This window comes from Prochlorococcus marinus XMU1412 (assembly GCF_017696315.1).
Lineage (GTDB): Bacteria > Cyanobacteriota > Cyanobacteriia > PCC-6307 > Cyanobiaceae > Prochlorococcus_A > Prochlorococcus_A marinus_AF.
The window spans coordinates 433,648-489,926 of the sequence record NZ_JAAORJ010000004.1; the positions used below are offsets into that span (position 1 = coordinate 433,648).

The window sequence follows — 56,279 nt, forward strand, 5'->3', positions numbered from 1 at the left end:
TTTCTATTAGCTCTTCATCATTTTCGGCTACACTCTCCATTAACTTAATTCTCCACTCCGCAGCTTCCTCCTCCATGTCAGATGGAATTGGTGCTTCTTCAATATCAGTACCTAAATCGTTTTTGTAAAGATATGCTTTGTTGGCTACTAAATCAATAATGCCTGATAGATCTCCTTCGGCTCCAATAGGTAACTGGATTGGAAGTGCATTTGCCTTTAGTCGATCTTTAATTTGATTATTAACCTTTAAAAAATCCGCCCCAGTTCTATCCATTTTATTAACAAAAACCATTCTTGGAACAGAATATCTATCTGCTTGGCGCCAAACCGTTTCGGATTGAGGCTGAACTCCACCAACTGCGCAAAATACAGCTATAACTCCATCCAACACACGCATTGATCTTTCAACTTCAATAGTAAAATCAACGTGTCCAGGAGTATCAATAATATTAATCCTATGGTCTTGCCAACTAGTGGATATTGCGGCAGCAGTAATAGTAATTCCTCTTTCTCTTTCTTGATCCATCCAATCTGTTACAGCAGCACCATCATGAACCTCTCCTATCTTATGAACTACACCTGAATAAAACAAAATTCTTTCAGTTGTTGTTGTTTTACCTGCATCAATATGAGCGGCTATACCTATGTTCCTTACTCGTTCTAGGGGAAAGTCGCGTGCCAATTTTAAAGCTCCAAATAAAATAATTTTTGATAAGTGTAGTTCACGCTAAAAGCAAACTTTAATAATAATAAACTACTTAAGTACCTTTTGATGAAATTAATATCTGTAATGTGCAAAAGCTTTATTAGCTTCTGCCATTTTATGAGTATCTTCTCTTTTTTTAACGGCACTACCAGTTTCATTTGCTGCATCCATCAACTCGCCAGCAAGTTTTTGGGACATGCTTTTGCCATTTCTTGCACGTGAGAATGTAACAATCCATCTTAATGCCATAGCAGTGCCCCTCTCTTGACGAACTTCCATAGGTACTTGATATGTAGCACCACCAACTCTTCTTGCTCGTACCTCGACAAGAGGAGTGGCATTTTTTACAGCTGTTTCAAATAATTCCACTGCATTCCCACCTGTTCTCTCGCTTATTAAAGAAAACGCATCAGACAATATTCTTTGTGCTGTAGATTTTTTACCATGTTTCATCAATCGAGCAATCATCATTGAAGCAAGACGACTATTAAATTGAGGATCGGGAAGAATTGGTCTTTTTACTGCTGCATTTCGACGTGACATGTTTTAAAAAAGTGGTGTTTACAAATTAATCCTTTGGAGCTTTTGCTCCATACTTAGATCTGGATTGACGTCTATCTTTGACTCCAGCCGTATCTAAAGTTCCTCTTATTATATGATATCTAACGCCTGGCAAATCTTTTACTCTTCCACCCCTAAGTAGTACTACAGAATGTTCTTGCAAATTATGTCCAATTCCAGGAATATAAGCCGTCACTTCGAAACCAGAAGTTAACCTAACCCTAGCAACTTTTCTCAAAGCTGAATTAGGCTTCTTTGGTGTTGATGTATAGACTCTTGTACAAACTCCTCTTCTCTCTGGGCAGGCTTTTAATGCAGGAGATTTTGTTTTCTTTGTCAGACTTTTTCTTTCTGAACTTACCAATTGTGAGATGGTGGGCATCTATTAAAACTTAGATAAAGATAAATATTAAACTATCATAACCTTTTAAGAGCACTAACTAAAAGTTTTTAATTATATTTTTTTTAAAATTTGTCAAATTAAAATTATTTGGTAAATATTCATTATCTTTAGATTTATTTTCAGATTTATTTTTATAATAGAAATACATAAATAACTAAATAGAATTAAATAATCTATGGGAGAGAGTATCAAAAGAATCGTTGGCCCATATCAAGATAGTTATTCCCCAAATGGAATAATTGGGGAGAAAGATGCATGTGGTGTTGGTTTCGTAGCAAATGTTGAAGGTATAGAAAGCAACTGGATCCTTAAACAATCTCTAAAGGGCCTCAACTGCATGGAGCATAGAGGAGGTTGTGGAGGTGATAGTGATTCAGGAGATGGAGCAGGCATTTTATGTTCAATTCCATGGGGATATCTAGAAGAGAAAATTAATCTAAAAAATACTCAAGAATTTAATAGAGGTTTAGGCATGGTTTTTATGCCTAATAAAAAAGAAAAAATTGAAATATGTAAATTAATATGTGATGAAGAAGCAGAAAAATTAAAAGTCAACAAAACATCTTGGAGAACAGTACCCGTTAATAATGAAATTCTAGGTCCTTTAGCTAAAGCAAATGCTCCATTCATCTGTCAGTGGATTTTATATATAGGTAAAAAAGACCATAAGGATGTTGAAAAGCTTTTATTTCAATTAAGGAAAAGAATTGAGAAAAAAATAAGAGAAACTTTCAAAAACGATGTTGGGGATTGTGAATTTTATTTTGCCTCACTAAGTTCTCAAACAGTTGTCTATAAAGGTATGGTTCGCTCTGAAATATTATCCGAGTTTTATAAAGATTTAAAAGAAGAGAGTTTTAAAGTTTCATTTTCTGTTTATCATCGTAGATTTAGTACTAATACACTTCCAAAATGGCCACTAGCTCAGCCCATGAGATTTTTGGGTCATAATGGCGAAATAAATACTCTCTTAGGCAATATTAATTGGGCTAAAGCTTCAGAAACACATATAGATGATTTTTGGGGAGAGTTATCTAATGAAATTAAGCCCATTGTAGATGTAAATAAAAGTGATTCATCAAATCTTGATGCAACCCTTGAAATCAATATTCGTTCAGGTCAGCCCATTACTGACTCATTACTAAAACTTGTTCCTGAAGCATTTAGAGATCAACCAGAACTTGAGCAGAGAGAGTATATAAAAGCTTTTTATGAATATTCTGCAAGCCTACAAGAAGCTTGGGATGGTCCAGCACTACTTGTATTTGCTGATGGAAATTTTGTCGGAGCAACGCTTGATAGAAATGGCCTAAGACCAGCAAGATATTCAATCACAAATGATGGTTTTGTAATAATGGGTTCTGAAACAGGAGTAGTAGATCTTGAAGAAGAAAGAGTAATAGAAAAAGGCCGATTAGGACCAGGACAAATGTTGGCAGTTGATTTTCATCAAAATAGAATCCTAAGAAATTGGGAAGTAAAATCTGAAGCTGCTCAAAGGCATGATTATAAAAATCTTCTAAGTAATAGAACTATAAAAATTGAAAATAATGAATGGGTTAAAGACTGCAAACTAAAAGACCTTGAGTTGTTGCAACAACAAACTGCATACGGGTTTTCGGCGGAAGATAATGACCTTATCTTAGATTCAATGGCTTCATTAGCTAAAGAGCCTACTTATTGCATGGGCGACGACATCCCATTAGCAGTTCTTTCATCTAAGCCACACATTTTATACGACTACTTTAAGCAAAGATTTGCGCAAGTTACTAATCCTCCTATTGACCCTCTGAGAGAAAAACTTGTAATGAGTTTAGAGATGCATCTAGGAGAAAGATGTACACCATTTGAAATTAAAGATGCTAAACCTTTTATTCATTTACAAAGTCCGATTCTAAATGAGGAAGAACTCATTTCCATCAAAAAATCAAAAATTAAATCTCAGACAATTTCAAGTTTGTTTGATTTAGAGGAAGGTATTCAAGGCTTAGAGAACCAATTAAAAATAATCTGTAAACAGAGTGAGCTGTCTATAAAAGAAGGTTGCTCTTTAATTATCATTTCTGATAGGGGAATTAATCCTAAAAAGACTTTCATACCTCCTTTACTTGCTGTTGGAGCAATTCATCATTATCTTCTTAAAAAAGAAATCAGGCTAAAAGCTTCTCTAATAATTGAGACCGGTCAATGTTGGAGCACACATCACTTAGCTTGTTTAATTGGATATGGAGCAAGTGCAGTTTGCCCTTGGTTGACCTTCGAAGCAGGTAGACACTGGTTAAAACATCCAAAAACACAAAAACTCATTGATAGCAAAAAAATAAATCCATTATCAATAGTTGATGTTCAAGAAAATATTAAAAAAGCTCTAGAAGACGGTCTAAGAAAAATTCTCTCAAAAATAGGCATCTCACTTTTATCTAGTTACCATGGTGCACAAATTTTTGAAGCTGTAGGCCTCGGATCTGACTTAATAAAAATTGCTTTTGATGGTACAACAAGTCGTATCGCTGGCATAACATTAAAAGAATTAACTAATGAAACACTTTCAATACATACGAAAGCCTATCCAGAGATCGATTTAAAGAAATTAGAATTTTTAGGATTTGTACAATTTAGAAATAATGGAGAATATCATTCCAATAACCCAGAGATGTCCAAAGTTTTACATTCGGCGGTAAAACAAGGGCCAGGATACGATCATTTTGAAACTTACAAAAAACTTATTAGTAATAGACCGACAACATCTCTTAGAGATTTACTAACAATTAATTCAAAAAGAAAAAGTATTCCATTAGAGGAAGTTGAAAGTGTTGAATCAATTTGCAAAAGGTTCTGTACTGGAGGAATGAGTTTAGGTGCTTTATCAAGAGAAGCGCATGAAGTTTTAGCAGTTGCAATGAATAGAATTGGTGGAAAAAGTAATAGTGGAGAAGGGGGAGAAGATCCGGCTCGTTTTAATGTTTTAAATGATATCGATGAAAATACTAAGTCAGCGACGTTGCCATTTATTAAAGGCTTAAAGAATGGAGACACCGCATGCTCCGCTATTAAACAAATAGCATCAGGAAGATTTGGAGTTACACCTGAATATCTAAGAAGTGGTAAACAACTCGAAATTAAAATGGCTCAAGGTGCAAAACCCGGAGAGGGGGGGCAATTACCTGGTCCAAAAGTTGATTCTTACATTGCAAAACTAAGAAATAGTAAACCTGGAGTAGCTTTAATATCTCCTCCCCCGCATCATGATATTTACTCAATTGAAGATTTAGCTCAACTTATCCACGACTTACACCAAGTTCATCCAAAAGCGAAAGTAAGCGTTAAGCTTGTTTCTGAAATTGGTATAGGCACTATTGCTGCTGGAGTAAGCAAAGCTAATGCAGATGTAATTCAAATATCAGGCCATGACGGAGGTACCGGTGCTTCACCCCTCAGTTCTATTAAACATGCAGGTTTACCATGGGAACTTGGTGTTGCTGAGGTTCATAAATCTCTCTTAGAGAATAACTTACGCGAAAGAGTAATTTTGAGAACTGATGGAGGTCTTAAAACAGGCTGGGACGTAGTTATTGCAGCTTTACTAGGTGCTGAAGAATACGGTTTTGGTTCTGTAGCGATGATTGCTGAAGGATGCATAATGGCTCGGGTTTGTCATACAAACAAGTGTCCTGTTGGAGTTGCCACTCAAAAAGAAGAATTAAGAAAAAGATTTAAAGGCATTCCAGAAAATGTCGTTAATTTTTTCTTATATATTGCTGAAGAAGTAAGACAGATAATGAGTAGTATCGGTGTCTCTAATATGGAAGAGCTGATTGGTAATCAAGAATTTCTTTCTGCACGAAATATCGATCTTCCAAAAACTTCTAATATTGATCTTTCTTCTTTAGTAAATGAACACTCAACCCCTGATAGATCATGGTTAAAACACTTAAAAACTGCCCATGGTAATGGTTCTGTATTAGAAGACGAGTTTTTGTCTGATACTAAATTTATAGATTCAATTAAAAATCACGAAATATTAACTAAAGAAATTGACATAAAAAATACAGATAGAAGTGTTTGTGCGAAAATATCAGGCGAAATTGCAGAACTTCATGGCAACACTGGCTTTAATGGCGAACTCAACTTAAATTTCAAAGGATATGCAGGACAAAGCTTTGGTGCCTTTTTATTGAAGGGAATGAATGTTCAATTAATCGGAGAAGCTAATGATTATGTTTGTAAAGGAATGAATGGAGGAATACTCACAATAATTCCCCCAAAAATAAATGAAATCTCCTCCGAACAAGTCATCCTAGGAAATACTTGTCTTTATGGAGCAACAGGTGGAAAATTATTTGCATTAGGAAAATCGGGAGAAAGATTTGCGGTTAGAAATAGTGGTGCCACAGCGGTAACAGAAGGAGCAGGTGATCATTGTTGTGAATACATGACTGGTGGAAGAGTTGTTATTCTAGGTTCCACAGGAAGGAATATTGGTGCGGGTATGACTGGTGGAATAGCTTTTATAATTGATGAAAATAATGAATTAAGTAATAAAGTAAATAAAGAAATAGTAAGCATTCATCAAATAACTTCATCAAAGCAGGAAAATATCTTATTGGAAATTATTAGAGAATATCAAGCAAAAACAAATAGCTTAAAGGCTGGCAAAATAATTGAAAATTGGTCTCATTTTAAGAGTACTTTCAAATTGATTGTCCCCCCAAGTGAAGAAGAGATGCTTGGTATAAAAAAAATGTAAATGCCTTTCTTTGTAAAAACTGAAATTATAAAAAAAGAATACTTACTTAATAATGATTTAAAACGAAAAATAATTAACCAACATATTAATTGGGTAAAAAAATTAAAAAAAGAGGGAATTAATATAAAAAGTGGCTTTTTGGTAGATGAGTTAAATAGGCCAGGTGACGGCGGATTACTTATTCTTGAGATGAATAATTACAGAAATGCACTAAAAATAATTAAGAATGATCCAATGATTAAAAATGATCTAGTTGAATGGAAATTAAATGAGTGGGTAGATCCAAATAAATGAATATAACTATCTTGGATACTTTTTCATAAGTTTTTGAATCTCTTCAGCATGGTAGCTACTTCGAGTTAAAGGAGAACTAACTACTTGCATGAAGTTTAAATCTTTTTCCCCGAACGCTTTAAAGTAGTTAAATTTTGAAGGACTTACAAATCTTTTAACAGGTAAATGATTAGGGCCAGGAGATAAATATTGGCCAATAGTAACAATATCAACGAAATTACTTTTTAAATCCTTAAGCAGACTTAAGACCTCCTCGTCTTTTTCCCCTAAACCAAGCATGAAGCCTGACTTTGTATAAATTCTGGGAGAATAGTCTCTGGTTCTTTTAAGCAACTCAAGAGTTCTTTCATATTTGCCTTGAGGTCTTACTTTTTTATATAACGAAGACACAGTCTCAATATTGTGATTTAAAACGTTTGGATTTGAATCAAGAACTTTTTCAAGCGCTTTCCAGTTGCCACAAAGATCAGGTATTAGAAGCTCAATAGTAGTTTCAGGAGATTTTTCTCTTATTTGATGAACACATTGAAAAAATTGAGATGCGCCACCATCCTCAAGATCATCTCTATTAACTGATGTGATTACAACATGCTTAAGCTTCATTCTTAAAACAGCTTCGGCTAAACGATATGGTTCAGTTGGGTCTAAGTCTCTCTTAGATCTATCAAAATCAATATCGCAATATGGACATGCCCTAGTGCAACCAGGACCCATTATGAGAAAAGTTGCAGTTCCACTAGCAAAACATTCGCCGATATTTGGACAGCTTGCTTCTTGACATACGGTATTGAGATTTAAATCATTTAATAAATTTGCAGTGTTACCAATTCGCTCAACTTGTGGAGCTTTGACTCTTAACCATTCAGGTTTTGAAATTAAACTATTAGGATTATGAGTCACATTAATTCTTTTTGACCTGTAATTTTATTTTACTAAAAACAAGATGAATTAACTATTTATAATTTCAAAACAAAGCTCATTCAACAGAAGTAAATAAATGAATTCAACTAATCCTTCTGCAATTTAGAAAATCTTAATTAAATTTACTAGTGAAACAACGTTCTTGTTTCATTAACTAAAATTGAATCAGATTTCATAATATTCTTTTTAATACAGATATCAGAACGTACTAAGTTCAAAAATAAAGCAAAAAAGTAAGTAATAATTGCTTTATTTTGTATTAAAAAGTGTTTTTTTTATTATTTTTTGATACAGTAAAAAATATATGTAATAAAACATTGACTTTTAAATTTAAAAGAAAACGTATTTTATTATCGGAAAAAAGTAAAAACTCTAAAGCAATAGGTTATGCTAGAGCTACTCATAACGAATATAAATATTTAGAAGAGCAAATAAAAATTTTGAAGGACGAGGGTTGCAGTTTAGTGTTCTCTGAATTTATAAGTTTAGATGAAGAAATCAAACCTCAACTCAATAAAGCTATAAATTCCTTATCAAAAGGCGATCAATTAATAATAACTCAGCTTGATCGAGCATTTAAAAATAAAAAAGAATGTTTGATAACAATAAATAAACTTATTAATAAGGATATTCAATTGCGAACTTTGACTGGTTTTTTTGCTGCTAATGAATCTTTTAATGCAAATTCTTCAATTTTTAAAATTTTATATGAATTAGATAATTTAGAAGACAAAAGTTTAGGGGAAAGAAAAAAAGAACAGCTATTACGCAGAAAATTATCCGGAAATAATTTGGGAGGAAGGCCCAAAATAAGTCCTCTAAAAGAATCTTTAGTAATCAGATTGCGTAATGAAGGATATTCTTATCGATCAATCAGATCACAAACAGGCATTGCGTTGTCAACAATAAGAAGAGTAATTTTGGAAGGAGAACAAACATAAAATGAAGAGGAAAGAAATTGAAAATTTAATTAAAGAAAATTTTAAAGATACAGCGTTGCGTATTTATGAATTAGATAATGAAGATAGAAAAAGTTTATTAGCTGAATATAGAGAATGGATTATGAATGATTTAGATTTTGAAGAAGTAATGATGTTGCCTTATGAAGCATATACTGACAAATTAGATTCTAATTTCTTAGAAGATTCAATTTAGTCCTAAATAGTATATTTTTTATTAAATTCATATACTTCTTTTGATATTAATGATAAGAAAGAAGAATCTTTAGAATATTTTTCACCATCACAAAAAACAACTAATAAAGTGTGTAGAGATTGACTATTAGTCCACCAAGCAGAATCATGTCTAACTTCTGACATTAAGCCTGCTTTACTCCAAAGATTAATGCTTTCTGGTAAGCCTGCACCCAAAAAACCATCTATTTGATTAAGAGAATCGTTTTTAAGAACAACTTTATCTAAATTTCTTTTTAAAAAACTTCGTAAATTTAAATCATTTTTTTGATAATCAATATGAATCATAATTTCCTCCAAAACCCTTGCAGCCGAATCAGTATTCATAGCATTTCTATTTTTATTATTATGTCCATAAAATTCTTTTTCACGACCAAATGGTCCATCATCCCAGGTCTTCTGACAGCAATTTAAACCACTCAATTCCTCCCAATGTAAATCATGTAGCCAATCGTTTATTATACTTCTTTGATATTTCCAATTTTCCCATGATTCGCCCTCAATACAAGGTCCACTTGTTGTTCCAGTAAGTAAATCAATTAAGAAGCTTGTTGCATTATTACTTGAGAAAGTTAACATTTTCCTTACAGCATCAATAATTTCATCCGATAATAATAAACTTCCTTTTTTAATCCAATAATATGTAGCAAGACCATAAACCAACTTAACTATGCTGGCAGGGTAAACCATTTTTTTATTATTTATGCCAGTGCCAAAACCTTTAAATACACCTTTATTTCCGCTTTTATAATTAATCCAAGTTATGGCAATATCTTCACTTGAAAAATCTTTATTATAAGAGCATACTCTCCCTAAAATATCATTTAAGGCTAGACCCATCTCTTCACTTAAATAGTAAAAGGACATTGTATGGAAAATAATAAAAATCCTATCTCACTATTTAAACAAACTAATTTTTCAAAAACTATTTGGTGGAAATTAAAAGTTAATATTTCGGGATATCAAAATGAAACAGAAGATAAATTAGTTACTGAAATATTTAAAAATAGAATTTTTAGGCTTATTTATCCAAATATTTATCAAAACAACCATAAATTTTCAAGAATACTAGTTCAACTATATGAAGATGGTTACGTCTGTTGGATAAATTTAGATGGATTAATTATTGAGAAATACGAATTCAAAAAAAATAACAGTTTAGAGAATGAACACTTCTTTATAAAAGATAAAGTTAACTCAATTTTAAAATGGATCAAGGATCAATCTGAGTTAAATAATGAATATCTTTGGGGAGGTACATTTGGGCCCAATTTTGATTGTTCTGGATTAATTCAGACTGCTTTTTTAAAGCATCAAATTTATATACCTCGAGACTCTTTTCAAATAAAAAGTTTTTGTAAGCACCTTTTTTATTACAAAGAATCGTATGCGGCTCTACGACCTGGCGATCTTTTATTTTTTGGAAATGAAGAAAAATGTGATCATATTGGAATCTACAAAGAAGACGGATTCTATTACCATAGCTCTGGAATCGATTTTGGCAGAAATGGAATAGGATTAGATACCCTAAAAAAGTCTAATGATAAAATCTCATTGCATTATAAATCTAAACTTATTTCGGCAGGAAGAGTAGTTAGAAATTATAGATGGGACCGCACTATACGTTAATTAATCGAGATCACCTCAAAAATTTTAAATTAAAATATTACTTATTCTTTTATTTAGAAATTAACCAGCAGTCCAAATATTTTTAATGATTGGCATTATGGTATCTAAGTGTAATGTCCCAACAAGTAACCAAGCAAAAACAGCTCCTCCACATCCTCCTAACCAAAATCCACTTGTAAAATCAGCCCAACCAGCTCTTGTAAATAAGTCGTTTGGCGGATTATTAACAGTCGCATCTGGAGGTTGAACATTAGGTGCTTTACCTGGTGCATTGTATAAAACAAAAAGTGCTGTCAAAATATGAACAGCTCCAATACTAGCGAGAAGTCCAGCTGTTAGAGCAAAATCAGAATTTCTTAATGGGCCAGTCATGGTAAAAGGTCCATATAGAAGATATCCAAAAGCTGCTCCAGTTTCTAAACCTCTAAAATTAGGGGAAATACCTTCTCTATAAAAAGGTAAATTATTTATAAAGGCTTTTGTAAAATAACCACTATTTACTGGAGTAGCTAAATTACCAACACAAGGATCAGCAACTGTTTTTACTGCCCATTGTTCTGCTACGCCAATATCATTTGGTTGTACAGAAGTATCTATGTATTTCTCATCAAACTTAATAGAACTTGTTGATTCAGAGAATGATTTTTGAAAGTCGCTCATTTTTTTAATAGTTTAGTGTTTGATAATTTATTCAGTTGCTGTAATTAATCTTCCAATTAATACGATAAAAACAGCAGGCATTGCTATACCAATTAATGGAACAAAAATTGAGGGTAAAAGACTTGGTAAATCAGATGGCATAGTTCTTTAAACATCTTTAAGTACTTTAGTATTTATCAGCGAAATAATGTTAATTTTATTACTGGATGATATAAAAATTATTAACTTTTTACATGTTAAATTTTTTCGCAATTTTACTTATTATTTTTATAGGAATATTACTTCTAGTTTTTAAAAAAAGAAGCTTTAAAAAGTTAATAAATCAACCCAATTTAAATTATATTAAATTAAAGAAAAATAAAAAAAGTAATAATAAATTTCTATCTAAAAAAAATAGTTATTCATACAATCACGAAGAAAAAAAGTACTCAGTATTTTATAAAAATTCTCAAAGAAATAAAATGATTAGTCTTTTTCAGGGTGATACAGAAAATAAATTAAAGGCATTAAAAATTGCGGAAGAATTGGCTGATAAATCAACATTACCAATTTTACGAAAAGGCTTAAGAGATATTTCTCCTGAAGTCATTGAAATTTCAGCTTTATTAATAAGACAGTTCAAGTAAACAATCAATTTTGCTTAGCACTGTTTATTGATCTAATTCTGTAAATTGGACGACTTTGACTTTCATGATATGTCCTAATTAAAAGTTCGCTCAATAATCCAAAGCTAAATAATTGAACACCAGCAATACCTAATATTAATGCAAACATCAGCAAAGGACGATTTCCAATATCCTCACCCATTATTTTTAAAACTATCAAATAAGAACTTATCGCAAGGCTAAAGAAAATACTTATAATTCCAACGAAACCAAATCCATACATCGGTCTTGTTAAAAATTTAGTCATAAACCAAACAGTTAGTAAATCCATTAAAACTCTAAAAGTTCTATCAATTCCATATTTACTAGATCCGTATTGCCTGTTCCTATGATTTACTTTAATTTCTTTGATTCTTGCACCTTCAATATTTGCTAAAACGGGCAAAAACCTGTGAAGTTCCCCATATAACTTTATATCTTCTATTATTTCTTTCTTAAACGCTTTTAATGAGCAACCATAGTCATGCAACTTCAAACCTGTTACGTGAGCTATTAACTTATTCGCTATTTTTGATGGTATCTTTCTATTAATTAATTTATCTTTTCTATCAAACCTCCAACCACAAACCAAATCATAACCATTATTGATTTCTGAAATTAATAGAGGAATATCATTTGGATCATTCTGTAAATCTCCATCCAAAGTAATAACAATATCGCCCTTAGAATTATCAAAGCCAGCTGACATTGCTGCAGTTTGACCATAATTTTTGCGGAGGGAAATTACTGACAATTCTTTAATGTTGAGAGTTAGTTGCTTTAATACTTGATGAGTATTATCTTTAGAACCATCATTTACAACAATCAATTCAAAATAGAATTTATGAGAAGACATTACATTTATAACTTCATCTAATAAAAGACCAATACTCTCGCTTTCATTAAAAACAGGGACGATAATAGAAATTAATTGTTTTATATCTGACATTTATATTTAATAATAATTACACAATTTTAACTTAATTTAGAACATTAAAATTAAACAAAAAAAATCACCACAAATGTGGTGATTTAAATTATTTAAGGAAAATTTAACCAAACTTACCTGAAGTGGATGCGATAACAAATGCACCAAATGTAAGTATGTTTCCAATCGTGAAATGTGCTAATCCAACTAATCTAGCTTGAACAATTGAAAGTGCAACTGGCTTATCTCTCCAGCCAACAAGGTTAGCAATTGGAGTACGCTGATGTGCCCAAACTAATGTTTCAATTAACTCTTGCCAGTAACCACGCCATGATATTAGGAACATGAAACCAGTAGCCCAAACTAAGTGACCGAATAGGAACATCCAAGCCCAAGGAGATAGAGAATTTACTCCAAATGGATTATATCCATTAATAAGTTGAGCAGAGTTTAACCAGAGATAATCTCTGAACCAACCCATTAGATAAGTTCCTGATTCGTTAAATTGTGCTACGTTACCCTGCCAAATTGCTAGGTGTTTCCAATGCCAGTAGAAAGTTACCCATGCTAGTAAATTTAATGCCCAGAACATAGCTAAGTACATAGCGTCCCAAGATGAACTATCACAAGTACCTCCACGTCCAGGTCCATCGCAAGGGAATGCATAACCTAAATCTTTCTTATCAGGAATTAATTTTGTTCCTCTAGCATCAAGTGCACCTTTGATAAGGATTAATGCAGTTGTATGAAGACCTAAAGCGATAGCGTGGTGAACTAAGAAATCTGCTGGCCCGATAGGTAAGAAAGCACTTAATGCATCTTGTCTATTGATAAGATCCATCCAGTAATGATTACCTGGTAATGAATTAGCTGCGAGAGTTGCTGAACTTGTAGGATCAGATAATAAAGCGTTAAAACCGTACATCATCTTACCTTGAGCAGCTTGAACGAATTGAGCAAATACTGGCTCGATTAGAATTTGCTTTTCAGGATTACCAAAAGCCACAACAACATCGTTATGAACGTAAATTCCTAGAGTATGGAATCCAAGCAACATTGTTACCCAACTAAGGTGACTTATCAAAGCTTCCTTCGTTCCAAGCACTCTTGCTAATACATTATCTTTATTTAATTCTGGATCGTAATCTCTAACAAAGAAAATAGCACCGTGTGCGAAAGCACCAACCATCAAGAACATTGCTATGTACTGATGATGACTATATAAAGCAGATTGTGTAGTGTAGTCTCTTGCAATGAAAGCATAAGAAGGAAGTGCACCCATATGTTGCGCCACTAGAGAAGTTGCTACACCAAGTGATGCTAATGCTAATCCAAGTTGGAAATGTAAGGAGTTATTTACGGTTTCATATATTCCATCGTGGTTAATCCCAAAACTACCTTTATGAGGATCATTAGGGTGTCTTGTATTATGAGCTTCTGTAATTTCTTTGAGGCTATGTCCAATACCAAAAGTATTTCTATACATGTGACCAGCAATTACAAAAACTGTTCCAATCGCAATATGGTGATGCGCAATATCGGTAAGCCATAATGCCTCACTTTGAGGATGAAGACCACCTAAGAAAGTAAATATTGCTGTTCCAGCTCCTTCAGCTGTTCCAAATACTTGATCTAAAGAATCAGGATTTTGAGCATAAGCTCCCCAATTTAGAGTAAAGAAAGGAGCTAAACCTGCAGGGTGTGGAAGCACTGTTAACCAGTTATCCCAACCTACATGCTGTCCTCTTGATTCAGGTATAGCAACATGAACCAAATGACCTGTCCAAGCGATACTACTAAAACCAAATAAGACAGCTAAATGATGATTTAATCTTGACTCAGCATTTTTAAACCAAGCTAGAGAGGGTCTGAATTTTGGCTGTAAGTGTAACCAACCTGCAAACAGAGTCCAACAAGCCAAAATACTCATGAATATTGAAGCTTGGAAGAGTTGCTCATTAGTTCTCATTCCAATTGTATACCACCAATGGTAGAGACCTGAGTAAGCTATGTTTACTGGACCACTAGCTCCTGCTTGTGTCATTGCTTCTGTGATTCCAGATCCAAAATGAGGATCCCAAATAGCATGAGCAATAGGACGAACGTGAGTTGGATCAAGTACAAATTGCTCGAAGTTGCCTTGCCAAGCAATATGAAATAAGTTACCAGCTACCCAGAGGGCGATAATCGCGAGATGACCAAAATGTGTAGAGAAAAGCTTCTGATAAAGCTTTTCTTCGGTCATACCATCATGACTTTCAAAGTCGTGAGCGGTAGCTATTCCGTACCATATTCGTCGGGTTGTAGGGTCCTGAGCTAGACCCTGGTTAAATGATGGAAATTTTGTTGCCATTGAATTAAAGAGGTGAAGTTCAGGTAATTAGCCCAGCCCGAAAAGGCGAGCATGGAAGAAGGCCCATGTGGTAGCAATACCGCCGACAAGGAAGTGTGTTACACCTACTGCTCTACCCTGGGTGATAGATAAAGCTCTTGGTTGGATGGTTGGAGCAACTTTAAGTTTGTTATGTGCCCAAACAATTGATTCGAATAATTCTTGCCAATATCCCCTTCCACTAAAGAGGAACATTAAACTAAATGCCCATATGAAGTGAGCTCCTAAGAACATCAAACCGTACATGCTTATTGATTGACCATAACTTGTTAATACTTGAGAAGCTTGCGCCCAAAGGAAATCTCTTAACCAACCATTAATAGTAATGGAGCTTTGTGCGAAGTTACCACCAGTAAGTCCCCAAACATCACTCTGCATTTTCCAAGAGAAGTGGAAAATTACTATTGATAAACAGTTATACATCCAGAAAAGGGCTAAGAAAACGTGGTCCCATGAAGAAACTTGACATGTACCACCTCTTCCAGGTCCATCACAAGGGAATCTAAATCCTAAAGAAGCTTTATCAGGGATCAACCTTGAACTTCTTGCATAAAGTACTCCTTTGAGAAGTATCAAAACAGTTACGTGAATTTGGAAAGCATGAATATGATGAATCATTAAATCAGCTGTCCCTAATGGAATTGGAGCTATAGCAACCTTTCCACCCACTTCTACTAAACTTCCATTAAAAACTTCACTTAAAGCTTTGTGAGGTAAAGCTTCTGCAGTACCTGCTAAAAGAGAAGTACCAACAGCAGATGCTTGAATACTCTGTACCCATTGAGCAAAAATTGGCTGAAGTTGGATTGCAGAATCACTAAACATATCTTGAGGTCTACCCAAAGCCCTCATAGTGTCGTTGTGAATATAGAGTCCAAAGCTATGGAATCCTAACCACATACATACCCAGTTCAAGTGGCTGATTAAAGCATCTCTTGCTTTAAGGATTCTGTCTAATACGTTATCAATATGTTTTGCTGGATCATAATCTCTAACCATTGCAATTCCAGCATGGGCTCCTGCACCTACTATGAATAATCCACCTATCCACATGTGATGAGTAAATAATCCAAGAACTGTCATGTAGTCAGTAGCTATATATGGATATGGAGGCATCGCATACATATGATGAGATACAAGTATACTTATTGATCCAAGCATTGCTAGATTTACTGCAAGCTGGGCATGTCTACTTTCTGCCATGAACTCAAAAAGACCTTGATGACCTTTAGGAGCAGGAAATAATATTGGGTCTCCTTGCTGTGAATCTAATATTTCTTTCATACTATGACCAATACCGTAATTGGTCCTATACATATGACCACCAATGATTGCTATTACACCAAAAGCTAAGTGATGATGTGAAACATCAGTCATCCATAAACTTCCTGTAACAGGGTTAAGTCCACCTTTGAAAGTAAGGAAATCTGAGAAAGCTAACCAGTTTAAACTAAAGAAATTACCTGTACCACTTGCTAATCCAGGAAATATCTGACCGATAATTTGTGGATCACAGAGTTGATGCGGCATAGGCATATCTGCAATAGTTGCTATTTCTTTACCATTGATTACTAAAGGAGAGCCTGCATCAATTGCATCTAAGAGTGCTGCAGTAGGAGCTCCGATATGAATACAATGTCCAGCCCATGCTAGAGATCCTAGTCCTACTAAACCAGCTATATGGTGGTTAAGCATAGACTCAATATCTTGGAACCACTCCATTTTTGGAGCTGCTTTGTGATAATGAAAAATTCCGGCATGAAGCATAAGTGCAGCCATTACTACAGCACCTATAGCTAATGCCATCAGTTCACTTTCATTAGTAATTCCCCATGCTCTCCACATGTGGAATATTCCTGAACTGATTTGAATACCGTTGTAGTTAGCCCCAAGATCAGCATTAAGCATTTCTTGACCAACAATTGCCCATACTTGCTGAGCTCCGGGTTTTACATGAGTTGGATCAGCTAACCAACCTGAATAATTAGAAAATCTTGCTCCATGGAAAAATGCAGCACTCATCCATATAAAAATGACTGCAAGATGTCCAAAATGAGCTGAAAAGATTTTTCTTGTTGCTTCTTCAGCATCGCCTGTATGCACATCAAAATCATGTGCGTCAGCATGCAAATTCCAGATCCAAGTTGTAGTTTTTGGACCTTTAGATAATTTACTTGACCAGAAACCTGGCTTATCTAATTTGGCAAAATCAATAGGTCTCGGATCGGCCTTGACAGGATCCTCCAAAACTTTTTTGTTTTTTTCTCCACTTTCTGGTGGGCTGATGGTCATCTAGCACCTCGAAAATAATTGACATTAAAGCCGATTGATCAGATCTTGAACCTATTTTTAATAATAATGTTCAAGAAAACGAATCCCTCGGAACTTTAGATATTCGTTTCAAAAATAATAAGGCAAAGATTCTTTCGTTATGCATTAACGTAACAAATGTTCTAATGATTGTTACTATATGAATATTTTGTTAAATTCTAGTCTAAGACTAAATTATGAGTATTTTTACTCAGATTTTATTTAAATTTCTTAAATTTTTTTTTATATTTCAAAGAAAATTTTTTAAATCAAGCGACAGGATATAATTTCAAAGTAACTATCGATAGTTTCTAATTTGAAAGGAATTGCAATAGGTCTATCAAATAATTCAAAAGAAATTTTAAAAAGGCTTAAAAAAACCAAATTTGTCAACGATATATATATTGCAAGTTCTTCAAAAGATGATGGAAAGGAAAATGAACTTATTCAAGTACAAAAGCCTAGAGAAATCCTAATTAAAAAGTGGCCGGAGATAGATTTAATAATTTTTATAGGGTCAATTGCTGCATCAATACGCATAATAAATTCTTTTTTAACCTCTAAAGATCAAGATCCAGGTGTAATCGTTATAGATAACAAATGCTCCAAGATAGTTCCCTTAATTGGCTTACATCAGTCAAATACACAAAATATTGCATATCAAATTGCTAATTTATTAGGTGGCGAAATAATAGAAACTAATAATTCAAATGATCAAAGCATCTTAAATCTTGATGCATTTGGAAATCAATGGGGTTGGAAAAGATCAGGCAATATAAAGGATTGGTCAAAAATAGTAATTAAACAATCTAAGAACGACGAAATATTTTGCAAACAATTATCTGGTAATAGATTGTGGAAAACTTCAGAATCAGCTAAGAATATCAATCAAATTTATGAAAAAGAAAATGAAAAACCAGCTGCAACATTTCATGTAAGCATCTTCAAAAATCAAAAAACTACTTGGCATCCGCCCGTATTATGGATTGGATTGGGTTGTGAGAGAAATACCAGCAAAAATTTAATAGCTAATTCTTTAAAAACTTTTTTTGAGTCAAGTAATCTATCACTTCACTCAATAGCAGGATTTGCAACTATTGATATTAAAAAAGATGAAAAAGGAATTTTAGAACTTGCTGAAGACAAAAACTTGCCTATTAAGTTTTTTACCAGAGAAGATCTTTCAAATATAATTGTTCCAAATCCATCAAATATCGTCCAAAAGGAAATTGGCACGCCTTCCGTAGCAGAAGCCTCTTGCTTACTAGCAGCTGGAGATTCATCAAAATTACTAAAAGAAAAAAGAATTTTTAAAAATCAATCTGGGGCAGTAACTATCGCCATAGCAGAATCTCAAAATCAATATAATCCAACCCATGGCGAAATCCATATTATTGGAAGTGGTCCTGGTGATATCTCCTTCCTAACCAATAATGCAAGAAAAGCACTTTCAAGATGTACTGTTTGGATCGGATACAAAATGTATTTAGATTTAATTAAACCCTTAAAAAGAAGTGACCAAATTTTAATTGAAAGTAAACTTACTGAAGAAAAAGAGAGATGCAGTAAAGCAATTAAACTAGCTGAGGAAGGAATAAAAGTGGCTTTAATTTCTTCAGGTGAATCTGGATTTTATGGCATGGCAGGTTTACTTTTAGAATTACTTCAAAAAATCAAAAAAGAATATAGACCGTACTTTGAAGTACATCCAGGTATAAGTAGTGTTCAATTAGCGGCTGCGATTAGTGGAGCACCACTAATGAATGACTTTTGTTCAGTAAGCTTAAGCGATAAATTAACTCCATGGTCTTTAATAGAAAAAAGAATTGAAGGAGCTCTTATGGGTGACTTTGTAATAGCTTTATTTAATCCTCAATCCATTGAAAGAAATTGGCAGCTAAAAAGTGTAATAGATATATGTTTACAATCTAGGCCTGGGGATACTCCAGTTTTAATAGCTAGACAAGTAGGGAGAGAAAATCAATCCAAAAAATTTTTCACCTTAAACACCATTCCTTTTAAAGAGATTGATATGTTGTCAATCATTATTATTGGCAATTCTCAAACAACCTTAGTTGACGAAATATTTCTTACTCCCAGAGGATATTTACAAAATTAAGTTTAGATAATCCATAATCTTTTAATATAAAGTGTTTTTCTTTGCTTTTTCTTTAAGAGAATACTAATCTTTTATAATAATGAAGTAAGTAATTTAATTGAAAAATATTGGTTTAATTTTATTTGACATTGATGGAGTAATCCGCAGCGTAGAAAATAGTTACAGACTTTCATTAAAAAAAACAGTTTACAAATTTTCCGGATGGGAACCAAGTTATATAGATATTGATAATGCAAAAAATGAAGGGATCTGGAATAATGACTGGGATTTAAGTTTAGAACTTATAAAAAGATATATAAAAAAAGAGAACTTAAACCTTAAAATTCCCCCAAGAAAGGAAATAGTAAAATGTTTTGAAGAGTTTTACTTTGGTGGAGATCCAAATAAGGATAGTAAATATTGGTCTGGGTACATAACAAATGAGGAATTATTAGTTGATAAAAAGTTTTTTGATTTAATTCAAGGTAATGGAATAATCTGGGGTTTTGTTAGTGGTGCAGAGTCTGCTTCTGCGAAATTTGTTTTAGAAAAAAGACTTGGACTAAAATCACCACCTTTAATATCTATGGGAGATGCCCCTGACAAACCTGATCCTAAAGGTTTTATTAACTTATCAAAAAAGCTTATTGGAGATAAACTTGGCGAATCAAATGTTCCCATTGCATATGTAGGAGATACTATTGCAGATATAAATACAGTTATAAATGCTAGAAAGGAAATACCATCTCAGAAATTCATAAGTATAGGAATAGCGCCGCCTCATTTACATTTAAATTCTCGATTAAAAGAACGTACTTCTTACGAAACAAATCTTAGAAATGCAGGCGCTGACTTTATTCTAAATTCTATTTATGACCTTAAAGATATTAATCTTGACCTTTTTTAAAACAAATATTAATAAAAAAAATTTCTAAATAAATAACGGAGAGGGAGGGATTCGAACCCTCGACAAAAGTTACCTCCTGTAACTCCTTAGCAGGGAGCCGCTTTCAACCACTCAGCCACCTCTCCAGTTCTTATACATTATCAATTTTTATGCAAACATTCAAAATTTTTTATTTAATCGAAATGTCTAATCTACTTGAACTTTCGGTAATCTATTTTTAAAAGAACAAAGAATTTCCCAAGGGATAGTATTAGATTTTCTTGCCCATTCAAGAGGAGAAATTGTTTTATCTCCATTAGATCCAAGTAATAACATGGTACTACCAACTTTAATTTCATTGGAATCTGTTATGTCCACCATCATTTGGTCCATAGTTATGGAACCAACTTGAGGATAAAATTTATTATTATGAATAACGTTAATCTTGCCTGAAAGATTTCTTGGTACACCATCTGCATAACCAATACTTAATACAGCTAACTTAGTTTTTCTGTGGCTCACAAATTTGCCTCCATAACTTACACTCACACCTTTATCAATAGTTCTTATAAAAGCTACTTTGGCCTTCAAAGATAAAGCTGGTTTAAGTAATAAATTTTTATCTATTTTGGCTAGAGGACTATATCCGTACATAGAAAGTCCAACACGCACCATGTGAAAATGAAAATCTTTGTTAAGAAGCATTCCAGCAGAATTAGCCAAATGAATCTTAATTTGATTATTTCGATCAAGATTTATTTGCTTCAATAATTGATTAAACTTCAGTCTTTGTAATTGTGTAATACTTTGAGAATCCAATGAGTTATCTTCATCTGCAGAAGATAAATGACTATATATTCCTTCTATTGAAATGTTCTCAAAAGATTTTATTTTTTCGAATTGCTGTACAAATTTATTAGATTCAAACCCTAATCTTGACATTCCAGTATCAACCTTAAGATGTAAAGAAAATTTCAATCCAAAGTGCTTCCCGATATTATTACAAATTAAACACTCTCTTATACTACTGATAGTTGGCATAAGATCATTTTTAAAGGATATTATTAAATCTCTTTTTGTATATAGATTTCCGAGAATAAGAATTGGTTTTTTAATTCCAAAAGAACGTAGCTTAATCCCTTCTTTTAAAGTAGCAACACCTAATTCTGAAGCTCCGCCCTTGATAGCATATTCTGATACTAATTTTGCATCATGTCCATATCCATCAGCTTTGACAACCGCCATAAATTGACAATTATTATTTAGTTTTGTTCTTAATTGCCTTACATTTGCCTCTAATGCTTTACCTTTAACTTCTATCCATGCCCTTTGTTTTGGATCTAGATCTTGTTCAAAAATTGGATATTTATCAAAATTAAATCCCTGATTAGATTGCCGAATTTGCATTAACTTTGCACAATTACATGCGCTTATTGAAATATACAGTTAGCATGACATGTAAATTGTATTTTGGCATGAGCCAGACTCTAGTTTTAAATGCATCTTATGAACCTTTGAATATCACTTCTTGGCGAAGAGCTGTCATTTTGATGATCAAAGGTAAAGCAGAAAGCTTAGAGGAAGATAAAACATATTCAATACATTGCGGCAGAAAATTGCCGACAGTTATAAGACTTCGTTACTACGTAAAGGTACCTTTTAGAGAGGTTTCTTTAACAAGAAAAAATATTCTCCTAAGAGATAATAATACTTGCCAGTACTGTAACTATAGGGGTAGCGACCTATCAATAGATCATGTTTTACCGAGAAGTAGAGGTGGATCAGATAACTGGGAAAATGTTACTACAGCATGCCTCAGATGTAATGTACAAAAAGGTAACCGAACCCCAAGCGAGGCAAATATGCCTTTAAAACGCAAGCCTTATCGTCCACTTAGTAATCTTAATTTTGAGGCCACAAGACAAATTGACTCTGGCAGACATAAAGAATGGAGTAAATACGTAATAGGAATTGCAATCTAATAAAAATAAAATCTTAATTTGCTCCGTTATTAAAATCTTCCATCATTCTTTTTTGTTCTTGTGCTATGCATGCATCAATCACTTCATCCAATTGACCAGCAAGAATTGGTTCTAATGAAAAATTGGAACCTAATCTATGATCAGTTGTCCTGTTATCTTTAAAATTATAAGTTCTAATTTTTTCACTCCTGTCACCTGTTCCAACCTGGGAAAGCCTTTGAGATCTTTCTTTTGCATTAGCTTCTTTTAATTGAATTTCATATAATTTAGCTCTTAAAATTTCCATCGCTCGTTCGCGATTTTGCAATTGTGATCTCTCTTGAGTACAAAAAACTCTTATTCCTGTAGGCTTATGGAGAAGATCAATAGCTGTCTCTACCTTATTAACATTTTGTCCCCCTGCACCTCCAGATCTTGCTGTGCCAACCTCTAGATCAGTTGGATCAATCTTAACTTCAACAGGATCAGCCTCAGGCATGACGGCCACTGTAGCAGTAGAGGTGTGAACTCTACCTTGCGATTCAGTAGCTGGAACCCTTTGGACTCTATGCACACCAGCCTCAAATTTAAGTTGACTATATACAGAATCTCCCTTAACTGATATAACTAACTCCTTGAATCCTCCCATATCGGACTCGGAAGCACTTACAGGTTTTACAGACCATCCAATTTTTTGTCCATATCTTTCATACATTCTTGCTAAATCACCCGCCCAAATACAAGCCTCGTTACCTCCTGCACCGGCTCTGATTTCCAACATTACACTTCTTTCATCTCTTGGATCTTTTGGTAATAAGGCGATTGTGGTTTTTTGAATCAGTTCATTCTTGCATTCCTCTAGAGTAATTAACTCCTCATTAATCAAAGATTCCATTTCTTTATCATTTCTATTCTCTCTAAGTAGATTTTTTGAATCTTCGATTTCTTTATCAGTATCAAGCAACTTATTAAAATCAACCACTAGAGGTTCCAATTTTGACCTTTCTCTTGCTATTGATTCTAATTTTTTTGGATCATTAGCTATATCAGGATCTGCAAGCTGCACTTCCAAATTTTCAAAACTTTCTGAAGCAGTTTTCAACCTTGCAATTAATGTTGAGTATTCCAATTGAAATTATGCTTAATTTTTGAAAATTCTATTTTTTAGAATCTTTTTCTTCTTTTGATGTGGCCGAATTAGCTGAACCCATTCCATATTTCTTCATAAATCTATCAACCCTTCCTTCTGTATCAAGAATCTTTTGAGTTCCAGTGAAGAAAGGATGATTACCACTCCATACATCAACATGTAATTCAGGCTGCGTGGAGCCAGTAGTCATTACAACTTCTCCATTACAAATAACTTTCGCATCTGGATACCATTTTGGGTGTATTTCTGATTTTGGCATGATTTAAATTCCTTTAACGTTTAGAGAATTGAGGAGCTTTTCTTGCTTTTTTAAGACCATATTTTCTTCGTTCCTTCGCTCTAGGATCTCTACTAAGATGACCTTCAGTTTTTAGCGGTTTCCTATTGTCAGGAGATAATTCACAAAGTGCTCTTGCTGCTCCTTGCTTGATAGCATCTGCTTGACCTGTCAATCCACCACCAAATACATTTACAAGAATATCATAAGAATTCTCAAGGCCTAGAGTTTGCAAAGGTGCTTTTATTGAATTTAAGTGCAGAGGGTTATAGTTTAAATAATCATCTCCAGAACGACCATTAATTTTTATTAGTCCATTTCCAGGAATCAAGCGAACTCTAGCTACTGAAGTTTTTCTTCTTCCAGTTCCCCAATAAACAGCTTTGTTTTTTATTTGACTATTCATTTTGATAAATTAACTATTTAATAATACAGGATTCTGAGCAGCATGAGGATGATCAGCACCTTTATAAACTTTTAGTTTTTTAAATTGCTGTCTTCCTAAAGAGTTATGTGGCAGCATACCCTTAACAGCTTGCTCGATGATTCTTTCAGGAATTCTTTCTTGTAAAGACTCAAATTTTTCAATTTTCATTCCTCCTGGTCTTCCAGAATGTCTCCTATACAACTTTTGTGATGCTTTTTTACCTGTTACCTCAATTTTTTCGGCATTTACTACAATGACAAAATCTCCAGTATCTAGATGAGGTGTAAATGTTGGTTTATTTTTACCTCTCAGTACAGTTGCAATTTCTGTAGCAAGTCTCCCAAGTGTCTTATCTTTTGCATCAACTAAAAACCAATTTCTTTCAATGGTTTCTAAAGATGGAGTAATTGTTTTATTCATTGACCAAATTTATGCAAATAAATTTAAAGTTAGTCCTAAATTCTACCTTATTGGAGGAATATTAAACAACAGTTTTAAATCATTACAAAAAAATTAGCTTAAATAAAACTAAGAAAAACCCTTAATTAAAAATACAGGGAAAAAATCATTGTTATTAATCTTTTTAAAAACATTTTTTTCATAAACAGCATTTACAAAACATAACCCTTTAGCTGGAGCAGATTCTTTAACATCATTTTTCTTTTTTTGTACCCATCTATCTGTAAAAATTTCTGGCGATATTTTTTTTTCTCCAACTAAAACTAGTTGACCAATAATTAAACGCACCATTCCATATAAAAAACCAGTAGCTTTAATATCAACTAAAATCAAATCTTCTACTCTTTTAATATCAATATTTTTTATATTTGTAATAGAGTTTGATCTATTACTACCACTTTTCTGAAAAGCAAAAAAATCATGTTCACCTTCCATTGTCTTAGATGCATTTAACATTAAAACTTCATCTAATACTTTTTGATATCTATGCCATGACCAATTATTGATGAACAAATTAGGGAATTTACTATTATTAATTACATATCGATAATGTCTATACATTGCTGAATAGCATGCATGCCAACTATCTTTAACCTCAACTGATTCCAAGATCCTAATTGTTGAGGGTAAAGTACTATTTAAGAGATCAGAATAACTATTTCCTGGAACAACACAATCAACATCAAAGTGTACTACTTGACCTGATGCATGAACTCCAGCGTCAGTCCTTCCTGCTGCAAAAGTCTTTACTTTGTGATTTGTAATCTTTAAGAGAGCTCTGTCTAAAATTTCTTGAACAGTAGTTGCATTTTTTTGTTTTTGCCAACCTGAATAATGAGATCCATCATATTGGACTAATAAAGCTACCCTTTTCAAAAGTTATTTTTTGTAAAAACCCCTTTATTATCTAACTTAAACAAGCTCGATTATGGCCATCTGAGCGTTATCACCTTTTCTAGATACAGTTCTGACTATGCGTGTATAACCACCATTTCTATCCCCATATCTTTCCTTTGCTTTTTCAAATAATGAATGAACTAATTTTTTATCATAAATATATCCAATAGCCCTTCTCCTGGAAGCCAAGCTGCCATCTTTGGCGAGTGAAATCATTTTTTCAGCTTCATTTCTTAAAGCTTTTGCCCTAGCTTTTGTTGTCGTTACCCTACCTTCCCTAATTAATTGTGTAGTTAAACCTCTAAGAAGTGCTTTCCTCTGGTCAGCAGGTTTACTTAATAATGGAATTCTAAGTTGGTGTCTCATAATCTTAAAAATTGTTAAACAGATGTTCTGCTTTGTGGGATAGAAATGCCTATTCGCTCGAGAGCTTCAATAACCTCATCTGCAGATTTAGAGCCAAAGTTCTTAATTTCAAGAAGATCTTCATAGCTGAAGCCCATTAAATCCGAAACTGAGTTAACTTGCGCCCTTTTCAAACAATTATATGCTCTAACGGACAAGTTTAGTTCCTCGAGAGGAATTTGAGCTTCCGGAGATGGTTCAGGTTCCTCAGGAATTTCCTCAACCATTGTGACAGTAGCGAGAGGCTGAAAGAGCTCTATTAATTGATTTGCAGCTTCAGCAATAGCATCATCAGGACTTGTTGAGCCATCTGTTACGACTTCCATTTTTAATCGTTCTCTTCCCGTTCCGCCTTCTGCTACAGCAGTTTCATCAATCGTAAAATTAACTCTTTTCACTGGCATAAATACAGCATCTATTTGAAGTAAATCAATAGCAGTTGTCTCTTCACTCTTACGGTCTACAGGTCTATATCCAACACCTCTTTCAACATGAATTTCCAACTCTAAGTTATGACCCTCCTGAATAGTCGCGATCGGCTTTTCGCCGTCAACAATTTCAACTTGAGAGGAGAATTGGATATCATTTGCCTTCACCTCCATTGGACCACTCGCTACTAACCTGCCGATTTCGAGCTCTGGATTAGAACTATTTATTGATAACTGCTTGCAATTAAGAAGGATATCTAAAACGTCTTCTCTGACTCCAGGGATAGTGGCATATTCATGATTAATTCCTGCAATTCTTACTGCAGTCACTGCACTCCCTTCAAGTCCTCCCATGAGGACTCTTCTAAGGGAATTACCCAAAGTTGTAGCTTGTCCCCTTTCTAGAGGGCCAATTAAAAAAGTTCCTGTTTGGGAGCGATCATCTGCTATTTGATGGTCGATTCTGTCAATCTGGTATTGCAACACGGAAAATAATGAGGTTAAGAGTTTTTTTTGGGGGGTTGAGAATGGTTAAGAACTAAACGCGTCTTCGTTTAGGTCTTCTACATCCATTATGAGGCAATGGAGTTACATCTCTTATTAGAGTTATTTCTAATCCGGCCACTTGTAAAGCTCTTATGGCCGTTTCCCTACCTGCGCCAGGCCCTCTAACTAATACTTCTATTTGTCTCATCCCTTGATCAAGTGCTCTTCTAGCTGCAGCTTCAGCAGCTGTTTGAGCAGCAAATGGTGTACCTTTCCGAGCGCCTTTAAATCCACTTGCGCCTGCAGAAGACCAAGAAATTACATGGCCAGAGGTGTCAGTAATTGAGACGATAGTATTATTAAATGTGCTTTGGATATGTACCACCCCATTCGGTACATTACGTTTAGATTTCTTTGAACCTGTTTTTTTTACTGTAGCTGGCATGATGTTTTAATTTAATACTTCAGTTTGTGGATAGTTTAGTTAATTATTTTTTTCTTCCAGCAACTGTTTTCCTAGAACCCCGTCTTGTTCTTGCATTGGTTCTAGTTCTTTGACCTCTTACTGGAAGACTCATTCTATGTCTTCTACCTCTTACACACCCTATATCTTGTAGACGTTTTAAAGCCATTCCCTCTTTTCTTCTCAAATCCCCTTCTAAAGTGAATTCTTCTGTGGCACCTCTAAGTTTTTGCACATCAGAATCTGAAAGGTCTTTGACGCGAGTATCTGGGTTTACACCCGTATTAGCAAGAATTAGCTTTGATCTCGTTAAACCAATTCCATAAACGTATGTTAGTGCAATTTCAACTCGCTTTTCGCGAGGTATGTCAATTCCTGCAATCCTGGCCACGTGTTTTGAATAAGTAAAAGTTTGAATTAAAGGGTTGAAATTTAACCCTGACGCTGTTTATTGCGAGGTCTTTTCTTGTTAATAACATAGATTTTACCTCTTCTCCTCACGATCTGATCGTCAGGACTAATTTTTTTGACTGAAGATCTGACCTTCATAAGGGATTAACAAATAAAACGTTAATACTATATTCTACATCATGATCAAGCCATTTTTTGTTTGATATCGGAGGAAATGGTTTTTAAATCTCTATCAGCGTCAATATATTCTAACAATGAAAGATCTTTAAAATATTGAATCAATGGTTCTGTAGTTTTTTTATAAATGGCAACTCTTGTTCTAATTGTCTCTTCTGTATCATCTTTTCTCCCTCTTAAAAGCAATCGCTTAATTAGCACTTCTTCTGGAATATCTAAATAAAAAACCACTTCCAAAGGTTGATCTATTTCATTTAAGACTTCATTCAATGAATTTGCTTGAGATAAATTTCTTGGGTAACCATCTAGAATCCAACCTTTATTATCCTTGACTAAGTTATGTCTTACTATCTTTAATACGAGTTCATCACTAACAAGTTCCCCTCGATTCATAATATCTTTTACTTGAATACCAAGTGTAGTATTCATTTCGATTTCTTTTCTTAATAATTCACCAGTAGAAAGGTGTAAGTAAGAATTAGTTTGACTTAGCAATTCCGCTTGAGTCCCTTTCCCTGCTCCAGGAGCTCCTAAGAATAGTAAATGTTTCTTCATTAATTGTTAATTAGTCCCTCATACCTTTGTGAAATAACATAAGTTTGAATTTGCTTAGCAGTATCTATAGCAACACCCACTAGAATAAGTAATGAAGTCGCTCCTAAACCTTGAAAGGTCTGAACATTTGTAGCTCTTTCAACTGCAGCTGGGATTATAGCTACTGAACCCAGAAATAATCCTCCCAATAAAGTTAACCTATTTTGTATACCTGATAGATAGTTTGCTGTATTAGTTCCTGGTCTAACTCCTGGTATCGCTACTCCTCCTTTCTTTAAATTTGAAGCTACATCAACTGGATTAATAGTAAGAGATGCATAAAAATAGGAGAACCCCAAAATCAAGGAGAAGAAAGTAAGAGCATATGGCCATGGATTAGAAGATCCGGGATTTAAACTACTAGCTAACTTAATTAAGACTGGATTACCCGTAACATTTGCAATAGTTATAGGTAAAAAGATTAAAGCAGATGCAAATATTATAGGCATGACTCCACCTGCATTTAATTTCAAAGGTAAATAACTTTGCCTCGTAGGAAGTAGTGTTGAACTTCCTATCTGCCTTTTTGCACTAACAATAGGAATGCGTCTTGCTCCCTCTTGGACAAAAATAATCCCAACAATTGTCAGTAAAAATACTCCAAGTAAAACTGCTATACCCAAAACATCTCCTCTATCGCCAGTTTGAGCTTTTTCAATGGTTGAACTTAGAGCCTTAGGCAAAGTCGAAACAATATTCAAAAAAATTACCAGTGAAGCTCCTTGACCTATCCCTTTCTCTGTAATAATTTCACTAAACCACATTACTAACATTGAGCCAGTCACTAAGGCAATAGAGGTTTGCAAGACAAATGTAGTTTCACTTATCCCTTGAATAGCATATTGTCTGAGAATTAAGGAAAAAATTATGCTTTGCAAAAACCCCCATCCTAATGAAACATATCTAGTTATTTGAGCAATTTTTCTTCTTCCCGCTTCTCCTTCATTTTTTTGTAAATCTTCAAGCACCGGCAATGAAGCTGTGAGAAGCTGAATAATAATTGATGCGTTAATAAAAGGAAGTATGCCTAATGCAAATATCCCTAAGGTTGAAATTCCTCCTCCAGTAAAAATGTCTAAAAATCCTATAAGTTGACCCCCTTGATCTATAAAACTTTTAAAAGCAACCCTATCAATACCAGGCATCGGGATATAAATACCAAGTCTTACTAAAAGGAGAAGACCTAAAGTTGTTAAAACTCTACTCCTTAGCTCTTTATTTAAAAATAATTGGGAAAGTATTTCAGAAGCGCTAGGATTTCTACTTTTGTTGACAAACATTTTTAAGCTTACCTAAATTTTAAGTAAATTTATTTATTATTTATAAGCTCGCAGGATCCGCCTGCGTCCTCAATTTTTTGTTTTGCAATTTTTGTAAATGCATGAGCTTGGACTTTTAACTTTACATTAAGTTTTCCGTTGCCAAGGATTTTTAGAGGAAATTTGGGCTTGAATATCAATCCTTTCTTAACTAATGAGTCTAGGTTCACAGTATCGTTATCTTTGAAATCATTTAGTTTTTCTAAATTAATTATAGAAAAGTTCTTTTGATTAATTATTTCAAAGTGCTTTAATTTTGGAACTCTTCTATATAGGGGCATTTGACCACCTTCGAAACCTGGACGTGTGGGTCTTCCGGAACGTGACTTTTGCCCTCTCATTCCAAAACCACATGAAGCACCCTGACCGGCTGCGATACCTCTACCCTTTCTTAATTTCTTCTTTCTCGAGCCAGAATTTGATTTAAGTGAATTTAATGTTGAAGTCATAATTTTCAAGAATAAAGCTGTTCAAGTGAAATGCCTCTCTCCCTTGAGGCAGATTTGTGTGTTCTTAATTGAGAAAGAGCCACCATAGCAGCTCTAGCATTATTCAAAGGTGTTTTACTACCCAATCTTTTTGCTAAAACATTTTTTATGCCGGCTAATTCTAAAACTGTTCTTATTGAACCACCAGCAATTACACCTGTACCTGGGGCAGCTGGTCTAATTAGTACATTAGCAGCACCATCTTGACCTATAGATAAAGTCGGTATTGAATTATTTGGAGTTAAGGGAACCCTAACAAGATTCTTTTTACCATCTGAAACTCCTTTTCTCACCGCTCCAATAACATCCCCTGCCTTACCAACTCCTACTCCAACTTGGCCTTTTTCATTACCAACTACAACAATTGCTCTAAAACTCATTTTCTTTCCACCTTTAACAGTCTTAGAAACGCGTCGAATTTGAACAACTCTTTCTTGCCAATCAGAATCTCTCTCTAGATTTTTTGAATCACCTCTTCTATTTCTTTTTCGATCATTACGATTATTCTTTTTTTGTTCTACGGGCATAGCTGCAGGAACATTATCGTTCTTGGATTGAATTTCTTGTTTTGTTGGAGTGTCAGTCATAGTAAAAAATTAAAAGTTAGAATTCTAGGCCGGCTTCACGAGCAGCATCTGCAAGTGCCTTTACTCTACCGTGATATAAATTACCTCCACGATCAAAAATTACTTGCTTAATACCTTTTTTTATCGCTCTCTTTGCTAATAATTTTCCAACAATAGAAGAAGAACTACAATCAGAAGGTAATTTCTCAGATTTTTCTCTTAGTTCTTTATCAACAGTTGAAGCTGAGCAAATAGTTGTTTGAGCGCTATCATCTATAACCTGAGCATAAATATGGTTATTAGAGCGAAAAACAGACAATCTTGGACGAGTTGCGTCTCCAATTAAGAATCTCCTTAATCTTCTATGTCTTTTTTGGGTTTGTAATTTCCTGGAAAGTTTGGTCATTTTTTTAATTGGAATTATTTTTTGCCAGATTTACCAGCTTTTCTGAGAATTCTCTCATCATGATATTTAATTCCTTTACCTTTATATGGCTCTGGAGGTCTAATTGATCTGATTTTTGCTGCTTCATTGCCAACAATTTCCTTATCAATTCCAGATACGGTAACGTTTGTATTACTCTCAACTTTGTATGTTATACCATCAGGGGGGATCATTTCTACAGGATGACTATATCCTGCACTTACAACTAGATTTTTACCTTTTACTTGTGCTCTTGATCCAACGCCTACAATTTCTAGTTTCTTTGAAAAACCTTGAGTAACTCCCTCAACCATATTTGCAATTAAAGCTCTACATAAACCATGTCTCTGCCTTGAATGTATTTTGGTTGTGGTAGGACTTACGACAACAGTATTATCTTTCTTATCAAAGCTAACCCCCTCAGGCATAAGACGTTTTAACTCACCCTTTGGGCCCTTAACTGTAACTGTTAATCCATCAAAATCAACTGTAACTTTCTCTGGAATAAGTACTGGTGTTTTTCCGATTCTTGACATGATTAATTCTCCTTAATAAACATAGCAGAGGACTTCGCCGCCAATGCCTTGCTTTCTGGCATCGCGATCACTCATAACGCCTTTAGAAGTTGATATTATGGCAACTCCAAGACCTCCAAGAACTTTTGGTAAACCTCTAGTATTTTTATATATTCTCAAACCAGGTTTACTAACTCTTTGCATAGATCGAATAGTAGGAAATTTGTTTTTCCCACTATATTTGAGGCCGAGTATTATTTGTGATTTATAACCTTCACCTTCCTCATTAATATCAGAAATGAACCCCTCTTTTTGAAGTACTTTGGCGATACTTAAGGACATTTTTGAACTTGGGATTGTTGTGGATGTATGCTTTTTTTGACTCGCATTTCTAATTCGAGTTAGCATATCTGAAATAGGATCGTGATTTGACATAGTTTTAAATTAATTCTTACTAAAAGGCATTCCTAACTCCTGCAAAAGAGCTTTACCTTCTTGATCTGATTTTGCACTAGTGACAATAGTTATATCCATACCTCTTATTGAATCTATTTTATCAAAAGAGATTTCAGGAAAAATCAATTGCTCTTTCACGCCAACGGTGTAATTACCTCTCCCATCAAAACTTTTTGGATTAACTCCTCTAAAGTCTCTTATTCTTGGTAAAGCTAGATTTATAAATCTCTCCAAAAAAGAATACATCCTGTCTCCTCTCAAAGTTACAGTACAACCAATAGGCATGCCCTCACGAATTTTAAAACCCGCGATAGCTTTTTTGGCCCTAGTTACTAAAGCCTTTTGTCCTGTAATTGTTGCCATTTCATTTAAAGAGGCTTCAAGAGCTTTCGAATTTGAAGCTGCCTCACCAAGACCTCTGTTAACGTTGACTTTGACAACTTTAGGTACTTGATGAATATTCTTAAGACCAAGGTCTTTTAGAAGTTTTGGTCTTATTGATTCTTTGTAGCGATTTTTTAGAGTCATAATTTTTTGTTAATTCTGGTCTTTGTCAGAATTGATAAATTAGAAAAAGTTGAAATCTGGTTTCTGATGAAAAATTAATCAATTACTTCACCAGTTTTCTTCAATCTTCTTTTCTTAACCCCCTCTTTATCAATAAAATATTCAATCTTACTTGTAAGATTTTTATCCTTTGAAAAGAACATTACATTTGATGCATGTAAAGATGCTTCTTCTGTAAGTATTCTGCCAGTTTCACCTTCCTGAGTTGGTTTTACGTGTTTAGTCCTAAGGTTAATTCCTTTAACTACTACTCTATTTTCAAGAGGGATAGTTTTTAAAACCTCACCAGTTTTACCTTTGTCCTTACCGTTAATTACTTTTACCAAATCTCCAGTTTTGATTCTCATTTTTATTCTCTGGAAATTTTTCTTTTGCTTTAATGAATCCAACATTTAAATCACCTCCGGAGCAAGAGAAACAATCTTTGTATAATTTTTATCCCGCAGTTCTCTAGCTACAGGACCAAAGACCCTCGTACCTTTTGGATTCTTATCTTCATTAATCAATACTGCCGCGTTGTCATCAAATCTGATTGAATTACCAGTATTTCTTCTTAATGTTGCTTTAGTTCTGACGATAACAGCTTTAACAACTTCAGATTTCTTAACTCCCATATTTGGAAGAGCATCTTTTACAGTTGCTACGATTACATCCCCGACATGCGCATACCTTCTATTAGAACCTAAAACCCGAATACATTGGAGTCTTTTTGCTCCGCTATTATCGGCAACTGTTAAATAAGTTTCTTGTTGAATCATTTTTTAACCTCCTTAGCCTGACTTGTTTTATTGAGAATCTCTTCTATTGCCCATCTTTTATGAGCACTGAGCGGTCTAGTTTCTCTAATTTTAACTCGATCACCTAAAACACATGTATTTTCTGGATCATGCGCCTTATATCGTGTAGTTCTACTTACAATTTTTTTATAAGTAGGATGTGGATATCTGTTAATAACAGCAACAACAACTGTTTTATCCATTTTGTCGCTGACAACAGTACCAATTCTTTCTTTAAGTGCCATAACTAATAATTAATCAGAAGTTGTTTTAGAAGCAGATTCACTCTTACTGAGAGTGAGTAATTGCGCAATTTGTGTCTTGATAATTTTAAATTTATGAGTTTCATTGAGCTGTCTTGTAGCTTGCTTGAATCTCAAGTCAAAAAGATCTTTTCGTAATTGGTCAATCTTTTCTGTAATTTGTTCAGAATTTAATTTTTTAAATTCCTTAAGTGACTCTGAGTTTTTCATTGTTTAACCTCCTCTTGAGATTTTTTGGTATTTTCTTGGGAGGAATTGTCTAGATTTTTATCAATGGAAATAAATTTAGTTTTTACAGGAAGTTTGTATTGAGCCAAACGCATAGCTTCCTTTGCAATTTCCTCAGTGATATCCTCACCACCCATTTCAAAAAGTATTCTTCCAGGTTTTACTACTGCGACCCAAAACTCTGGATTACCTTTACCAGAACCCATTCTGGTTTCGGCAGGTCTCATGGTTACGGGTTTATCAGGAAATATTCTTATCCAGATTTGACCACCACGTTTGATATATCTGGTCATAGCTCTTCTGCTTGCTTCAATCTGACGTGCAGTTACCCAGCCACAGTCTTGAGCTTGGAGAGCAAATTGACCGAATGCAATAGTATTACCTTTTGAGGCTACACCCCTCATTCTGCCTCTATGTTGTTTACGGAATTTAGTACGTTTTGGACTAAGCATTTTTATACCTCCTATGAATTCTCATTTGAACGATCCTCAAATTGCTGAGGTCTTCTACTAGCTTTCCTCTTAGGGCTCGCACCAACAGGGATAGTTTGTTCTTCTTTAGGGAGAACTTCACCTTTGAAAACCCAAACTTTAATGCCTAGAACACCGTAAGTTGTATTAGCTTCTCGTGTTGCATAGTCAATTTCAGCTCTCAATGTATGTAATGGAACTCTACCTTCTCTAGTCCATTCAGTTCTTGCTATTTCAGCACCATTCAACCTTCCCCCTACTTGAATTTTAAGACCTAGAACTCCAGCCCTTTGAGCCCTTTGTAAGGCCATCCTAATAGTTCTTCTAAAGGCGACTCTTTTTTCTAGTTGTTGAGCAATATATTCAGCAAGTAAAAAAGCATCAGCGTCTACGCGTTCAACTTCAACAACGTTTATTCTGACTTGCCTTGTTCTATCACCTATAGTTTTTTGAATGCCAGATCTTAATTCTTCGATACCACTTCCTTGTCTTCCAACTATAACTCCTGGTCTTGCTGTTTTTAATTCAAGTTCCAGTTGGTCAGCTTTTCTTGCTATTAAGACATCGCTAATTCCTGCTGCTCCATATTTTTTTTGTATGAAGGTACGAATTTTAAAATCTTCTTGGAGAAGAATTGGATATGTTTTAGAAGTAGCAAACCACTTAGAGCGATGCTCTTGTGTAATTCCTAATCTTAGTCCAGAAGGATGTATTTTATGTCCCATTAGTTTTGTACCTCCGCATTAGTTTGAGTAGGAGCAGACTCAACAGAAATACTGATGTGGCAAGTCTGTTTTTTAATTGAAAAAGCTCGACCTTGAGCTCTGGGTCTATACCTTTTCATTACTGGACCACTATTAGCCCATGCAGAGGAAATAACTAGGGTAGATGGATCCATTCCAAGGTTATGTTCTGCATTAGCAACAGCAGATCTTAGAACTTTAGTAATGGGGTCTGTAGATCTGTAAGGCATAAATTCCAACATAATCAATGCATCTCTATAAGATCTACCCCTTATTTGATCCAAAACTCTTCTCACTTTAGAGGCTGATCCGCGAACATAATTCCCATGAGCAATTGCTGTTTTTGTTGTTTCAGGTGTTTTTGTCATGATTTTGCTCCTTTCTTATCTCTTATATGACCTCGGTAAGTGCGTGTAGGAGCAAATTCACCGAGTTTATGACCAATCATTTGTTCAGTAATAAATACTGGAATGTGAGTCTTGCCATTATGTACAGCGATTGTGTGACCGATCATTAAAGGTAAAATCGTAGAGGATCTTGACCAAGTTTTGATAACAGACTTGTCATTATCGGTATTTTGTTTTTCTACCTTCTTGAGCAGGCTATCTGCTATAAAAGGTCCTTTTTTTAGTGAACGTCCCATGATTATGTAATAGAAATTGAAATAATAAATGAAGTAATCAAGAGTCTCTTCCTCCTCTACTCCTCTTAGAAACGCGACGGCGTCTTCGAACAACTAATTTATTACTTGGTTTGTTCTTTTTACGTGTCTTTAGTCCAAGAGCTGGCTTACCCCATGGAGTAACTGGGCCTGCTCTACCAATTGGTGCTTTTCCCTCTCCTCCTCCATGTGGATGATCACATGGGTTCATTACACTACCTCTTACTTGAGGCCTTCTTCCAAGCCATCTTCTTCTTCCTGCTTTACCTAAGCTAGTATTTCTTATTTCAGAATTACCTACTTCACCAAGAGTTGCATAGCATTCTTTTCTTACAAGTCTTACCTCAGTAGATGGGAGCTTTAAAGCAACATAATCTCCCTCTTTTGCCATAACTTGAGCACTAGCTCCTGCGGATCTAACCATTTGAGCACCCCTACCTGCGTATAACTCAACACAATGAACACTAGATCCTAATGGCATAACAGAAAGAGGCATGGCATTTCCATCTTCAATTGGAACACTTTCTCCAGAAATTACATTTTGTCCGACTTTTACTCCTGCTGGAGCGATAATATATCTTTTCTCTCCATCTTCGTAAAATAAAAGTGCCAACCTTGCATTTCTATGAGGATCGTAATGTATAGCTGCAATTTTAGCGTTGATATTTCTTTTATCTCTTCTAAAGTCAACCAATCTATATTGCCTTTTGTGACCACCTCCACGATGACGACAAGTGATAACTCCACGATTATTCCTGCCTTTAACTCTATGTTTTGAAACTATTAGTGATCTTTCAGGTTTTGCACTTGTGATTTCACTAAAGTCAGTAACTACTCTCTGCCTAGTGCCAGGTGTGTAAGGTTTAAATTTACGTATTGCCATGATTAAAACTCCTTAAGATTCTGGAAATAGTTGGATTTTGTCTCCTTCAGCAAGACGTACAATTGCCTTCTTGACCTGAGAACGTTTACCGGAAAATTTCCCGACTCTTCTTGTTCTCCTAGGAGGGTTCATAGTGTTAACTCCTATGACTTTAACACTGAACAAGGCTTCAATAGCTGCCTTTATTTGTGGTTTAGCAGCTCTATGATCTACTTCGAAAGTATATTGGTTAAGATCTAGTGCATTTGTAGCTTTTTCAGTAATGACAGGCTTTCGTATTACATCGGCTAAACGAGAATCGAATAATTTACTCATGATGCATAAACCTCCTGAATTTTATCTATCGCTGATTGACCTATTACCAATTTATTGGCATTGAGAATATCAAATACATTTAATTGATCGGCGGCGATTAATTTTACTTTCTCAATATTATTAATGGATTTTTTTATAATATCGGAAGGGCTATCAAGAATAATCAAGACTTTTTCAGTTTTTTGTATACCTAATCGAGCAAGGCCATTGATGATATCACTTGTTTTAGGCTGCTTTAAAGTAGATCCAAAATCTTCAACAGCCTTCATATCAGATACTCTGGACATAAGAGCTGTTCTAAGAGCTAATCTACGTTCCTTACGATTCATATCAAGATTGTAAGAACGTGGCTTCGGTCCAAAAATAATTCCGCCACCAGGTCTTAAGGGTGTCCTTATTGATCCTTGACGAGCTCTTCCTGTACCTTTCTGTTTGTATGGCTTTCTACCGCCCCCGCGCACTTCAGATCTTGTCAAAGTTGATGCTGTCCCTTGTCTTTTATTTGCTAGCTGTCTAAGGACTGCTCTATGGATTAAGTCTGCCGAAGAAGTTTCTTTAGCAACTGCTAAATCAAGAGTAACTTTGCCTGATTTTTTACCATCCCACTTTAAAGTTTCAAGTGTTGTCATGATTTTTCACCTCCTTTTTTGCCTACAACATTATTTGGCTTAATGTTGACAATTGAGCCGGGCTTACCTGGAACAGAACCCTTTACTACAAGCAAATTCTTCTGATCATCAATTTTTAGAACTAACAATCCTTTGGTAGTTATCTGTTTTCCTCCATATCTTCCTGCCATTCTTTTCCCTGGATAAATTCTACCCGGAGTTGTTCCTGCTCCTGTAGATCCTGGTGCTCTATGATTTTTTGAACCATGACTCATAGGACCTCTGCTAAAACCATGTCTTTTCTGGTAACCTGAAAAACCTCTACCCATAGATTTGCCACTGATATCAACTTTTTGACCAACCTCAAAGTTTTTTACAGTTATTTGTTTACCGATTTCATAAGATGAAGTTTCTTCAACCCTATATTCTTTCAAATGCTTTAAAAGTTCTTCACCTGATTTTAATAAGTGTCCCTTTTCAGGTTTGTTTAAATGCTTCTCTTTGGACAAGCCATAACCTATCTGAACGGCGGTATAACCATCCAAAGCAGCTGTTTTCAATTGAGTGACGCGGCACGGACCAGCTTCTATAAGAGTAACTGGTACCGAATTACCTTTATCATCGAAAAGTTGGGACATGCCCAATTTCTTTCCTAAAATTCCGATAGACATAAGACTAAATTAGGCTAGCTCGTAATAATTTTTCAATTATCTAAACCCTTCAGTTATTAAGGTGAAGTTAATAAAAAAACAATTAGTAAGGTCGAGACTTATCTGAAATAATAGATAGTTTCTCTCGGGATAAACCCACCTGAGTTTTTTAACGAAACGCTAAAAAATGTGAAATTTTCAGAGGCTCGGCTAGCTTGCGAGCTTAAAAATTCACTGAATCACAATTGTACATCATCAAGTACCATAAAATAAAATAAAATAGAAATAAAGGAAATTTTTATGCCATTACTTCTCTCAGGGAAAAAGTTTCATAACGATTTAAAAACTAACAAATGTCTCGCAATATTTGCTCCTCTTGAAGGTGGTTATGAAACTCGTCTTTTGAGGAGAATGAGGGCCAAAGGCTTTAAAACTTTTATAACTTCAGCAAGAGGGCTTGGAGATCCAGAAGTTTTCTTGCTCAAATTGCATGGCGTTAGACCACCTCACCTTGGTCATCAAAGTGTAGGAAGAAACGGAGCGCTTGGGGAAGTTCAACAAGTAATCCCACAAGCTTCTGAGTTATTTAATGAAAATGATAAAAATAAATTACTTTGGTTATTAGAAGGTCAAGTATTATCTCAATCTGAATTAGAAAGCTTAATAGAGATTTGCACTAACGATAATAAACTAACAATAGTTGTTGAAATGGGGGGTTCAAGAAAACTTGAATGGAAACCATTAAGTAATTATATTTTGGATGAATTTGAAAGTTAAATTGTTTGATTAAAACCAAGAATAAAAAAGATAAATGGATTAAGTTAATTTGTGGTGCCAGTAATGAAGATATTGTTGCCATAGAAGATTTATGTGCAATTTATACTGCTGCTGGTGTCGACTACATAGATGTTGCAGCAGAAGAATCTATAGTTTATGCAGCAAAAAAAGGAATCGATTGGGCAAAAAAAGTCTTTAAAAACTCCCCTGGATTAATGATAAGTATTAGTGATGGTAATGATATCCACTTTCGAAAAGCAAAATTTGATCCTTTAAAATGTCCCCCTAGTTGTCCAAGACCATGTGAAAAAGTATGCCCCACCTTTGCAATTGATAATTTCGGAATTAAAGAGAGTAAATGTTATGGATGTGGAAGATGTTTAAATAGTTGTCCTCTAAATCTAATTAGTGAATATGAATATAATTTGTCAAAAAATGATTTAGCATCAACACTTCAAAAAATAAGGCCTAATGCAGTAGAAATTCATACAGAAATCAATCGCCTAGATTCTTTCACAAAAGTTGTAAGAATCCTTCAAAGTTCTGGAATAAAATTTGACAAGATATCTATTAGTTGTGGATTAAATCAATCTTTCAAACAAGCCCAAGAGCCCGAAGATCTTTTGAAAGCTCTTTGGGAAAGATATGAAATTCTGAATAAGCTAGATATTCCCCTTATTTGGCAACTAGATGGAAGGCCAATGTCTGGAGATCTTGCTCCTACAACAAGTAGAGATGCTGTTAAGTTGTTTGAAAAAATCGGTTCAGATCTTCCACCAGGATTAATTCAATTAGCAGGAGGAACAAATGAAAAAACTCATGAATTGTTGAATTCAAACAATCTCCCAGATGGAATAGCATTTGGAAGTGCTGCAAGAAAAATTATGCAGCCCCTTATAGAATTTGCTCACAAAAATAACAAAAAACTCTATGACTATCCTGAAATAATGGGTTTGGCGATCAAAAAAGCTCAGAAATTTCTAGAGCCATGGAAATCGAGCTCATTCAAATAATATTTTTATTTTTCAAAACTAGCGCCATGTTTATAAAAAATTTGTATTTTTTGGATAGAAAAAAATCTTTTCATGTATTAAAATAGTAATTCAATGGGCCGTCGCCAAGTGGTAAGGCATCGGGTTTTGGTCTCGACATTCCTAGGTTCGAATCCTAGCGGCCCAGTTCTAATATTCAATTGGTGTCTTCTCAAAAAATTTTTCTATTTGATTTTGATGGAGTAATAGTTGATGGAATGCAAGAATATTGGCATAGCTCCTTGCTGGCCTGTGAAAGATATTTAAATTCACCCAACATCACTATTGATCAAAAACTTTATCAAGGAGTACCAAATTCTTTCAAAGAAATTAGGCCTTGGGTTAAATATGGTTGGGAAATGATTCTAATTGTTCACGAAATTATAAAAACAGAAAATCCATTAAAAAGTGATAATAAAGATGATTTCATTAATAATTATCATCAAAATTGCCAGAGGATATTAAATGAAAATTCTTGGATAGCAGAAGATATACAAAAAATGTTAGATAAGTCTCGCAAGTACCAAATTGATAAAGATTTTAAATCGTGGGTAAATTTACATAAACCTTTTTTTGAAATTATAAATTTTATGAAAGAATTAAGCAAAAGAGGAATAAAAACTGGAGTTATAACAACTAAAGGTAAAATATTTGCAGAAAAAATTCTTAAACAATTAAATATTTTTCCAGAATTTATTTTTGGTTATGAATCAGGAACAAAAATCAAAATAGCTGAAAAAGTCACACAAACTTATGAAATTTTAGGCTTTATAGAAGATAGAAAAAAAACTCTAATCGATATTAAACAAAATTCAGAAACTTCTCACATTCCATGCTTCCTAGCTGATTGGGGATATTTGAAAGAATCAGATAAAAATAAGCTAAGTAATGAAATCAAATTATTAAAATTAGGAAACCTTGGAGAATTAGTTGCAATTTAAAGATAATCAGCTAGAGTACAGATGTACTATAGTTTGTATTTATGAAGTTTGGTTTAAATAAAAATTTCCAAATTTAGAATAATTACAAGAACTTTAACCGATAAATCAGACAAATGAGCCTTGAAGAAAAGAAAAAAACTGAATCAAAAGAAAAAGACAAGGCATTAAGTCTTGTCTTAGGTCAAATAGAAAGAAATTTTGGACGAGGTTCAATAATGAGACTTGGTGACGCCTCAAGAATGAAAGTAGAAACAATATCTACTGGAGCGCTCACATTAGATTTAGCATTAGGAGGAGGCTATCCAAAAGGAAGAGTAGTAGAAGTTTACGGACCAGAAAGTTCAGGAAAAACTACATTAACGCTTCACGCGATTGCGGAAGTCCAAAAAAATGGAGGAGTAGCTGCATTTGTAGATGCTGAGCATGCACTCGATCCAGTTTATGCGGCCTCTTTAGGTGTTGATGTTGAAAATTTATTAGTTTCACAGCCAGATACTGGTGAAATGGCTCTAGAAATAGTTGACCAACTCATAAGATCGAGTGCGGTAGATCTTGTTGTTGTTGACTCGGTCGCAGCACTAACCCCAAGAGCCGAGATAGAAGGAGAGATGGGAGATCACGTAATTGGAAGCCAAGCAAGGCTAATGAGCCAAGCAATGAGGAAAATAACAGGAAATATTGGCAAATCTGGATGTACGGTAATATTCCTGAATCAATTACGCCTAAAAATTGGCGTTACATACGGTAATCCAGAAACAACCACAGGAGGTAATGCATTAAAATTTTACGCCTCAGTAAGACTTGATATCAGAAGAATTCAAACTCTTAAAAGAGGTACTGAGGAATATGGCATAAGAGCAAAAGTGAAAGTAGCAAAAAACAAAGTTGCACCACCATTTAGAATTGCAGAATTTGATATTCTCTTTGGGAAAGGTATTAGTACAACAGGATGCTTATTAGATTTAGCAGAAGAGACTAATATCATCATAAGGAGAGGTGCTTGGTATAATTATGAAGGAGAAAATATTGGACAAGGAAGAGATAATACAATTCTTTGGCTTGATCAAAACTTAGAAATCAGGAATAAAGTAGAATCGATGGTTAAAGAGAAATTAACAGAAGGAACTGAAGTCAGTTCTAATTCAATGAAAGCATTAAATAGCAGCCCTGCTAATACAATCGCTGTTAATGATATAAAAACAGTAGCTTAGATTTATAAAGAATCAGCTAAAGTCCACCACCCAGCAGCAGGGCCTATAAATCTCACTACAATCCATAAGATTACTAACCCTCCGATTCCAAACCAACTGGCCTTAATACTTAATTTAATTAGGTTATCTCTTTGATTGATTGTAAAGGGAAGCCATTCAAATAATCTTGGAGATTCATCAATTTTAGTTTTAGTATTATTTTTTTTTGGAGGTAAACCAAGTGTTTTACGTCTTTTTGCTTCTCCCATATTTCTTTAGTTATTTACAAAATCATAAACTAATCAAAAGGTAGCATATAGTTAATTTGTTTTGAGGGTTGAATGTTTTGCAAAAGTAATCTTCCCCAGTTTCTTTTATTTGCTCTTCCATCTAGAATTATTAACTTACCTGAATTTCTTCTTAAAGGAGAAATAGATCTTTCAAGTTTAATTCTAGCTTGAGGAAGAAAGAAGTCTCTAAACCAATCTTGAGAAAGCTTATTTTTATGAGAGACAGTAATTGCATTAATGGGTTCTGACATATTCGGAATTGGAAGTAAAGGAATGATAATTTGTTCTGGAATTTGAATTAAATAAGAATTCATAATCCACCAGTCAAAACTAGAGCAAAGGATTTCATTTCTTCCTGAGGGAATTGTCTCAAGTAATACTCTCTTCCCGTAAGTAGAAGCTAATTCTGTAGCAAGATTAGTTTTTAAATCAATATCATCAGACAACACTAAAGTTAAACCCTTTCTAAAAAGTATTAACTTTTTGCATTTGTCCAAGATTGAATTGGTAAAAAGAGGATTATTAGGAAGCAACTGTTTAGTGGGTATATATAAAGAAATCTTTTTCTCTTCAAAATTACTCTTAAAATTAATAACCAAGTCAATATCTAAACTATGCTTTTTAAAATACATCTGGAAAAAATTATCTTTTCTCAATGCTGATAAAAAAACAAATTTATTATTTGAAAAAAATTCCTTAATTTGAAAAAGTTCATCTATTGGCTGTAAATACAAATTCCAATCTAAATTTGTATCGTTTAACTTTACCCAGCATGCCCAACCTTGAGATAATGCTTTGTTGACGCTTGAAAATTTATCAGAAAAAAAAGAATTTTCATAAAAAAAGTTTGACAAAAACCTAATTTCTTTTTCATCTAAACTGATATAACTATTTCCTAAGACCTTTCTCAAGAAGAACTTTTTCTTCAACGAATCATATACTTTTATAAATTTTTGATTGATTAATTCAAATTCTCTAAAATTTTTTGTCCAATCCTTTTTAAGTAAAGAAATCCTAAAATGATTTTTTAAATCCTGTTTTATATCCTCAATTCCTGAATAAACTATTCGATGATTTCTAAGATTACGAGAATTGGGATCATTAAGAAAATTTTGGATAGTTATCAAATTAACATGATGATTTGCAAAAATAAATTGATCATTTTTCAAAATAAAATTAAAACCTAGATTTTTCAATGAATCAATCTGAAATTGGCTTATAAATTGGATTTTTTCTTTAGATAAAATAAAAGTTGAATCCTCTTCCTTTAAAAATAAAGAAATCAAAATTGGAGGTAACCAATCATAGCTAGAGAAAATTTCTGAATTAATTAGATAGGTAGAATCATTTTCAATACATTTGGAAACTATCCTCCCAAAAGAATATATGTGCTCCCAATTAATACTTTGATCTCTCAAAAAATTTTTCAAATATTGATGACTTAAAATTTCAAGCATTTATAATTAATTTAATTTCAAAAACATGCAAAATTTATGAACCTAATATACAAAAAATTGGTATCAATAAAAGAGGGTCTTGAATTAATTAATTTATGAAAATTGGAATAGTAGGATTAGGATTAATTGGTGGTTCTTTAGGATTAAAACTCCAAAGTCTAAATCATACAATTTATGGAATAGCAAATAATGAATTTAATGAAAAAAAAGCTAAGGATAAAAAACTTGCAAATTTTGTGAGCTGTGATCTGAGCTTATTAAAAAAATGTGAGCTAATAATTTTGGCATTACCTATCAAAGATTTGATCAATCCGTCGCGACAATTAGTAGCATCAATACCTGAGGAGACAATACTAACTGATGTAGGGTCTGTAAAAGAACCAATTGTAAATACATGGGAAAATTCACATCCTCTATTTATTGGATCTCATCCAATGGCAGGCACAGAAAAAAAAGGAGTTGATTCAGGTTTTGAAGGTCTTTTTAAAAATGCAAAATGGATTATTACCCCAACACAAAATAGTGATTTAAATTCAGTCAGAACTATTTCCGAGCTCATAAAATCAATGGATTGTGAAATTTGCCAAGCTTCGCCAAAAGAGCATGATGAAGCAGTATCTCTAATTTCTCATTTGCCTATATTTTTAGCTTCTGCCCTCATAGAAACTGCGCAAACAAAAAATAATCAATCTTTATTAGATCTCTCGCAAAAATTAGCTGCTACAGGATTCGCTGACACTTCGAGAGTTGGCGGAGGCAATGAACAACTAGGCCTAGATTTAGCTATTAATAATCAGATTAATGTTTTAAATTCCATAAATAATTTTAAAAATAAGCTGAATATACTGGAATCTCTTATTAAAGAAAAAAATTGGGATTTACTTTCTAAAAAACTTGCTGAAGCAAAAGAAAACAGACAAAATTTTATAAACTAAAATTTTCTATACCTTTGGAAGCTAAAATTTGCCTTGAAACCATTAATGCAGACTGACTAACACCTGCAGTCCCCTCTCCTGGATAAATCGAATCTCCACATAACCATAAACCTTCAAAAGGTGTCCTACTTGATAATCCAAATAAACCAAAAATATCTGGATTTTGACCAAGCCCGCCTACTATTCCATTAGGTCTTTTTGTCCATTTTTCAAAGCCCAATGGAGTTGCTAATTCTCTATGTAGCCATTTTTCAGGATCAATATCAAATTGACTTTCCAATTCAAGGGATATTTTTTTCATGAAACCATTTTTTTTCTTTAAATAAGTTTGTTTATCTAGATCAAACCAATCTTTAGTTTTGGTAAAGATACTGGCAATTAAAGTAACCTCACCTTTTGGCGCTCTTCCATCACCATCATCACTAATTGATACAAATAACGAACAAAATTCTTTTGAAACAAATTGATAATGATTGGAGCATGTTTTTTTAATATGTTCCTTTTTTAATGCTGAATAAAAAACTACAGCTCCACTTGGATCAGGCAAATTATTAAGTCGATGTTTATAATTTTTTTTTCTTTCTAAAGGATCTTTCAAATGCTTGAGCAAAGATTGTGGAGGCGCGGTATAAATCACATCTTTTGCTTGATAAATAAATGATTTTTTTTTCGAATTAGCAGATAGTTGCCAACACATATTTACGTCGTCAAAAGTTATAGAATTAACTTCTTGTCCAAAAATTAAATTAACTCCAGTTTTAATTAATGAACTTTCTAATGATTCACTTAAAGACTGCATAGATTTTTTAAGATGCCACAGACCATGTGGCTGTTGACACATCTGAAGAACAGTAGATCCATATAATGCTGCAGTACTATAAACGTCCTCTTGAGAATAAAGTTTTAGTTGAAGATTTAAGAATTTAATCAATCGCTCATTCTTGGATAATCCACATATCCGCAATAGATCAAAAATAGTAGATTTAAGTAAGATACTTGTGACAAGGTTTGAAGGTACTAGTGCTTTGAGAAGTTGAGAAAAATCCCAAAAATTACTTATTGGTAATACAGGATTATTATTAGCAAATATCCAATTACTTTCATGTATTAGGGTACAAAGCTTCCAAAATCTTTGACTCCCAGGAAACTGCATTTCTCGTTCAGCAATCCATTTACTTTTTTCATACCAAATAGGTATAGGATTACCACCATCATTTAAATCAACAATGCAAGCAGGGTCTAAAATTGTGGCTTCTGGGGATGGAATATCTAAATAATCAAAAATTCTAGAATGTATTCCTCCTTTCTCTAAACCAGCAACCTGAGTTGCGCCAACATCGAAAGTATAATTCTTTCTTTTAAAAGTACCGGCACATCCTCCGGCTTGAGTATGAGATTCGATTAAAGTCACTGATAAGCCTTGTTTTGATAAAATCGCTGCAGAAGTTAGTCCTGCTATACCGGCGCCTACAACAATAACTTCAGACTTTTTCATTAAAATGCAAAAATTATCTCCTATTGAAATTAACGAAATTTGTGAAGAATTAGGTGAAACCTATCCAAAAAGTATTGAACAAGTACATGGTGGCGATATTCATAATGCATGGCGAATAGAATTCTCAAACAAAAAGTTATTCCTTAAAAGAAACATTAGAAACAAAAAATTTCTTGAATTTGAAAAATATTGTCTCCAAAATTTGAGAAAATACATTAATCAAGAAAACTTAGTTATTCCTGAAGTTATTGCATATAAAAATATAAAAAATACAGAGATTCTTTTAATTGAATGGATAGATATGCATAACTTTCACCAAAAAAAGCTTGGAAAAGGTTTAGGTGAATTGCACTTGAAATCAGCTGAATCTAACCCCAAAATGTTTGGGTTTCCAGTTGAGGGTTTTATCGGAACAACAGATCAGAAAAAAGGCTTAGAAAATAATTGGATAGATTGTTTTTTAAACTTAAGGATAATACCTCAATTATTAATTCTTGAATCGAAAATTATAGATAAGGAAATTATAAATAAAGTTAAAGAAAAAATTAAATCAGAATTGCTGAAGCACAAACCAATAAATGCTCTAGTTCATGGTGATTTATGGTCAGGAAATGCAGGAATGGACAAAAATGGAAAGGGGGTTATATTTGACCCTGCATCTTGGTGGGCAGATAATGAAGTAGATATAGCTATGACAAAACTATTTGGAGGTTTTAGAAAAGAATTTTATGAAGAATATCATAGAATTTTTCCTAAAAAAAACGGATTTGAAAAAAGAATTATTATTTATAATTTTTATCACATATTGAATCACGCCAATATGTTTGGAGGAGGGTACTTAAAACAAGTTGAAGATTACGTAAAAGCAATTCTTAATATGTAATCTTTAACTACCCTAAATATGTCTTCTTAAGATTTTGTACCTTATCTAAAACAGCTTCACGATTTTCACTGGTACGAAGATTTTGCCAGCTCCATTGACCGACAACAATTACGCCCAGTAGTTCTAGTAAACCAGGGAGAATTGGGAAAAAGTTTATCGTGTCAATGACAACTTTAATTATTATCTGAGCTATTACGACAACAGCAATTATGCCTGCCGCCTTGCCGTACTTACCCATTTGAGTCCAATCAACATTACCAAGGGTTTCGTTGACTTTTCCCATAACATCAGAGTACTTCTCTGAAAAACTTTTGGTTTCTGAGCTTGTATCGGAGCCGGAGTCTTGGTTTGACTCTGGAGTGTTATCACTCATGAATTCAGTAAACTTAATATATGAACCAGACAGTATCGGAAAAAACGTCTATTGACTACCTTTTTGTTGTGCAAAATTCCGAACCGAAACATTTTGTATTTTTTAGAAACGTTAGTATATAGGCTTTCTCAAGATATTTGAACTTAAAATTGATTTATAAAAACTTCACATTATCATCTAGTTCTAACAAAAACATTAATAAATCAGAGCAATAAGAAAAATTTAAAAGTCTAAAATTTTTATTTCAATTATTATATTTTCATAGTTTAGCTCGCAAAAATCAAAGGATCTCAATGTCCAAAGATATAAAATTTAATTTCTTAAACTCTGATGAAGAAGAAAGATATCAAAAACACCTTACCCTCAAAGAGATAGGTTATGAGGGCCAACTAAATCTTAAAAACAGCTCTGTGTTATGTATTGGAGCAGGTGGGCTTGGGTCTCCCGTTTTGCTTTATCTAGCTGCAGCAGGAATTGGGAGAATTGGAATAGTTGATAATGATCAAGTTGAAAAGTCTAATCTCCAGAGACAGATAATTCATGAAACAAATACCATTGGCAATCTTAAAATTGATTCTGCTAAGGAAAGAATTAAAAAATTCAATCCTAATTGTGAAATATTAACCTTTTCAGAGAGAATTAATCCTAAAAATGCTCTTGAATTAATAAAGGAGTTTGATGTTATTTGTGATTGCTCGGATAACTTTGGCACAAGATATTTAATAAATGATTCATGCCTAATATTAAATAAACCTTTAGTCTTTGGAAGTGTACAAGGCTTTGAAGGGCAAGTGAGTGTTTTCAATCTATATAAAAATAGCCCTAATTTAAGAGATTTACTTCCAGAATCACCTTCAAAAAATGCTGCCCCTAGTTGTTCAGAATACGGGGTTGTGGGTGTTTCAACAGGTTTAATAGGAATTCTTCAGGTTAATGAAATTATCAAAATAATTTTAAAAAAAGGTGAAATTTTAGATGGGAAGATTTTAATTTTTGATCTATTGAATATGAATATGAAAAAATTGCATCTAAAAAGTGATCAATCAAATAAAAGAATAAAAAATCTTACACAGTTTAAAGGCTTTTATAATATTAACGAATATTGTGAGAATAATAATGAAATTAACAGTATCAATGCTAATGACTTTAATAGTTTATTCAAAGCAAAACCCAACAAAATTCTTTTAATTGATGTTAGAGAAAATGAAGAATTTTCTACATCTGCAATTGAGGGATCTATCTCAATTCCCTTAAGTCATTTGAACCAAGAATCTGACTTAAAATTTATTCAAAAAGAAAGTTTAAATAAAGAGGTTTTCACTATATGTAAATCGGGGAAACGTTCTGAAAAAGCTTCAAGAATCTTGTCTAAATTCAAAATTCAGTCAAGATCTATTAACGGCGGTATCGAAAAGGTAAAAAAAATATTGTGAAATTAATTTTTAAGAATTATTAGTAATCTACACCTCTTTTCAAATCAACTCCCACATTTGCATAATGCTTATGACAAACCATTTCAGAATAAACATCAGCTAGTTCAAAGTATGAAGGTTCATTTTTACACCTCCCAGTAATTACAACTTCCGTATCTGCTGGTTTTTTTAAGAGCGTTTGATGTATTGATTTCACAGGAAGCAACTCTAAATCAACAGTTGGATTCAATTCATCTAATATGATTGTCTTATACAAACCAGACAAAATAGCAGCTTTAGCAATTTCCCATGCTCTTTCAGCCTCAACATAATCAATTGGTTGTTGCTGACCTCTCCATACGATGGCATCTCTTCCTGAACGTAAATGATCTACTAAATGAGGGTAACTCTCTCTCAAAGCTTCTATGGCAGCATCTTCGGTATAACCATTTCCACCTTTTAACCACTGTAATATTAATACTCTATGACTTTTATCTTGAGATATTCCTTTACCGATAGCTTGAAGAGCCTTACCGAGTGCACTTGTGGATTTACCCTTTCCTTCACCTGTATAAATCTCAATTCCACCACTAGAACTACTTTGTTTGGTTAATTCTGATAAATCTCCTATCAAACGTGGTCTCATTTCAGAATGGAGTTGAGATATTCTTACCAAAGAGGGCGGGGCTGCCCTTCCAGTAATAATTATTTCTAATCCATCTGGACGATTTTGAAGAGAATTAACTACTTCATTAATATCAAGCATTCCTAAATCTAGAACTGGATTCAACTCATCGAGTACAACTACAGAATAAAGAGAACTAGCAATTGCTCCTTTAGCAATATTCCAACCTCTTTCAGCCTCACCAACATCAAACTTTGTGACTTGGTCAGCAGTAAAGAATTCTGATCTTCCTGTCCTTACATGATCAATTAAATGTGGGAACCCTCTTTGTAAAGCCTCTATAGCTGAATCTTCGTCATATGGCCTCTCAGGGCCTTTTAAAAATCTTAGAAGTAAAACTCTTGACTGTCTTTTTTCGCATATTCCTAATCCTATTGTCCTGAGAACTACTCCCAATGCTGCCTGACTTTTTCCTTTACCCTCTCCATCATAAATATGTAATTGACCTTTTGATCTCTCTTGACTGTCACTTGCTGTGACAATTCCAATTCCTCTATTTCTACTCGTATTTGTCAATTGAACAAAATTAATGAATTTAATCTAAGATATAGATAAGAATATTATTAAAAATTTAATAATAAATTCAACCTATTCATAGGTAATTTGAATTTTAAAGTAATTAGCATGTTCAATCAACTAGAAATTCTCTCTGATGAACAAAGTGAAAAGCTTTATACAATTAGAAGATACATTAAGAATCTTGATAGTGTTTGTATTGCTTATTCCGGAGGAGTTGACAGTACATTAGTAGCATCATTAGCATTTGAGCAATTAGGTAGCAAAGCAATTGCTATAACTGGTATATCTCCTGCATTAGCCAATACTCTTCGTGAAGAAGCAAGAAGGCAAGCAAAATGGATTGGAGTAAAACATTTAGAAATACAAACATCAGAATTAGACCAATCAAGTTATAGTGAAAATCCTAAGGATAGGTGCTTTGCATGCAAAAAAGAGCTTCACAAACATACAACCTACCTCTCTAAAAAACTTAATTACAAGATTGTTCTAGATGGAGTCAATCTGGATGATCTTAAAGATTACAGACCAGGTATACAAGCCTCAAAACAAGCAGGAGTTATCTCTCCTCTTGCAAAATTTAAAGTCTCAAAACAAGACATTAGGGATATATCAAGAGCATTGGGTTTTCCTTGGTGGGATAAACCTGCTCAACCTTGCTTATCATCAAGATTTCCTTATGGCCATGAAATAACTAGTGAAAGACTAAAAATGGTTGAGAAAGCAGAAGAATATCTCAAAGAATGTGGATTATCGGAGGTTAGAGTTAGATGCCAAGGCTCAACTGCAAGAATAGAAATTCCCCAAGATGAATTAAAACATTTTTTTAACAAATATAATTTTAATGAGTTAGTTCAATATTTTTCTAATTTAGGATTTAATTGCACAAGTTTAGATCTTGAGGGACTAGTAAGCGGAAAATTGAATAGGTAAATATTGTCAAACAACCGTTCTGATCTGTTTAGAGACTTCTGAAGGTGGATTTCGCTCAATGACTCGCAAAGTATGTTCCTTAGCCATCAAAGATTCGATTAAATATTGACTAGCTAGTTCAGGCATCATATTCTGACCACATGTAAAAATATCGACTGCCGTATAATTAGATTCAGGCCAAGTATGTATTGAAATATGAGATTCTGCAAGTAATGCAATTGCCGTGACCCCCTGAGGCTCAAATTTATTACTTATCAAATTCAAAACTGTTGCATTTGCCAATTTGGCAGCTCTATTTAAAATGCAGCGCAAAAAGGATTCGTCATTTAATTTTTCGCGATCACATCCATAAAGTTCCAACAAAAGGTGTTTACTTTGATGACTTAATTTTTGCTCATCACTTAAAGAACTTAAAATTTGATTTTTTTTGTAGAGTTCCATTTAAGAAATTTATATGAAATTAAGATTAGCTAAAAATCATGCACCTTTTAAATTATAAGTGAATCATTTGTGACGAGCCTAAGAAAGACTGATTAAATTTATCTAAATGTGTCGCACTTATAAAACATTGACTATCTTTACCCACAGAATTTAATAACAAATTTTGCCTAGTTAAATCTAATTCCGCCAAGACATCGTCCAATATAAGTATTGGAGGAACATTTAATGTTTTATTTAATAAATCGAGTTCTGCCATCTTTAAAGCCAAGATAAAAGTCCTTTGCTGTCCTGAGGAACCATATTTTCTAACTGAAACATTATTGATTAGAAACTCAACATCATCACGATGAGGTCCAAAATTACATTTACCAGTCAATGCTTCTATTGAACGCTGATTTAAGAGCTGTTCTGCTATTTTTTTACTAATAACTTCTTCTTCTTCTTCTTCTTGACTTATATTTTGTATCCCCGAAAGATAATTTATGTCTATTTGCTCTTGAGATTTACTTAAATGATTATGCCAATATTCAACATATGGTTTTATTTTTAATAAAGCTCTTCTTCTACGCCTAAAAATTCTTGTACTTATTATTGACATTTGAATATCAAAGCTTTCAACAATATCTGTGGATTGTGTTTTTAAGAAACTTTCCGAACGCCAAAAATGACTTCTTTGTTTTAAAAGCCTATTAAATCTACTTATCAGGTCTAAATATACTGGTTCAAGCTGAGATACGACTTTATCAATCCATGTTCTTCTATAACTGGGTTCACTTCTCACAATATCTATATCATTAGAACAGAAACATACACTCCGAATATAATTCTTTATTTCACTCTGTTTTTTCAAGATTGATTCATTCACATAAATTCTTTTAGGGCCTTTTCGGAATAAATTTAACTTTAAATCGTCTTTAAAATTTATTTGTCCTATAACTACAGCCATATCACTGTCGTTCTGTATTAAATCTTTATCGCTTAGTGCTCTATTAGATTTTAATTGACTTAAAAATTCAACCGATTCAAGTAAATTTGACTTACCAATACCATTGCAGCCAAGAACAATTGCTCTTTGCTCTTTTAGATCAATTTCAAAACTTTTATGGTTCCGAAAATTTTTAATTTTTAATTTATTTAAAAAAATTTTTTTTGTGCATTCATTAATTAAATTAGCTAAGTTTAAAATATTTAGATTCTCTTTAAAGAAATTGAAAAATTAAAGGGCATGTAGCTCAGTTGGATAGAGCATCAGATTCCGGTTCTGAGAGTCGGGGGTTCGAATCCCTCCATGCTCGTAAAATTATTTTTAAAGTTTATATCCCATTACTCTTATTCCATTTGGATCTAGTATGAATCCATTTTCCTCTAAACTTATAAAAGAAGATACTGGAGCCTGTACAGAAATACTGCATCCAGGCATTTCTCTATTTATTTTCTCAAGAGTTACTTGAAGCAATATTGAATAATAAAGTTGCTGATTATTCCCTGGCAATGCACTTAAATTCCACAAGTTAGCATTCAATCCTCTGTCAGAAGTAACCCTTACAAAGCCATGTAATTTATTTTTTAATTCACTCTGTATGGTAAAAAAGAAATTACTTTTCCTAATAGCCTCAGAAAGAGGCTTTATTGGAAATGTCTCACAACCACAATTCGCTAAAAGTTTATTAACTTCTTTAGCTAATGGGATTTGAGAAGAGTTAACAAAATAACCTTCTGGAAGAACTAGTTTTTTTTTAGAAAAATATTGCAATTATCAACCTGTATTTCTCATGCCAGCTGCTATCCCATTAATAGTTAAAAGTGCCCCCCTCAATAGTTCACTTCTGCTGTAAGCTCTTCTAGATTCATCTTTATCTATAATAAATTCGCTTATTGGAGGTTGTCTTGTCTGGTCTCTTAATCTTCTTAGAAGTGAAACCTGCAAAAACCCTAATGGAATAATTGTCTTATTTCTCAAGCTTACTGATGATTTCAAGTCTCTATCAGATTCTAAAAGCTTATTTTTACCAGTAATTTCAAGTATTAAAGATTTTGTAAGATTATATTCTTTAGAAATTACTTCAAAAATATCATCAAAAGAATCTTTATTTTCTTTACTGCCAAGAGTATCAACATAATATCTAGCAACTTCAAGATCCACCTTTGATAATGTCATTTCAACCTTAGATATAAGCATCCTGAAAAATGGCCATCTTTGATGCAGAACTCTTAATAATTCAATTTGTTGTGGATCTGAATTTACTTCTGATGACAATGCAGTGCCTACTCCAAACCAACTTGGCAAAAGAAACCTACTTTGTGTCCAACCAAATACCCATGGGATAGCTCTTAAACTTGACAAATCTTTTGCACCTTTTTTTCTTCTAGCAGGTCTACTAGATATCTGTAATTTACTTATTTCTTCTATTGGAGTGACCTCTTGAAAGAAATTTAATAAATCAGGATTCTCATGCACTAATTTTCTGTAATGAGACCTTGATGTTTCTGCCAGCCTAGACATTAATTGATTCCATTCTGGAGTATCGTCAAGTCTATTATTTACCAAACTATTTTGAATTACTGCTGTAGTTACAGTTTCAAGATTGTACAAAGCCAGTTCGGGAAGACTATATTTAGAAGCTAAAACTTCACCTTGTTCTGTTATTTTTATTCGCCCTTTTAAAGTGCCGCTTGGTTGAGCCAATATTGCCTGATAGGCTGGTCCTCCCCCTCTTCCTACAGAACCTCCTCTTCCATGAAAAAGTCTAAGCAATATGTTATTTCTACTTGAGAGATTTTGAAGAGCTATTTGGGCCCTATGAATTTCCCAATTACTAGAAACAAACCCTGAATCCTTATTGCTATCAGAATATCCAAGCATTAATTCTTGCAGAGGTTTAAAAGATTCTCCTACTTTTGGCAATAATGATCTATAGAAATCTAATTTAAACAACTTTTCCATTACTTCAGGTGCTCTTTTAAGGTCTTCCACAGTTTCAAAAAGAGGAACAACTAATAATTTTGACTTTTGTGAATTTTGATCAATAAGTCCCATTTCTTTTGCCAGTAAGAGAACTTCAAGCAAATCAGATGCACTATGACTCATTGAAATTACATAAGAATGACAAATGCGACTACCGAATTCTTGCTGTAGTCTCTTAACCATTTTGAAAACTGAAAAGGTTTCTTCTGTAGTTTTTGTCCAGTTAACGTCAGATGGAATTAAAGGCCTTTTTGTATTTAATTCGTCTATAAGCCATTTAATTTTCTCTTCCTCAGACATTTGGTCATATTGAACAGATAAATCAAGATAATTTGTAAGTTCTTGTATAGCATCACTATGCCTTGTACTCTCTTGACGAATATCTAAACTTGCTAAAGAAAATCCAAAAATATGAACCTGAGTAAGTAAGGTATTTACAGACTCACAATTTAAATCTGTACTAATTAAACTATTTTTAATTAGTTCTAGATCATAAGTAAATTCTTTAACTGACTTGTAATATAAGTTTTCAACTTTATCTAGATTTTTGTTATTAGTTTCTCCCTCCAAGTCAAATTTCCACCCACTATCAGCTAATAAATTATTTCTTTCTTGTGTTAACTTTAATTTCTCTAAAATATAACTTAATTTTAATCTGTAGGGCTCTGATCTATACCTTGTAGCTCTAGCTTCATATATTTCAGGGAACTTAACCCTGTCAGTTTCGAGTGACTCTAATAACGAGGAGCTGACTTGACTCCATTGCATCGACACACTTAATTGATCTCTAAGATTAGACGTCGCAATAATATATCTTTCCAACATCAACTGCCTTTGGTAGCAAGCAGTTCTCCATGTTATTTCGGGAGTGACCGATGGATTACCGTCCCTATCAGAGCCTACCCAAGAACCGAAGTTACAAAAAGATTCTGAGGGCAACTGAACATCTGGATAATTTTCGGTAAGTGCTTCAGCGATCCTGCCCCTCAATTGAGGCATCGCATCAAACAAAACTTGCTGAAAATAATGCAAGGCATAATCAACTTCATCTAAAACTGAAGGTTTAAATTGATGCAATTCATCTGTTCTCCACCAAAGTCTTACTTCCTCTTTTAATTGGGTTTTTAGAGAATTTTTTTCTTCTTTTGTTAGAAATTGCTCAATCTGGATTTTTTTTAACAAATTTGCTACTCTTGTTTGCTTATGTCTAATGGTATGTCTTACTATCTCCGTTGGATGTGCAGTAAAAACTAAACGAATATCCATTTCCTGTAATAACTCCTCTAATTTTCCAGGTGGTACATTTAATTTTCTCAGCCTGTAAAATAATTCTCTAAAAGTTACTGGAGCATTTTGCCTAGCCAATGCTGGGGCAAAAGGATCAAGATTGTCGGGCGATTTTTGAACATCCTTATTGGTAAAGCTTTGAATATATCTATCTTCCTCAACTCTTTGTTCCAAAATATTCACGAGTTGAAAATATAATGAAAACGCCCTTGCTGCAGCTATGGATTCT

The 56,279-nt window shown here is 33.6% G+C and carries 67 protein-coding genes and 3 tRNA genes (2 of these 70 only partly in view); 19 read left to right on the forward strand and 51 right to left on the reverse strand.

The features are described 5' to 3' along the window. From fusA to rpsL, 3 genes are all read right to left on the reverse strand, one after another. Window positions 1-682, reverse strand: the start of a protein-coding gene (fusA, locus tag HA152_RS08855) for an elongation factor G (protein WP_209135606.1). 1,394 nt of this gene lie to the left of the window's left edge; the window shows 682 of its 2,076 coding nt (coding positions 1-682); the start codon lies at window positions 680-682; its stop codon lies beyond the left edge, outside the window. Between the two features lie 96 nt (window positions 683-778). Beyond that, entirely contained in the window at window positions 779-1,249 is a 471-nt protein-coding gene (rpsG, locus tag HA152_RS08860; RefSeq protein WP_209135608.1) for a 30S ribosomal protein S7, read from the reverse strand. Between the two features lie 25 nt (window positions 1,250-1,274). Next, window positions 1,275-1,649 (reverse strand): 30S ribosomal protein S12, encoded by a 375-nt coding sequence (gene rpsL, locus HA152_RS08865; RefSeq protein WP_209135610.1) that lies wholly within the window; start codon window positions 1,647-1,649, stop codon window positions 1,275-1,277. Window positions 1,650-1,845: 196 nt separating this feature from the next. On the opposite strand from rpsL, the gene gltB reads away from it, so the two are divergent. Together gltB and HA152_RS08875 are read left to right on the forward strand one after the other, a co-directional pair. Next, a complete protein-coding gene (gene gltB / locus HA152_RS08870; protein ID WP_209135613.1) occupies window positions 1,846-6,417 on the forward strand; it encodes a glutamate synthase large subunit in 4,572 nt (1,523 codons plus the stop codon). Beyond that, window positions 6,418-6,711, forward strand: coding sequence for a YciI family protein (locus HA152_RS08875; RefSeq protein WP_209135615.1), 294 nt, complete (start codon window positions 6,418-6,420; stop codon window positions 6,709-6,711). It begins immediately after the preceding gene. A gap of 6 nt (window positions 6,712-6,717) precedes the next feature. Here HA152_RS08875 and lipA read toward each other — a convergent pair whose 3' ends face one another. Next, the gene (gene lipA, locus HA152_RS08880) at window positions 6,718-7,611 is read right to left on the reverse strand and encodes a lipoyl synthase (RefSeq protein WP_209135618.1); all 894 of its coding nucleotides are present in this window, start codon (window positions 7,609-7,611) and stop codon (window positions 6,718-6,720) included. A gap of 338 nt (window positions 7,612-7,949) precedes the next feature. On the opposite strand from lipA, the gene HA152_RS08885 reads away from it, so the two are divergent. After that, window positions 7,950-8,573: a recombinase family protein gene (locus HA152_RS08885; RefSeq protein WP_245211241.1), complete on the forward strand. Its 624-nt coding sequence runs from the start codon at window positions 7,950-7,952 to the stop codon at window positions 8,571-8,573. Window position 8,574: 1 nt separating this feature from the next. Beyond that, entirely contained in the window at window positions 8,575-8,787 is a 213-nt protein-coding gene (locus HA152_RS08890) for a hypothetical protein (protein WP_025938686.1), read from the forward strand. Between the two features lie 2 nt (window positions 8,788-8,789). On the opposite strand, the gene HA152_RS08895 is transcribed toward HA152_RS08890, so the two are convergent. Continuing rightward, the gene (locus tag HA152_RS08895; RefSeq protein ID WP_209135622.1) at window positions 8,790-9,692 is read right to left on the reverse strand and encodes a serine hydrolase; all 903 of its coding nucleotides are present in this window, start codon (window positions 9,690-9,692) and stop codon (window positions 8,790-8,792) included. Window positions 9,693-9,695: 3 nt separating this feature from the next. On the opposite strand from HA152_RS08895, the gene HA152_RS08900 reads away from it, so the two are divergent. Continuing rightward, a complete protein-coding gene (locus tag HA152_RS08900) occupies window positions 9,696-10,454 on the forward strand; it encodes a C40 family peptidase (RefSeq protein WP_209135625.1) in 759 nt (252 codons plus the stop codon). Window positions 10,455-10,514: 60 nt separating this feature from the next. Here HA152_RS08900 and HA152_RS08905 read toward each other — a convergent pair whose 3' ends face one another. Together HA152_RS08905 and HA152_RS08910 are read right to left on the reverse strand one after the other, a co-directional pair. Further along, entirely contained in the window at window positions 10,515-11,114 is a 600-nt protein-coding gene (locus tag HA152_RS08905) for a photosystem I reaction center protein subunit XI (protein ID WP_209135628.1), read from the reverse strand. 27 nt (window positions 11,115-11,141) lie between these two features. Continuing rightward, window positions 11,142-11,255: a photosystem I reaction center subunit VIII gene (locus HA152_RS08910; protein WP_011863629.1), complete on the reverse strand. Its 114-nt coding sequence runs from the start codon at window positions 11,253-11,255 to the stop codon at window positions 11,142-11,144. A 320-nt stretch (window positions 11,256-11,575) separates the two neighbouring features. On the opposite strand from HA152_RS08910, the gene HA152_RS10025 reads away from it, so the two are divergent. Then, entirely contained in the window at window positions 11,576-11,740 is a 165-nt protein-coding gene (locus HA152_RS10025; RefSeq protein WP_245211242.1) for a hypothetical protein, read from the forward strand. A gap of 4 nt (window positions 11,741-11,744) precedes the next feature. Here HA152_RS10025 and HA152_RS08920 read toward each other — a convergent pair whose 3' ends face one another. The 3 genes from HA152_RS08920 to psaA all read right to left on the reverse strand — a co-directional run bounded on the left by HA152_RS08920 (window position 11,745) and on the right by psaA (window position 17,370). Beyond that, window positions 11,745-12,707: a glycosyltransferase family 2 protein gene (locus HA152_RS08920; RefSeq protein ID WP_209135633.1), complete on the reverse strand. Its 963-nt coding sequence runs from the start codon at window positions 12,705-12,707 to the stop codon at window positions 11,745-11,747. Window positions 12,708-12,810: 103 nt separating this feature from the next. Continuing rightward, window positions 12,811-15,039 (reverse strand): photosystem I core protein PsaB, encoded by a 2,229-nt coding sequence (psaB, locus tag HA152_RS08925; RefSeq protein ID WP_025946451.1) that lies wholly within the window; start codon window positions 15,037-15,039, stop codon window positions 12,811-12,813. 27 nt (window positions 15,040-15,066) lie between these two features. Continuing rightward, on the reverse strand, window positions 15,067-17,370 hold the full coding sequence (gene psaA, locus HA152_RS08930; RefSeq protein ID WP_025889445.1) for a photosystem I core protein PsaA: 2,304 nt from the start codon (window positions 17,368-17,370) through the stop codon (window positions 15,067-15,069). Window positions 17,371-17,704: 334 nt separating this feature from the next. Between psaA and cobJ the strand changes: the two genes are divergently transcribed. Both cobJ and HA152_RS08940 read left to right on the forward strand, forming a co-directional pair. Next, window positions 17,705-19,507, forward strand: a complete 1,803-nt coding sequence (gene cobJ, locus HA152_RS08935; protein WP_209135635.1) for a precorrin-3B C(17)-methyltransferase — start codon at window positions 17,705-17,707, stop codon at window positions 19,505-19,507. A gap of 97 nt (window positions 19,508-19,604) precedes the next feature. Continuing rightward, window positions 19,605-20,393 (forward strand): TIGR01548 family HAD-type hydrolase, encoded by a 789-nt coding sequence (locus tag HA152_RS08940; RefSeq protein ID WP_209135637.1) that lies wholly within the window; start codon window positions 19,605-19,607, stop codon window positions 20,391-20,393. 36 nt (window positions 20,394-20,429) lie between these two features. On the opposite strand, the gene HA152_RS08945 is transcribed toward HA152_RS08940, so the two are convergent. Beyond that, window positions 20,430-20,518 (reverse strand) — tRNA-Ser (locus tag HA152_RS08945). Between the two features lie 61 nt (window positions 20,519-20,579). Beyond that, on the reverse strand, window positions 20,580-21,779 hold the full coding sequence (alr, locus tag HA152_RS08950; RefSeq protein ID WP_209135639.1) for an alanine racemase: 1,200 nt from the start codon (window positions 21,777-21,779) through the stop codon (window positions 20,580-20,582). Between the two features lie 17 nt (window positions 21,780-21,796). Between alr and HA152_RS08955 the strand changes: the two genes are divergently transcribed. Beyond that, a complete protein-coding gene (locus HA152_RS08955) occupies window positions 21,797-22,354 on the forward strand; it encodes an HNH endonuclease (RefSeq protein WP_209135846.1) in 558 nt (185 codons plus the stop codon). 13 nt (window positions 22,355-22,367) lie between these two features. Here HA152_RS08955 and prfA read toward each other — a convergent pair whose 3' ends face one another. The 30 genes from prfA to rplC all read right to left on the reverse strand — a co-directional run bounded on the left by prfA (window position 22,368) and on the right by rplC (window position 38,460). Next, complete coding sequence (gene prfA, locus HA152_RS08960; RefSeq protein ID WP_209135641.1) at window positions 22,368-23,462, reverse strand: peptide chain release factor 1; 1,095 nt, start codon at window positions 23,460-23,462, stop codon at window positions 22,368-22,370. Between the two features lie 28 nt (window positions 23,463-23,490). After that, complete coding sequence (gene rpmE, locus HA152_RS08965) at window positions 23,491-23,742, reverse strand: 50S ribosomal protein L31 (protein WP_209135644.1); 252 nt, start codon at window positions 23,740-23,742, stop codon at window positions 23,491-23,493. Between the two features lie 13 nt (window positions 23,743-23,755). Continuing rightward, window positions 23,756-24,166 carry a 30S ribosomal protein S9 gene (rpsI, locus tag HA152_RS08970; protein WP_209135646.1) on the reverse strand — a complete coding sequence of 137 codons (411 nt, stop codon included), beginning with the start codon at window positions 24,164-24,166 and terminating at the stop codon, window positions 23,756-23,758. Between the two features lie 9 nt (window positions 24,167-24,175). Beyond that, window positions 24,176-24,607 carry a 50S ribosomal protein L13 gene (gene rplM / locus HA152_RS08975; RefSeq protein ID WP_209135648.1) on the reverse strand — a complete coding sequence of 144 codons (432 nt, stop codon included), beginning with the start codon at window positions 24,605-24,607 and terminating at the stop codon, window positions 24,176-24,178. A 108-nt stretch (window positions 24,608-24,715) separates the two neighbouring features. Continuing rightward, complete coding sequence (gene truA, locus HA152_RS08980; protein WP_209135650.1) at window positions 24,716-25,522, reverse strand: tRNA pseudouridine(38-40) synthase TruA; 807 nt, start codon at window positions 25,520-25,522, stop codon at window positions 24,716-24,718. A gap of 36 nt (window positions 25,523-25,558) precedes the next feature. Continuing rightward, window positions 25,559-25,909 carry a 50S ribosomal protein L17 gene (gene rplQ / locus HA152_RS08985; protein ID WP_209135652.1) on the reverse strand — a complete coding sequence of 117 codons (351 nt, stop codon included), beginning with the start codon at window positions 25,907-25,909 and terminating at the stop codon, window positions 25,559-25,561. Window positions 25,910-25,923: 14 nt separating this feature from the next. After that, window positions 25,924-26,862: a DNA-directed RNA polymerase subunit alpha gene (locus tag HA152_RS08990; RefSeq protein WP_025937644.1), complete on the reverse strand. Its 939-nt coding sequence runs from the start codon at window positions 26,860-26,862 to the stop codon at window positions 25,924-25,926. 52 nt (window positions 26,863-26,914) lie between these two features. Then, window positions 26,915-27,307, reverse strand: coding sequence for a 30S ribosomal protein S11 (rpsK, locus tag HA152_RS08995; protein ID WP_011863644.1), 393 nt, complete (start codon window positions 27,305-27,307; stop codon window positions 26,915-26,917). A gap of 43 nt (window positions 27,308-27,350) precedes the next feature. Beyond that, window positions 27,351-27,716: a 30S ribosomal protein S13 gene (gene rpsM / locus HA152_RS09000; RefSeq protein WP_002807728.1), complete on the reverse strand. Its 366-nt coding sequence runs from the start codon at window positions 27,714-27,716 to the stop codon at window positions 27,351-27,353. Between the two features lie 41 nt (window positions 27,717-27,757). Next, entirely contained in the window at window positions 27,758-27,874 is a 117-nt protein-coding gene (gene rpmJ / locus HA152_RS09005; protein WP_011377173.1) for a 50S ribosomal protein L36, read from the reverse strand. 45 nt (window positions 27,875-27,919) lie between these two features. After that, window positions 27,920-28,468: an adenylate kinase gene (locus HA152_RS09010; RefSeq protein ID WP_209135654.1), complete on the reverse strand. Its 549-nt coding sequence runs from the start codon at window positions 28,466-28,468 to the stop codon at window positions 27,920-27,922. Then, window positions 28,468-29,787 (reverse strand): preprotein translocase subunit SecY, encoded by a 1,320-nt coding sequence (gene secY / locus HA152_RS09015; RefSeq protein WP_025968327.1) that lies wholly within the window; start codon window positions 29,785-29,787, stop codon window positions 28,468-28,470. The genes HA152_RS09010 and secY overlap by 1 nt, the downstream gene beginning before the upstream one ends. A 29-nt stretch (window positions 29,788-29,816) precedes the next feature. Then, window positions 29,817-30,275, reverse strand: coding sequence for a 50S ribosomal protein L15 (gene rplO, locus HA152_RS09020; RefSeq protein ID WP_209135656.1), 459 nt, complete (start codon window positions 30,273-30,275; stop codon window positions 29,817-29,819). A gap of 5 nt (window positions 30,276-30,280) precedes the next feature. Beyond that, window positions 30,281-30,901, reverse strand: a complete 621-nt coding sequence (gene rpsE / locus HA152_RS09025; protein ID WP_209135658.1) for a 30S ribosomal protein S5 — start codon at window positions 30,899-30,901, stop codon at window positions 30,281-30,283. A 16-nt stretch (window positions 30,902-30,917) separates the two neighbouring features. Further along, on the reverse strand, window positions 30,918-31,286 hold the full coding sequence (gene rplR / locus HA152_RS09030; protein WP_209135660.1) for a 50S ribosomal protein L18: 369 nt from the start codon (window positions 31,284-31,286) through the stop codon (window positions 30,918-30,920). Window positions 31,287-31,300: 14 nt separating this feature from the next. Further along, a complete protein-coding gene (rplF, locus tag HA152_RS09035) occupies window positions 31,301-31,840 on the reverse strand; it encodes a 50S ribosomal protein L6 (protein ID WP_011819158.1) in 540 nt (179 codons plus the stop codon). A 12-nt stretch (window positions 31,841-31,852) separates the two neighbouring features. Continuing rightward, window positions 31,853-32,254, reverse strand: coding sequence for a 30S ribosomal protein S8 (rpsH, locus tag HA152_RS09040; RefSeq protein ID WP_209135663.1), 402 nt, complete (start codon window positions 32,252-32,254; stop codon window positions 31,853-31,855). A 9-nt stretch (window positions 32,255-32,263) separates the two neighbouring features. Beyond that, the gene (rplE, locus tag HA152_RS09045) at window positions 32,264-32,803 is read right to left on the reverse strand and encodes a 50S ribosomal protein L5 (RefSeq protein ID WP_011819160.1); all 540 of its coding nucleotides are present in this window, start codon (window positions 32,801-32,803) and stop codon (window positions 32,264-32,266) included. Between the two features lie 74 nt (window positions 32,804-32,877). Next, on the reverse strand, window positions 32,878-33,234 hold the full coding sequence (gene rplX, locus HA152_RS09050) for a 50S ribosomal protein L24 (protein WP_011819161.1): 357 nt from the start codon (window positions 33,232-33,234) through the stop codon (window positions 32,878-32,880). Continuing rightward, complete coding sequence (gene rplN / locus HA152_RS09055; protein WP_002807235.1) at window positions 33,235-33,600, reverse strand: 50S ribosomal protein L14; 366 nt, start codon at window positions 33,598-33,600, stop codon at window positions 33,235-33,237. Continuing rightward, entirely contained in the window at window positions 33,597-33,863 is a 267-nt protein-coding gene (gene rpsQ, locus HA152_RS09060; protein WP_011819162.1) for a 30S ribosomal protein S17, read from the reverse strand. The genes rplN and rpsQ overlap by 4 nt, the downstream gene beginning before the upstream one ends. 9 nt (window positions 33,864-33,872) lie before the next feature. Beyond that, window positions 33,873-34,091 carry a 50S ribosomal protein L29 gene (gene rpmC, locus HA152_RS09065; RefSeq protein WP_209135665.1) on the reverse strand — a complete coding sequence of 73 codons (219 nt, stop codon included), beginning with the start codon at window positions 34,089-34,091 and terminating at the stop codon, window positions 33,873-33,875. After that, entirely contained in the window at window positions 34,088-34,561 is a 474-nt protein-coding gene (gene rplP, locus HA152_RS09070; protein ID WP_209135667.1) for a 50S ribosomal protein L16, read from the reverse strand. Before rplP ends, rpmC begins: the two co-directional genes overlap by 4 nt. A gap of 11 nt (window positions 34,562-34,572) precedes the next feature. Next, on the reverse strand, window positions 34,573-35,304 hold the full coding sequence (gene rpsC, locus HA152_RS09075) for a 30S ribosomal protein S3 (RefSeq protein ID WP_011819165.1): 732 nt from the start codon (window positions 35,302-35,304) through the stop codon (window positions 34,573-34,575). Beyond that, window positions 35,304-35,690 (reverse strand): 50S ribosomal protein L22, encoded by a 387-nt coding sequence (gene rplV, locus HA152_RS09080; protein ID WP_025895064.1) that lies wholly within the window; start codon window positions 35,688-35,690, stop codon window positions 35,304-35,306. The genes rpsC and rplV overlap by 1 nt, the downstream gene beginning before the upstream one ends. Then, window positions 35,687-35,965 carry a 30S ribosomal protein S19 gene (gene rpsS / locus HA152_RS09085; protein WP_011819167.1) on the reverse strand — a complete coding sequence of 93 codons (279 nt, stop codon included), beginning with the start codon at window positions 35,963-35,965 and terminating at the stop codon, window positions 35,687-35,689. Before rpsS ends, rplV begins: the two co-directional genes overlap by 4 nt. A 37-nt stretch (window positions 35,966-36,002) precedes the next feature. Further along, window positions 36,003-36,866: a 50S ribosomal protein L2 gene (gene rplB / locus HA152_RS09090; RefSeq protein ID WP_209135670.1), complete on the reverse strand. Its 864-nt coding sequence runs from the start codon at window positions 36,864-36,866 to the stop codon at window positions 36,003-36,005. 12 nt (window positions 36,867-36,878) lie between these two features. After that, window positions 36,879-37,181, reverse strand: coding sequence for a 50S ribosomal protein L23 (locus tag HA152_RS09095; protein ID WP_011377190.1), 303 nt, complete (start codon window positions 37,179-37,181; stop codon window positions 36,879-36,881). Continuing rightward, complete coding sequence (rplD, locus tag HA152_RS09100; RefSeq protein WP_209135672.1) at window positions 37,178-37,810, reverse strand: 50S ribosomal protein L4; 633 nt, start codon at window positions 37,808-37,810, stop codon at window positions 37,178-37,180. Before rplD ends, HA152_RS09095 begins: the two co-directional genes overlap by 4 nt. Beyond that, window positions 37,807-38,460 carry a 50S ribosomal protein L3 gene (gene rplC, locus HA152_RS09105; protein WP_209135674.1) on the reverse strand — a complete coding sequence of 218 codons (654 nt, stop codon included), beginning with the start codon at window positions 38,458-38,460 and terminating at the stop codon, window positions 37,807-37,809. Before rplC ends, rplD begins: the two co-directional genes overlap by 4 nt. 279 nt (window positions 38,461-38,739) lie before the next feature. On the opposite strand from rplC, the gene ndhN reads away from it, so the two are divergent. From ndhN to recA, 5 genes are all read left to right on the forward strand, one after another. Continuing rightward, window positions 38,740-39,216: an NAD(P)H-quinone oxidoreductase subunit N gene (gene ndhN, locus HA152_RS09110; protein WP_011819171.1), complete on the forward strand. Its 477-nt coding sequence runs from the start codon at window positions 38,740-38,742 to the stop codon at window positions 39,214-39,216. A 5-nt stretch (window positions 39,217-39,221) separates the two neighbouring features. Next, a complete protein-coding gene (locus HA152_RS09115; RefSeq protein ID WP_209135676.1) occupies window positions 39,222-40,229 on the forward strand; it encodes an LdpA C-terminal domain-containing domain in 1,008 nt (335 codons plus the stop codon). A gap of 94 nt (window positions 40,230-40,323) precedes the next feature. After that, window positions 40,324-40,395: transfer RNA gene (locus HA152_RS09120), tRNA-Gln, on the forward strand. A gap of 16 nt (window positions 40,396-40,411) precedes the next feature. Then, complete coding sequence (locus HA152_RS09125; protein ID WP_209135678.1) at window positions 40,412-41,188, forward strand: HAD family hydrolase; 777 nt, start codon at window positions 40,412-40,414, stop codon at window positions 41,186-41,188. Window positions 41,189-41,301: 113 nt separating this feature from the next. Continuing rightward, on the forward strand, window positions 41,302-42,399 hold the full coding sequence (recA, locus tag HA152_RS09130) for a recombinase RecA (RefSeq protein WP_209135680.1): 1,098 nt from the start codon (window positions 41,302-41,304) through the stop codon (window positions 42,397-42,399). A 2-nt stretch (window positions 42,400-42,401) separates the two neighbouring features. Here recA and HA152_RS09135 read toward each other — a convergent pair whose 3' ends face one another. Beyond that, window positions 42,402-42,647, reverse strand: coding sequence for a DUF2839 domain-containing protein (locus HA152_RS09135; protein WP_025895071.1), 246 nt, complete (start codon window positions 42,645-42,647; stop codon window positions 42,402-42,404). Between the two features lie 29 nt (window positions 42,648-42,676). After that, window positions 42,677-44,125 carry a DNA helicase gene (locus HA152_RS09140; RefSeq protein WP_209135682.1) on the reverse strand — a complete coding sequence of 483 codons (1,449 nt, stop codon included), beginning with the start codon at window positions 44,123-44,125 and terminating at the stop codon, window positions 42,677-42,679. A gap of 95 nt (window positions 44,126-44,220) precedes the next feature. Between HA152_RS09140 and HA152_RS09145 the strand changes: the two genes are divergently transcribed. Beyond that, window positions 44,221-45,060, forward strand: coding sequence for a prephenate/arogenate dehydrogenase (locus HA152_RS09145; protein ID WP_209135684.1), 840 nt, complete (start codon window positions 44,221-44,223; stop codon window positions 45,058-45,060). Here HA152_RS09145 and crtD read toward each other — a convergent pair. Then, entirely contained in the window at window positions 45,050-46,555 is a 1,506-nt protein-coding gene (crtD, locus tag HA152_RS09150) for a C-3',4' desaturase CrtD (RefSeq protein ID WP_209135686.1), read from the reverse strand. The genes HA152_RS09145 and crtD overlap by 11 nt on opposite strands. 4 nt (window positions 46,556-46,559) lie before the next feature. Between crtD and HA152_RS09155 the strand changes: the two genes are divergently transcribed. Continuing rightward, window positions 46,560-47,438: a fructosamine kinase family protein gene (locus HA152_RS09155; protein ID WP_209135688.1), complete on the forward strand. Its 879-nt coding sequence runs from the start codon at window positions 46,560-46,562 to the stop codon at window positions 47,436-47,438. A 7-nt stretch (window positions 47,439-47,445) separates the two neighbouring features. Here HA152_RS09155 and HA152_RS09160 read toward each other — a convergent pair whose 3' ends face one another. Next, the gene (locus HA152_RS09160; RefSeq protein ID WP_011819180.1) at window positions 47,446-47,811 is read right to left on the reverse strand and encodes a CAAD domain-containing protein; all 366 of its coding nucleotides are present in this window, start codon (window positions 47,809-47,811) and stop codon (window positions 47,446-47,448) included. 293 nt (window positions 47,812-48,104) lie between these two features. On the opposite strand from HA152_RS09160, the gene moeB reads away from it, so the two are divergent. After that, entirely contained in the window at window positions 48,105-49,244 is a 1,140-nt protein-coding gene (gene moeB / locus HA152_RS09165) for a molybdopterin-synthase adenylyltransferase MoeB (RefSeq protein ID WP_209135690.1), read from the forward strand. 19 nt (window positions 49,245-49,263) lie between these two features. Here moeB and HA152_RS09170 read toward each other — a convergent pair whose 3' ends face one another. Continuing rightward, window positions 49,264-50,424, reverse strand: coding sequence for a cob(I)yrinic acid a,c-diamide adenosyltransferase (locus tag HA152_RS09170; protein ID WP_209135692.1), 1,161 nt, complete (start codon window positions 50,422-50,424; stop codon window positions 49,264-49,266). Between the two features lie 108 nt (window positions 50,425-50,532). On the opposite strand from HA152_RS09170, the gene larE reads away from it, so the two are divergent. After that, complete coding sequence (gene larE, locus HA152_RS09175) at window positions 50,533-51,357, forward strand: ATP-dependent sacrificial sulfur transferase LarE (protein ID WP_209135694.1); 825 nt, start codon at window positions 50,533-50,535, stop codon at window positions 51,355-51,357. A 6-nt stretch (window positions 51,358-51,363) separates the two neighbouring features. Here larE and speD read toward each other — a convergent pair whose 3' ends face one another. Beyond that, entirely contained in the window at window positions 51,364-51,798 is a 435-nt protein-coding gene (gene speD / locus HA152_RS09180; protein WP_209135696.1) for an adenosylmethionine decarboxylase, read from the reverse strand. Window positions 51,799-51,850: 52 nt separating this feature from the next. Continuing rightward, window positions 51,851-52,942, reverse strand: a complete 1,092-nt coding sequence (gene recF, locus HA152_RS09185; RefSeq protein ID WP_209135847.1) for a DNA replication/repair protein RecF — start codon at window positions 52,940-52,942, stop codon at window positions 51,851-51,853. 77 nt (window positions 52,943-53,019) lie between these two features. Here recF and HA152_RS09190 point away from each other — a divergent pair. Further along, a tRNA-Arg gene (locus HA152_RS09190) sits at window positions 53,020-53,093 on the forward strand. A gap of 11 nt (window positions 53,094-53,104) precedes the next feature. Here the strand turns inward: HA152_RS09190 and HA152_RS09195 are convergent. Continuing rightward, complete coding sequence (locus HA152_RS09195; protein ID WP_209135699.1) at window positions 53,105-53,551, reverse strand: N-acetyltransferase; 447 nt, start codon at window positions 53,549-53,551, stop codon at window positions 53,105-53,107. A 3-nt stretch (window positions 53,552-53,554) separates the two neighbouring features. Next, a protein-coding gene (ppc, locus tag HA152_RS09200) for a phosphoenolpyruvate carboxylase (RefSeq protein ID WP_209135701.1) crosses the window boundary here: on the reverse strand, window positions 53,555-56,279 show its 3' portion. The gene runs 245 nt beyond the window's last position; 2,725 of the gene's 2,970 nt are visible here — the last part of the coding sequence; the start codon falls outside the window, past its right edge; it ends in the stop codon at window positions 53,555-53,557.

Excerpts from the sequence above, each read along its gene's own strand:
- rpsG (WP_209135608.1), bottom strand. The coding sequence starts at position 1,249 with ATGTCACGTCGAAATGCAGCAGTAAAAAGACCAATTCTTCCCGATCCT.
- rpsL (WP_209135610.1), bottom strand. The coding sequence starts at position 1,649 with ATGCCCACCATCTCACAATTGGTAAGTTCAGAAAGAAAAAGTCTGACA.
- gltB (WP_209135613.1), top strand. The coding sequence starts at position 1,846 with ATGGGAGAGAGTATCAAAAGAATCGTTGGCCCATATCAAGATAGTTAT.
- HA152_RS08875 (WP_209135615.1), top strand. The coding sequence starts at position 6,418 with ATGCCTTTCTTTGTAAAAACTGAAATTATAAAAAAAGAATACTTACTT.
- HA152_RS08890 (WP_025938686.1), top strand. The coding sequence starts at position 8,575 with ATGAAGAGGAAAGAAATTGAAAATTTAATTAAAGAAAATTTTAAAGAT.
- HA152_RS08895 (WP_209135622.1), bottom strand. The coding sequence starts at position 9,692 with ATGTCCTTTTACTATTTAAGTGAAGAGATGGGTCTAGCCTTAAATGAT.
- HA152_RS08900 (WP_209135625.1), top strand. The coding sequence starts at position 9,696 with ATGGAAAATAATAAAAATCCTATCTCACTATTTAAACAAACTAATTTT.
- HA152_RS08905 (WP_209135628.1), bottom strand. The coding sequence starts at position 11,114 with ATGAGCGACTTTCAAAAATCATTCTCTGAATCAACAAGTTCTATTAAG.
- HA152_RS08910 (WP_011863629.1), bottom strand. The coding sequence starts at position 11,255 with ATGCCATCTGATTTACCAAGTCTTTTACCCTCAATTTTTGTTCCATTA.
- HA152_RS10025 (WP_245211242.1), top strand. The coding sequence starts at position 11,576 with ATGATTAGTCTTTTTCAGGGTGATACAGAAAATAAATTAAAGGCATTA.
- HA152_RS08920 (WP_209135633.1), bottom strand. The coding sequence starts at position 12,707 with ATGTCAGATATAAAACAATTAATTTCTATTATCGTCCCTGTTTTTAAT.
- psaB (WP_025946451.1), bottom strand. The coding sequence starts at position 15,039 with ATGGCAACAAAATTTCCATCATTTAACCAGGGTCTAGCTCAGGACCCT.
- psaA (WP_025889445.1), bottom strand. The coding sequence starts at position 17,370 with ATGACCATCAGCCCACCAGAAAGTGGAGAAAAAAACAAAAAAGTTTTG.
- alr (WP_209135639.1), bottom strand. The coding sequence starts at position 21,779 with ATGCAAATTCGGCAATCTAATCAGGGATTTAATTTTGATAAATATCCA.
- HA152_RS08955 (WP_209135846.1), top strand. The coding sequence starts at position 21,797 with ATGCGCTTATTGAAATATACAGTTAGCATGACATGTAAATTGTATTTT.
- rpmE (WP_209135644.1), bottom strand. The coding sequence starts at position 23,742 with ATGCCAAAATCAGAAATACACCCAAAATGGTATCCAGATGCGAAAGTT.
- rpsI (WP_209135646.1), bottom strand. The coding sequence starts at position 24,166 with ATGAATAGTCAAATAAAAAACAAAGCTGTTTATTGGGGAACTGGAAGA.
- rplM (WP_209135648.1), bottom strand. The coding sequence starts at position 24,607 with ATGAATAAAACAATTACTCCATCTTTAGAAACCATTGAAAGAAATTGG.
- rplQ (WP_209135652.1), bottom strand. The coding sequence starts at position 25,909 with ATGAGACACCAACTTAGAATTCCATTATTAAGTAAACCTGCTGACCAG.
- rpsK (WP_011863644.1), bottom strand. The coding sequence starts at position 27,307 with ATGCCAGCTACAGTAAAAAAAACAGGTTCAAAGAAATCTAAACGTAAT.
- rpmJ (WP_011377173.1), bottom strand. The coding sequence starts at position 27,874 with ATGAAGGTCAGATCTTCAGTCAAAAAAATTAGTCCTGACGATCAGATC.
- HA152_RS09010 (WP_209135654.1), bottom strand. The coding sequence starts at position 28,468 with ATGAAGAAACATTTACTATTCTTAGGAGCTCCTGGAGCAGGGAAAGGG.
- secY (WP_025968327.1), bottom strand. The coding sequence starts at position 29,787 with ATGTTTGTCAACAAAAGTAGAAATCCTAGCGCTTCTGAAATACTTTCC.
- rplO (WP_209135656.1), bottom strand. The coding sequence starts at position 30,275 with ATGACTTCAACATTAAATTCACTTAAATCAAATTCTGGCTCGAGAAAG.
- rpsE (WP_209135658.1), bottom strand. The coding sequence starts at position 30,901 with ATGACTGACACTCCAACAAAACAAGAAATTCAATCCAAGAACGATAAT.
- rplR (WP_209135660.1), bottom strand. The coding sequence starts at position 31,286 with ATGACCAAACTTTCCAGGAAATTACAAACCCAAAAAAGACATAGAAGA.
- rplF (WP_011819158.1), bottom strand. The coding sequence starts at position 31,840 with ATGTCAAGAATCGGAAAAACACCAGTACTTATTCCAGAGAAAGTTACA.
- rpsH (WP_209135663.1), bottom strand. The coding sequence starts at position 32,254 with ATGTCAAATCACGATCCTATTTCAGATATGCTAACTCGAATTAGAAAT.
- rplE (WP_011819160.1), bottom strand. The coding sequence starts at position 32,803 with ATGACTCTAAAAAATCGCTACAAAGAATCAATAAGACCAAAACTTCTA.
- rplX (WP_011819161.1), bottom strand. The coding sequence starts at position 33,234 with ATGTTGGATTCATTAAAGCAAAAGAAAAATTTCCAGAGAATAAAAATG.
- rplN (WP_002807235.1), bottom strand. The coding sequence starts at position 33,600 with ATGATTCAACAAGAAACTTATTTAACAGTTGCCGATAATAGCGGAGCA.
- rpsQ (WP_011819162.1), bottom strand. The coding sequence starts at position 33,863 with ATGGCACTTAAAGAAAGAATTGGTACTGTTGTCAGCGACAAAATGGAT.
- rpmC (WP_209135665.1), bottom strand. The coding sequence starts at position 34,091 with ATGAAAAACTCAGAGTCACTTAAGGAATTTAAAAAATTAAATTCTGAA.
- rplP (WP_209135667.1), bottom strand. The coding sequence starts at position 34,561 with ATGCTTAGTCCAAAACGTACTAAATTCCGTAAACAACATAGAGGCAGA.
- rpsC (WP_011819165.1), bottom strand. The coding sequence starts at position 35,304 with ATGGGACATAAAATACATCCTTCTGGACTAAGATTAGGAATTACACAA.
- rplV (WP_025895064.1), bottom strand. The coding sequence starts at position 35,690 with ATGACAAAAACACCTGAAACAACAAAAACAGCAATTGCTCATGGGAAT.
- rpsS (WP_011819167.1), bottom strand. The coding sequence starts at position 35,965 with ATGGGACGTTCACTAAAAAAAGGACCTTTTATAGCAGATAGCCTGCTC.
- rplB (WP_209135670.1), bottom strand. The coding sequence starts at position 36,866 with ATGGCAATACGTAAATTTAAACCTTACACACCTGGCACTAGGCAGAGA.
- HA152_RS09095 (WP_011377190.1), bottom strand. The coding sequence starts at position 37,181 with ATGAGTAAATTATTCGATTCTCGTTTAGCCGATGTAATACGAAAGCCT.
- rplD (WP_209135672.1), bottom strand. The coding sequence starts at position 37,810 with ATGACAACACTTGAAACTTTAAAGTGGGATGGTAAAAAATCAGGCAAA.
- rplC (WP_209135674.1), bottom strand. The coding sequence starts at position 38,460 with ATGTCTATCGGAATTTTAGGAAAGAAATTGGGCATGTCCCAACTTTTC.
- ndhN (WP_011819171.1), top strand. The coding sequence starts at position 38,740 with ATGCCATTACTTCTCTCAGGGAAAAAGTTTCATAACGATTTAAAAACT.
- recA (WP_209135680.1), top strand. The coding sequence starts at position 41,302 with ATGAGCCTTGAAGAAAAGAAAAAAACTGAATCAAAAGAAAAAGACAAG.
- HA152_RS09135 (WP_025895071.1), bottom strand. The coding sequence starts at position 42,647 with ATGGGAGAAGCAAAAAGACGTAAAACACTTGGTTTACCTCCAAAAAAA.
- HA152_RS09140 (WP_209135682.1), bottom strand. The coding sequence starts at position 44,125 with ATGCTTGAAATTTTAAGTCATCAATATTTGAAAAATTTTTTGAGAGAT.
- HA152_RS09145 (WP_209135684.1), top strand. The coding sequence starts at position 44,221 with ATGAAAATTGGAATAGTAGGATTAGGATTAATTGGTGGTTCTTTAGGA.
- crtD (WP_209135686.1), bottom strand. The coding sequence starts at position 46,555 with ATGAAAAAGTCTGAAGTTATTGTTGTAGGCGCCGGTATAGCAGGACTA.
- HA152_RS09155 (WP_209135688.1), top strand. The coding sequence starts at position 46,560 with ATGCAAAAATTATCTCCTATTGAAATTAACGAAATTTGTGAAGAATTA.
- HA152_RS09160 (WP_011819180.1), bottom strand. The coding sequence starts at position 47,811 with ATGAGTGATAACACTCCAGAGTCAAACCAAGACTCCGGCTCCGATACA.
- moeB (WP_209135690.1), top strand. The coding sequence starts at position 48,105 with ATGTCCAAAGATATAAAATTTAATTTCTTAAACTCTGATGAAGAAGAA.
- larE (WP_209135694.1), top strand. The coding sequence starts at position 50,533 with ATGTTCAATCAACTAGAAATTCTCTCTGATGAACAAAGTGAAAAGCTT.
- speD (WP_209135696.1), bottom strand. The coding sequence starts at position 51,798 with ATGGAACTCTACAAAAAAAATCAAATTTTAAGTTCTTTAAGTGATGAG.